Consider the following 44,074-nt stretch of genomic DNA (forward strand, 5'->3'; position numbering starts at 1 on the left):
GGATCGGACGGTCGCCGGCGGCGTCGAAGCTGATGCCGGCGCCGGTGAGCGTGACGTTGCCCCCCTCGCCGGTGACGAGCGTGGCGACGCGGAACTGCTCGGTCTGCAGCGCCAGGCCGTGGGTGTCGTGGTGCTGCTGCAGCGCGTCGAGCAGGCCCGCGGGGCCGCAGGCGTACGTCGTGCGCTCGGCCAGGTCGGGCACGAGCGTGGTCAGGTCGGCCACGTCGAGCACGCCGTGCTCGTCGTCGTAGCGCGCGACCAGGCGGATGGCGCCGGCGTCGTGCAGCGCCTCGAGGTTGCGCAGGAAGATGGAGTGCGGGCGGCTGGGAGCGACGTGCACGACGGTGATGTCGTAGGCGTCGCTGCGCTCCGGCAGCACCGGGCCGCTCTCGGCCACCGGGTAGAGGTTGCGGAGCATCCCGATGACCGGGGTGATGCCCGAGCCCGCGGTCACGAAGAGCACCTTGGTGGGCTCGGCGGGCGCCTCCTCGTCCGCGGGCACCGGCAGCACGAACTCGCCGGCCGCCTGCTCCAGGTGCACCAGCACGCCGGGGGTGAGGTCGTGCACGACGTGGTTGCTGACCAGGCCGTCGGGCACCGCCTTGACGGTGATGGAGATCAGGCCGTCACGGCGCGGGCCGTGGGTCAGCGAGTAGGCGCGCCACTGGCGGACGCCGTCGACGTCGATCCCGATGCGGACGTACTGGCCGGGCACGTGGCCGGCCCAGTCCTTGCCCGGGAGGATCTCCAGGGTGGCGGCGTCGCGCGTCTCGGGGGTCACCGAGACCACGCGGCCGCGCAGGTCGGCGCCCTTGCGCAGCGGGTCGAAGACGTCGAGGTAGTCCGCGGGCACCAGCGGCGTCGCCAGGTGCTCGGCGACCTTGCGGGCCCCGTCGCGCAGGCGCGCACGCCAGCGGGGGGCCGTGGAGTCGGAGAGAAGAGCGGGCATGACTCCATGATGTGCTGCCCAGGCGCTAAAGTCATGGCCTGCGCGCGTGAACTCGGCCGTCATACTTGTTCGCGACGAACAATTTCGAGGAGTCACATGTCCGAGCCACCAGGATCGCCGGGGTCCGTGGGGTCCGCGGGGTCGACGGGACCGATGGGGTACGACGTCGAGATCAGCGCGGCGGCGACGCTCGCCATGCGCGAGATCCTGCCGGGCATGGCCGAGCGCACGGTCGAGGGCATCATCGAGGCGGTGCCGTCGTACTCCGACGCGCTGTCGGGCCCGATGGGCGAGACCATCCGCGCCGCCGTGGAGACGGCCCTGGGCGGCTTCGTGCACCTGGCCTCCCAGGGCGGCGACCGCGCCCAGGCGCCGCCCTCGGCCGCGATCGACGGCGCCTACCAGCTCGGCCGCGGCGAGGCCCGCAGCGGCCGCACGGTCGACGCGCTGCTCTCGGCGTACCGGATCGGGGCGCGGGTCTCCTGGAGCGAGATGGCCGACGCGGCGGTGCGGGCGGGGGTCGACGCCGGCACCCTGGGGCAGTTCGCCGGCCTGGTCTTCGCCTACATCGAGCAGCTCTCCACCGCCAGCCTCGCGGGCCACACCGACGAGCTGGAGAACACCGGGCGGGTGCGGCAGCGGCTGCTGGAGCGGCTCGCCACGGCCCTCATCGACGGCTCGTCGCCCGACGTCGTCGAGGCGGCCGCCGAGGCGGCGCAGTGGGGGCGACCGGAGACGCTGACGGCGGTCCTCACCCCCGAGTCGCAGCTGCGCTCGGTGCTCGCCCAGCTGCCCGGCGAGACCCTGGAGTGCCCGGCCGACGACGACGGCGAGGTGCTGCTGCTCGTCCCCGACGCCCACGGCCGGCGCCGGCAGGACCTGCTGCGCGCCCTGGCCGACCGCAAGGCCGTCGCCGGGCCGGTGCGGCCCTGGCCGCGGGTGCGCGAGTCGGTCGACCGGGCGCGGCGCGTGCGCGCCCTCGGCGGCGGCCCCGACTCCGAGGAGCACCTGGTCGCGCTGGTGCTCGGTGCCGACCCGAGCGCGCTCGCCGACCTGCGCGCCCGGGCGCTCGCACCGCTGGCCGAGGAGCGCGACTCCAGCGCGGAGAAGCTCACCGAGACGCTGCGCGCGTGGGTGCGCCACCAGGGCCGCCGCGAGGCGATCGCCGACGAGCTCTTCGTGCACCCGCAGACCGTGCGCTACCGCCTGGGCCGGCTGCGCGAGCTCTACGGCGAGGCGCTCGAGGACCCCGACACCCTGCTCGAGCTCACCATCGCCCTCAGCGCACCGGCCCCCGACGCCTGAGTCACAGCGTGTCGTGCACCAGCTCGCCGTCGACCCAGGTGGCGGCGACGGTGAGGTCGCGCAGGGCGGCGGACTGGTCGGCGCTGGAGCCGGTGACCAGCGGGTCCTGGTCGAGCAGGGCGAGGTCGGCGAGGTGGCCGGGGGCCACGGTGCCGGCGCCGTCGGTGCTCGCGGCGAGCGCCTCGCGCACGGTGAGGGCCTGCTCGGGGTGCCAGGGCTCGCGCTCGTCGGCGCTGCGGTGCACGGCGGCCGCGGCGGCGAGCCACGGGTCGAGCGTCGCGACGGGGGCGTCGGAGCCCATGGCCAGCTCGACCCCCGCGTCGAGCAGCCACCGCAGCGCGAAGCAGCGCTCGGTCCGGTCGGGCCAGAGCTTGGCCGTGAGGTCGCGGTCGTCCCACAGGTGGGCGGGCTGCACGCTGGCGCGGACGCCGAGCGCCGCCATCCGCGCGGCGTCCTCGCGCAGGATCAGCTGGGCGTGCTCGATGGACCCGCGGGCGCCCGTCGCCTCGTAGGCGTCGAGGGCCTGGGAGGCGGCGGCGTCGCCGATGGCGTGGATCGCCACCTCGAGCCCGTGCCGGTTGGCGGCCTCCATCACCCAGCGCAGCCCCTGCGCGGAGATGTTGGGCGCGCCGGTGCTGCCGTCGGCGTACGGCGAGCAGCACCAGGCCGTGCAGGTGTTGAGCGAGCCGTCGGAGATCACCTTCAGCGGCCCCATCGTGATGCGGGGTCCGCAGCCGGGCAGCCGCTGACCCGTGCGCAGGCCGGCGTCGATGAACTCGTCGAGGGTGTCGACGTAGGCGCCCACGCGCACCCGGAGCAGCTCGGCGCCCATGCTGCTGCGCTCGGGCCAGGCGGAGACGGACTGGTCGAACTCCAGGTCGACGACGCCGACCACGCCGCGGGCGGCTGCCTGCTGCTGCACCGCGAGGTAGGCGTCGGGGGAGCTGCCGTCGCTGCCGACGAGCTGTGCGAGGCGCGGGTAGACCGCGAACCACTCGGCCTCGCTCACCATGCCCTCCCGCTCGGGCAGGCCGAGGCCGCGCATCGCCACGGAGTTGAGCCAGGCGTGGTGCCCGTCGCCGCTGATCAGCACCACCGGGCGCATGCCGGCGAGGTCGTCGAGCGCGGCGACGGTGGGTCGCTCGTCCCAGGACGCGGGGCGGTGGCCCCAGCCCACCACCGGCACGTCGGGCCACGCGTGGAGCCGCTCGGCGACGAGGGCGAGCGCGGCCCCCAGCGAGCGGGCGCCGGTGAGGTCGAGGCGGTGGGAGGCGAGCACCCACTGGCCCAGGTGCACGTGCTGGTCCCACAGGCCCGGCAGCAGCCAGCGACCGCCCGCGTGGTGCACCGGGAGCGCGTCGGGCCGGGGCAGGTCGCGCCCCACCCGGGTGACGACCCCGTCACGCACCAGGACGTCGACCGGCTCGCCCGGCGCGACGCCCTCCTCGAGGGGCACCAGCCGGGCCTCGCGGATCAGGAAGCCGGTCACGCGGCTGAGGCTACGAGCCACCCCGCGGCCGCCGCACACAGGCACCCGGCGATCGTGACCACGACGTACGCCGCCCCCCGGCGCGGTCCCTGCTCGACGGACTGCACGGCGAAGGCGGAGTAGGTGGTGAGCCCGCCGCACAGCCCCACCCCCAGCACCGCGACGAGGGTCGGGGAGGCGGCTGCGGAGAGCCCGCCGAGGAGTGCCGAGCCGACGAGGTTCACCAGCAGCGTGCCGACGTGCCACCCCCGGTCGAGCGCTCGGCCCGCGGCGTAGCGCAGCGCGGAGCCCGCACCACCGGCCAGCGTCAGCAGGAGCAGCGTCGTCGTGCTCACAGGTCGCCGCCCTCGTCCGCCACCCGGCGCTGCCGGCGGCCGGCGAGCCGCAGCAGCAGCCACACGCCGAGCAGCGCGCCGGCGAGCGTGCCCCCGGCGTACGCCGCCCCGGCGAGCAGCCGGCCGTCGTGCAGCAGCCGCACCGTGTCGACCGACGCGGTCGACATCGTGGTGAAGCCGCCGCACACCCCGGTGCCCAGGAAGACCGCGAGCCACGGACGGGCGCGGGCGGCGGCGAGCAGCGCCAGCGAGGCCAGCAGCACCGATCCCGTGACGTTGACGACGAGCACGGTCCAGGGGAAGCCGCCGGTCGCGGACGGGGGGAGCGCCTCGGCGAGGGCGCCGCGCGCCAGCGTGCCCAGGGCACCGCCCGCGGCGGCGGCGAGCAGCCCCCACCGGAGCGGGAGCGCGCTCACACCTCCGACAGCGAGGTGGGCCCCGCCCAGGGCTGGGGTGGCTCCCCACGCCCCTGGCGCTCGAACTCGGTGAGGTACCAGTCCTGCAGCAGCACCAGCTGGTCGGGAGGCCGCACGGCCAGCAGGTGCTCCTCGGAGAAGGCCTCGAAGACCTCCGAAAGCAGGGAGCGCACCCGCGCCATCGTGGCGGGTGCCGTGAGCGGCACCTCGTAGCGCAGGTCGATCACCTGCACGCCCTCGCGGATCGCACGGTCGAGGTCGCCGATGCCGGTGGCGGCACGCCGCTCCGCGTCGGCCTGCTCGAGCACCGAGGTGATCTCGAGGGCGAGCGGGTAGTCCTCCGGAGCGCTGATGGAGAGCAGGCGCAGCTCGCGGCGCAGCTCGAAGAAGTAGCGGCGCCAGGCGCCGAAGAGCTGGGCGGGCAGGCCGTGCAGCTCGACCGTCACGCGCTCGGTGTCGTCGTGCACCGAGGGCTCCAGGTCGGGGTCGAAGTCGAAGATGTCGCCGCTGGTGGGATGGCCGGCCTCGCTGGTGCGTCCCGGCTCGAACCACACCGACTTGCTGCGCCCGTCGAGGCCGAGGTCGGAGCCCCAGCGGTTGGCCGACATCGCCACCAGGGCGAGGCCGCGACCGAAGGTGGTGATGTTGAGGTCGTCGACCTCGTCGAACTCCTCGGCCAGCGGGCTGCGCTGCGGCGGGACGGGGGAGGAGTCGACGACCTCGATGCGGGGGTGGTCGACGGTGCCGCGCACGCGCACCGAGAGCGGCGGCCGGGAGTGGATCAGGGCGTTGGTGACGAGCTCGGTGACACCGAGCTGGGCGGAGTCGACGAGGTCCTCACGACCGATCTCCGAGAGCACCCGGGAGACCCACGAGCGCGCGAGCTTCACCGAGGGTGGGCTCGCGGGCAGCACGAGCGAGCGTCGGGTGAGCGGCACCGTGCCTCCTCCTTGGCGCAGCCGGGACGCGCGACCGTGCGGCCTCTCCTGGTCGCGTCCGCGACACACAGTATGGGAAGTGCACCGCAGGTGTCGCTTGTTTCACTCCTGCAACTTCAGCAGCGCGTTCTCGACCACCTCGGCGAGCGACGGGTGCGGCCAGTACTGCCCGCGTGCCAGGTCGTGCGGCGAGAGCCCCGAGACCATGCCTTGCACCAGGGGCTGCAGCAGCAGGCTCGCCTGCGGGCCGATGAGGTGGGCGCCCAGCAGCCGGCCGCCGTCGGGGGTGGCGACCAGCTTGACCAGGTGGCGGCCGCGAGGCTCGTCCATCGCCCAGCCGTAGGCCACGTCGGCGTAGTCCTGCGTGACGCAGCGGTGCTGGACGCCGGCGTCGACGGCCTGCTGCTCGGTGAGCCCGACCGAGGCCACCTGGGGGGAGGAGAAGACCACGCTGGGCACCAGCTCGTGGGTGGTCGACCACAGGTCGTCGGGGTGCAGCAGGTTGTGCTGCACCGTGCGCGCCTCGGCGTTGGCGACGTGCTTGAGCTCGAGGTGGTTGGCGACGTCGCCCAGCGCCCAGACGCCGGGCACGCTGGTGCGCTGGTGGGCGTCGACGCGCACGATCGGGCCGGTGGCGCCCTCCTCGGTGGCGATGTCGGTGTGCTCGAGGCCGAGCCGGTCGGCGTTGGGCACCCTCCCGGTGGCGACCAGGAGCAGGTCCCCGCGCACCTGGGAGCCGTCGTCGAGGTCGACCGCCACCCCCTCGCCGTGGGGCCGCACGTGCGCCGCCGTGACGCCCAGCCGCACGTCCCACTGCTCGGTCGCGGCCCGGGTGAAGACCTCGGAGACGTCCTCGTCGTGGGACATCAGCAGCCGCGGCCCGCGCTGCACCTGCACCACGTCGACGCCCAGCGAGGAGAAGACGTGCGCCAGCTCGGCGGCGACGTAGCCGCCGCCGATCACGACCATGCGGCCGGGCAGCTCCGGCAGCCGCATCACGGTGTCGCTGGTGTGGAAGGGCACCTCGTCGAGCCCGGGGATCTCCGGCACCAGCACCCGGCTGCCCGCCGCGATCACGATCTGGTCGGCGGTGATCCGCTGGCCCGTGCCGGTGTCGAGGGTGTGGTCGTCGAGGAAGGTCGCGTGGGCCTCGTAGACGTCGACGTCCTCGAGCTGCTTGCGGTAGTCGCGACCGCCCTGCTCGATGGCGTCGATGCGGTCGAAGACGCGGTCGCGCAGCGCCGGCCAGTCGACGCCGTCGTACGACGTGCGCAGGCCGAGGTGGGCCGAGCGGCGGGCCTGGCGGGCCACGTCGGCGGGGTAGACGAGCATCTTGGTGGGGATGCAGCCGACGTTGAGGCAGGTGCCGCCGAAGCGGTTGTCCTCGCAGATCGCGACCTTCCAGCCCGCGAAGGACTCGTCGACGATGGAGTTGCCCGAGCCCGTCCCGATGACGGCGAGGTCGTAGTGGGTCACGCGTGCATCGTGCCCAACGACACGCGGGTGTGACCGAAGAGACCTGCGAAAACCCGTCACCGGGTGGCACGAGGGGATGCCTGGCGGGAACATGGTGGTTATGGCTGTCGTGACGAACAAGCACCGCGTGGTGGTGATCGGGTCGGGCTTCGGCGGGCTCTTCAGCGCGAAGGCGCTCAAGGGCGCCGACGTCGAGGTGACCCTGATCGCCAAGACCACGCACCACCTGTTCCAGCCGCTGCTCTACCAGGTGGCCACCGGCATCCTCTCCGAGGGCGAGATCGCGCCGGCCACGCGTGAGGTGCTCTCCAAGCAGGCCAACGTGGCCGTGCACCTCGGTGAGGTCACCGACATCGACCTCGAGGCCCGCACGGTCACCCACCACGTGCTGAGCCGCGAGACGGTCACGCCGTACGACTCGCTGATCGTCGCCGCGGGCGCGGGCCAGTCGTACTTCGGCAACGACCACTTCGCCCTGCACGCCCCCGGCATGAAGAGCATCGACGACGCGCTCGAGCTGCGCGGCCGGATCTTCGGTGCCTTCGAGCTGGCCGAGAACCTCGCGGCCCAGGGCCGTGACGTCGACCACCTGCTCACCTTCGTGGTGGTCGGGGCCGGCCCCACCGGCGTCGAGATGGCCGGTCAGATCGCCGAGCTCTCCCGCCGCACCCTCAAGCGCGACTTCCGCGCCATCGAGAGCCGCCAGGCCCGCGTGATCCTGGTCGACGCCGCCGGCCAGGTGCTGCCGCCCTTCGGCCAGCGGCTCGGCCAGAAGAGCCAGGAGGCGCTGGAGGACCTCGGGGTCGAGGTGCAGCTGGGCGCCATGGTCACCGACGTCGACGAGCGCGGCCTGACCGTGAAGTACAAGGACGGGCGCGAGGAGACGATCGCCTCGGTCACCAAGATCTGGGCCGCCGGCGTGCAGGCCAGCCCGCTGGGCAAGGTGCTGGCCGACCAGTCCGGCGCCGAGCTCGACCGCGCCGGCCGGATCCGCGTGACCTCCGAGCTGACGCTGCCGGGCTACCCCGAGGTCTTCGTGGTCGGCGACATGATCGCGCTCGACAACCTCCCCGGCGTGGCCCAGGTCGCGATCCAGGGGGCGAAGTACTCCGCCAAGACCATCCGGCGGCGGATCGAGGACAAGCCGCCGCTGCCGCCCTTCAAGTACTTCGACAAGGGCAGCATGGCGACCATCTCGCGCTTCGACGCGGTCGCGATGATCGGCAAGGTGCGGCTGAGCGGCTTCATCGCCTGGCTGATGTGGCTGGCCGTGCACCTGGTCTACCTGACCGGCTTCAAGAACCAGTTCACCGCGCTCATCCACTGGGCCGTGACGTTCCTGTCCAACGACCGCTCCCAGCGGGTCTCGACCGAGCAGCAGATCTTCGCCCGCTCGGCGCTGCAGCGGTTGCCACGCGGCACCAGCGAGCTGGTCAGCGAGCCCGACTTCGAGCGCGCCCGCGCCATCCTGGAGGAGGCCGCGCTGGAGCAGGCGCGGCTCACCGACGAGGGCGAGCGCGGCCGGGTCCCGGTCTAGGTCCCGGTGTCGGTCTCGGTCTCGGTCTCGGTCTCGGTCTGGGCGAAGGTCACCACCGCGCGGCTGCCGCTGCCGCCGGCCACCGCCGACCAGGCCTCGGCGGCGCGCTCCAGGGGGTAGGTCTCGTGGGCCACGCGCACCCTGCCGGCGGCGGCGTGGGCGAGCACCGCGGTGAGCGCCTCGGCACGCTGCTGCGGCGTGAGCGCGTTGTTGGTGTAGCCGAGCACGTCGATCGAGCGTGAGCGCAGCGACGCCGACGACATCGGCAGGCTGTCGCCCGCGGAGCCGCCGAGGTTGACCAGCCGCCCACCTGGCGAGAGCACCGCGAGAGCGGCCGCCGCCGGGGCGCCGAAGACGGGGTCGACCACCAGGTCCGCGCGTCCGTCGCAGGCCTCGCGGAGCCGGTCGGTCAGGTCTCCGGGCCCATCGGTCGTGACGACGACCTGCGCGCCGGCCGCCCAGGCCCGGTCCTGGCTCGCCGCTCGGCAGACGGCCACCACGCGGCCCGCGCCGAGGGCGTGCGCCGCACCGATGGCCGCCTGCCCCACGGCGCCGCCGGCGCCCAGCACGACGACGTGCTCACCCGGCGCCAGGCGTCCGCGCCAGGTCAGGCACTGCCACGCGGCCACGGCGGAGAGCCCCAGCGCCGCCACGACGGCGTCGTCGTCGGGTGCCTCGGTGATCGGCACGACGTCGGCGTCGGGCACGGCGCAGAGCTCGGCGAGCCCGCCGTCGGCGGCCGCCATGCCGGCGGCGGTGGCCAGGAAGACGCGGGTGCCCCGGGGCAGGGTGTCGGACGCCTCCACCCGTCCGACGCCCTGCACGCCCGGCACGTACGGCGTCGCGGGGGCGCCGAAGTACGACGTGCCCGAGGCGCAGAGCAGGTCGAGCGGCACGACGGGGGCGGCGCCGACCCGCACCAATGTGCGCCCCGGGCCGGCCGTGGCGTCGGGGTGCTCGCGGACGACCGGCGCGGAGCCGGCCTGCTCGACGACGAGGGCGCGCACGGGCTAGGTCGAGATGTCGGGGTAGGGGTGCGAGAAGCCGGCGAGCGCCGCGCCGTACGCCTTCTGGTACTCCAGCGGGCCGTGGTCGCGCTCGAACATCGCGATGAAGAGGGTGAGCGTGAGGAAGGGGTGCGCGCCCATCGAGAAGAGCGTGACGTGGTCGTGCTCGACCAGCGCCCGGCGCTCCTCCTCGGTGAAGGCCAGCCAGGTCGAGCGCTCCTCGGCGAGGACGTTGAGGATCTTGTTGGCCATCTCGGCCTCCCACCAGGCGACCAGCCCCTCGGGGTCCTCGCGGTAGCGCTCCACCAGCTCGGGGTCGCGGTCGACGGTGTAGAGGAACTTGTCGAGCAGGTACTTGCTCATCGGGGTCCCCTCATCGGTGTGAGCGAAGCGAGCAGCGGTGTGGGGTGGTTCATCGCGGGTCGCCTCCCGGGTACCAGGTGAAGTAGGCCTCCATCGTGTGGAAGAGGTCGAGGGAGTCGACGTGGTCGGCCTTCACGCCGTCGCCCGCGACGCCCATCATCAGCATGAAGTCCATGAAGCCGTGCGTGGCGTTGCCCGGCAGGTGGAGGCTGTCGAGGGTGACCTCGCCGAGGCAGCCGGTGAGGTCACCGTTGGCGATCCAGTCGACGGCCTTGCGGTCGAACTCCGGGTCGGGTCCCTGCGGCCCGAACTGGCGGGGTCCGCCCAGCTCCAGCGAGAGGTGACCGGTGCCGATGATCGCGACCCGCTGGTCGGAGGGCCACGACTCGACCATCGCTCGGATCTCGCGGCCGAGCTGGACGAAGCGCTTCGGCTGCGGCAGCGGCGGCGCGAAGATGTTGGTGTAGATCGGCACGATCGGCAGGTCGGCCTCGGGGCGCAGCGTGATGATCGGGCAGGTGATGCTGTGGTCGATGCGCAGCTCGTTGCTGAAGGCGAGGTCGAAGCCGGCGTCGAGTCCCTGCCGGAGGATGTGCTCGGAGAGCTGCTCCTCGCCGGCGAGGTGGAAGCGGGGGAGCCCGAACTCGCGCTCCTCGTTGTACCAGTTGGCGTCGTACGCCGGGGCCTTGCCGACGAGGAACTGCGGCATGTTGTCGAGCCACAGCTGGTGGAAGTGGTCGCTGCCCACCATGACGAGCACGTCGGGGCGGGCCGCGGTGAGCGTCTCGCGGAAGCGCTCGATCTTCTCCACCCACGCGTCGGCGAAGGGCGGGCGGTCGTCGCCCACCGCGGTGCTCGCGCGGTAGTAGAAGGGGTGGTGCGTCGAGGCGATGACGGCGCAGACCTCGGCCATCAGGCGTCTCCTCCCTGGGTGTCGTCGGTGGGGTCGACGTAGACCGCGTTGCGGTCGACGGCGAAGTAGGCGTCCATGCCGATCGGCCGGCGCCGCTCCTCGGCGAGCTGCCCGAGCAGGCCCGCGGTGCGGGCCAGCAGCGCGAAGCCGCGCAGCAGGTCGACGGGGAGGCCGAGGTCGGCGAGCGCGGCGCCGCAGACGCCCGCGCCGTTGAGCGGCAGCCGGCGACCGAGCACCTCCTCGTGGGTGCGACCGATGGCCTCGAAGAGCCGCAGGTGGGGGCCGCGCAGGCCCTCCTCCTCGGCGATCGCGACGAGCACGTCGGTGCGCGGGTCCCGCTCCTTGTGCACGGGGTGGCCGAGCCCGGGCACGAAGCGCCGCTCCGCCCTGGTGCGTCGCACCGCCTCGAGCGCGAGGGCGTCCCACCCGGCGTCGTCGGTGGGCAGCTCGTCGCCGGCGTCGTCGAGCACGGCGTGGAGGTACTGCCCGCAGTCCTCGGTGACACCGAGGAAGCGGGAGCCGCCGCCGAGCAGGCCGGCGGCGAGCGCGCCCTGCAGCGAGTCGGGGGCCGAGAGGTAGGTCAGGCGGGCCGCGATCGCCGTCGGCGTGAAGCCGTGGTCGGCCAGCGCGACCAGCACCGACTCGAAGACGCGCACCTCGCCTGCCGTCGGACGCCGCAGCGTGACCAGCCACATGGCGAGCTCGCCGAAGCCGACCTTGCCCATCAGGTCGTCGCTCAGCGACTGACCCAGCAGGTGGATCTCCTCGGCGGTCGAGGTGCCGAGGGAGGTGGGGAACTGGAGGTCGGACATCAGGGCTCCTCGGTCTCGACAGGCGGGGTGGGCTGCGCGAGCCAGGCGCGGATCTCGGCGCCGTGCTCGTCGAGGCGCGGCGGGGGCAGCACGTAGTCGGGCGGGGTCTCGGAGAGCCGGATCGGGTGCCGCACCGAGGGCACCATGGCGGCGCCCTCGCCCACCTCGACCACCGGCTCGAGCCCGACGGACTCCGCGAAGGCGACTCCGCCCTCGATGGTGTTGATCGGTCCGCAGGGCACGCCGGCGGCGATGATCTCGCGGAACCACTCGTCCTTGGGGCGGGTGGCCAGCCGCTCCACGAGCAGCGGGCGGAGCTCGGCCCGGTTGGCCGTGCGGTCCTCGTTGCGTCGGAAGCGGGGGTCGTCGGCGAGCTCGGGCACCCCGAGCACGCCGACCAGCTTGCGGAACTGTCCGTCGTTGCCGGCGGTCACGATGAGGTCGCCGTCGGAGCAGGGGAGCGGCTCGTAGGGGAAGAGGCTGGGGTGGCTGTTGCCCATCCGCATCGGCACGGTGCCGGAGGCGACGTACGCGCTCGACTGGTTGACCAGGCCCGAGAGCGCCGAGCTCATCAGGTTGACCTCCACGTGCTGCCCGCGACCGGTCTCGTGCCGCTTGTTGAGCGCGGCCAGCGTCCCGATGGTGGCGTGCATGCCGGCCATCACGTCGAAGACCGAGATGCCGGCGCGGTAGGGCTCGCCGTCGGGGGAGCCGGTGAGGCTCATCAGCCCCGAGATGGCCTGCACGATCAGGTCGTAGCCCGGCAGCTTGGCGCCCTCGGGGCCGCTGCCGAAGCCGCTGATCGAGGCGTAGACGACGCCGGGGTTGGTCGCGCTGACGGTCTCGTAGTCGAGGCCGAACCGGGCCAGGCCGCCGGGACGGAAGTTCTCCAGCATGACGTCGGCGCGCTGGGCGAGCTCTTGTGCCAGGGCGAGGTCGTCGGCGTCCTTGAGGTCGAGCGCCACCGAGCGCTTGTTGCGGTTGATGCCGAGGTAGTAGGTCGACACCGTGCCGTCGTCGGTCTCCCGGACCGGCGGCATCCACGAGCGGGTGTCGTCACCGCCGGGTGACTCGACCTTGACGACCTCGGCGCCGAGGTCGGCCAGCAGCATCGAGGCGTAGGGGCCGGCCAGGATCCGCGAGAAGTCGGCGACCAGCAGGCCGGCGAGGGGTCCGCTGCGCGTGCTGGCCCGGTCGGGGGTGGTCCGTTCCGGGGTGGTCCCGTCGGTGGTCATCCGAGAGGTGGTCCTTCCAGGTCGACGCGATGCGGACATGCGTACGCACCGGTGTGGTGGGCAGTCTCGGGAACCCCGCAGGTGGTGTCAACCCCTGAGCGTGGTCGCCCTTGACAGGCCCGGGTGACGCGGACCACAGTAGCGCCACGCGACTGACCGGCATCCGGATAGTCGTCCGCTAAGAGCGCGGAGCACCGCAGCGACCACGAGAGCGAGGGCCACGATGACCAACCCCGATGCCGAGACCGCGACCGCGGGGCGGCCGATCGTCTTCCGCGGCGGCACCGTGGTGACCATGGACGCCGCCCACAGCGTGCTCCCGGGTGCCGACGTGCTGGTGGTCGGCGACTCCGTCGCCGAGGTCGGGCACGGTCTCTCGGCCCCCGAGGGCGCGGTCGAGGTCGACGCCTCCGGCGGCATCGTGATGCCCGGCATGATCGACACCCACCGGCACATGTGGCAGACCGCGATGCGGGGCTACGGCGCCGACTGGACCCTGACGCAGTACTTCGTCTGGTACTACCTCGAGCACGGCCGCGCCTTCCGGCCCGAGGACGTCCGCGCGGGCAACCTCGTCTCGGCGTGGGACGCGCTCGAGGCCGGCGTGACCACCACGGTCGACTGGTCGCACGGCCTGCAGTCGGTGGCGCACGCCGAGGCGGCGGTCGACGCGCTCCGCGCGGTGCCGGGACGCTTCGTGCTGGCCTACGGCAACATCCAGCAGGCGCCGTGGGAGTGGACGGCCGACCCCGCCGTGCAGTCCTTCCTGCGGGGGCTCCGCGACGAGGGCTCGATCGGCGTGCAGCTGGCCTTCGACGTCACCGGCGACCCGGCCTTCCCCGAGCGGGCGGCCTTCGAGGTGGCCCGCGAGCTGGGCGTCCCGGTGACGACCCACGCCGGCGTGTGGGGCGCGACCAACGACGACGGCATCCGGCTGATGCACGAGCACGGCTTCGCCGGTCCCGACACCGTCTACGTGCACGCGGCCACGCTCGGCGCCGACTCCTACCACCGCATCGCGGCCACGGGCGGCTCCATCTCGGTCTCCACCGAGTCCGAGCAGAGCGCCGGGCAGGGCTACCCGCCCACCTGGCAGGTGCGCCGCCACGGCATCCCGGTCTCGCTCTCCCACGACACCAGCGTGTGGTGGAGCAGCGACCTCTTCAGCGCGATGCGCACCACCCTCGGGGCCGACCGCGCCCGGGAGCACCTCGAGGCCCACGCCGCGGGCGAGACGGTGACGCAGCTGCACCTGCGGGCCGAGCAGGTCGTCGAGTGGGCGACCGTCGGCGGCGCGCGCGCCCTGGGTCGCGACGACCTCGGCAGCCTCGAGCCGGGCAAGAAGGCCGACGTGGTGCTGCTCAAGAACGACCACTCGGCCTTCTCGTTCCCGCTGGTCAACCCCTACGGCCACATCGCCTTCCAGGCCCAGCGCGGCGACGTGCACACCGTCGTGGTCGACGGCCGTGTGGTCAAGAGCGAGGGACGGCTGGTCGGCGCCGACCTCGGGGCCGTGCGGCGCGAGGTGGAGGCCACGGTGGAGCACCTGCGCGGCGAGCTCGGGCCCGACGCCTGGGAGGCGGGGATGAACCCCGACCTGCCGGCGGGCGAGGGCGTCCTCGACAACCCGTACCAGTACACCGACTACAAGTCCGACGCCACGCACGGGGCTCGCGGCAGCGTCTTCGGCGAGCCCGGCTCGGGCTCGTAGGCTCGGCGTCGTGGCCGGACGCGGACAGGGACCCGACTTCGTCGAGTCGCTCGCACGAGGACTCGACGTGCTGGCGTGCTTCGCGCCGGCCGCCGGGTCCACCGGGCGTCCGATGACGCTCAGCGAGGTGGCGACGGCGGCCGGGCTGGCCCGGCCGACCGCGAGACGGCTGCTGCTGACCCTCGAGGAGCTCGGCTACGTGCGGGTCTCCGACGGGGCCTTCACCCTGACCCCCCGCGTGCTCGGGCTCGGCACGGCGTACGTCGCGGCCCTGGGGCTGTGGGACATCGCCCGGCCGCACCTGGAGGCGCTGGTCGGGCGCACCGGCGAGTCGTCGTCGATGGCGCAGCTCGACGGCAGCGACATCGTCTACGTCGCGCGGGTCTCGGTGCCCAAGATCATCGCCCTGCGGGTCGAGATCGGCACCCGCTTCCCGGCCCCGCAGACCTCCCAGGGCAAGGTGCTGCTCGCCGCGCTCGCCCCGGAGCAGCTCGCCCAGGTGCTCGCGGTGCCGAGCCGCGCCGGGCTGCCGCCCTACATCGGCGCCACGCACGAGCAGCTGCAGCAGGAGCTGGTCGAGGTGCGCGCCCGGGGCTGGGCCCTCGCCGACGAGGAGCTCGCGCCCGGCGTCCGCTCGGTCGCCGTGCCGGTCCGCGACGCGACCGGCACCGTGCGTGCGGCCATGAACGTCACGGTCAACGCGGCCGAGACCTCCACCGACCGCCTGCTCGGCCACCACCTCCCGCTGCTGCTGCGCACGGCCGGCGACGTGAGCGCGGAGTGGGCGCTGTGGCAGTCGCGACCGCACGTCGAGGTGGCGCGGCGGCAGCGCGCCGAGGGCACCGAGGGGTAGCCCGCCCCCACCCGTCCGGCATGCTGAGGCCCGTGCGCGAGGACCTGTGGCTCCGGTTCCTGTCCGGCCCCGACGTCGACGCCCTGGGCGTGACGCCGTCCGAGGTGGTCTCGGCCGTGGAGGGGGTGGTCGCCGCCCACGGCCGGGGCGAGACCGTCTTCGAGCCGCGCACGCACCTGGTGCCCGACAACGACGGCCGCGGCCACTTCAACGTGCTGCGCGGCCACGTCTCGTCGCTCGGCGACCACGGCGTGAGCGGTGTCAAGGTCGTCGGCGACTTCGTGCCCAACTACACCCTCGGGCTGCCGAGCGAGCTGGCGCTGCTGACGCTCTACGACCCGCACACCGGCGTGCCCCGCTGCATCATGGACGCCACCTTCGTCACCGAGGCGCGCACCGGTGCGATGACCGCGGTCGGGGCCAAGCACCTCGCCCGGGCCGGCAGCAAGGTCCTCGGCCACGCCGGGGCCCGCGGCACGGCGTACAGCAACGTGGTGATGCTCGACGCGCTGCTCGACCTCGACGAGGTGCGGGTGACGAGCCGGCGACCGGAGTCGCGCGAGGCCTTCGCCGCTCAGCTGCGCGAGGTGCTGCGGGCCGAGGTCGTGGTCACCGACTCGATCGGCGAGGCCTTCGATGGCGCCGACGTCTGCGTCGAGGCGACGCGGCTGACCGAGCCGGCGCCGCTCGTGCGTCGGGAGCACCTCGCGGCCGGCTCGCTGCTGGTGCCCTACGGCACGGTCAGCGCGCTCGAGGCCGACCTGCTCGAGGGCATCGACAAGGTGGTCGTCGACGACTGGCGCGAGGCCCAGTCGGGACGCTTCGGCGCGCTGCGCGCCCAGGTCGACAGCGGCGCGCTGTCGCCCGAGACGCTGCACGCCGAGCTCGGCGACGTGGTGACCGGGAGGCGCCCGGGCCGGGAGTCCGACGAGGAGCGCGTGCTCTTCTGGCACCGCGGCCTCTCCATCCTCGACGTCGCCCTCGGCCAGCTGCTGCTCGACCGGGCCGAGACCGCCGACGTGGGCACGATGGTGCGCTACCGGTGATCGTCGCCTCGCCGCACGACCTCGACGCCGCGGCGGTGCGGCGCATCGCCGACGGTGCCGCCGTCGAGCTGGCCGACGACCTGCTCGCCGCGCTCGCCGAGCGGCGTACGGCGATGCTGGGGGTGCTCGCCGCGGGCGCCCGGGTCTACGGCGTGACCACCGGCGCGGGCGCCCAGAGCGTGGTCGACCTCGATCCCGACGCCCAGGCCCGGCAGTCCACGGCGCTGCTGCTGGCGCGCGCGGTCGGCGGGGCGCCGTACCTGGCGGAGCGGGAGGTGCGCGCGCTGCTCGCCTGCCGGCTGCGCACCCTGCTCGGTCCCGACAGCGGCGTCGGCCCCGACCTGGCGCAGTGGGTCGCGACGCTGCTTCGCGAGCGCGTCGTGCCGGCCGTGCCGCGGGCCGGCTCGGGCTCGGCGGGCGACATCGTGCCGCTCGCCCACGCCTTCGGCCACCTCGGTGCCGCCGGCGAGGTGCTCGACGGCGGCCACGCCGTCCCGTCGGCCGCCGTCCTCGAGGCACGTGGGCTGGTGCCTCCGGCCCTGGGCGCCAAGGAGGGCATCGCGCTGCTCGGCGGGGTGCCCGTGGCCACCGCCCTGGTGACCCTCGCGGGCGAGCGCGCGCGGCGGATCGCGCGCCAGGAGCTGCTCGTCGCCGCGGGGCAGGTGCTCGTCGCCGGCGTCTCGCGCGACCCGTACGCCGCCCTGGTCGCCCGCGCCGACCCCGAGCTCGCCGAGGTGCTGGCCGGGCTGCGGGCCCTGGTGGGTCCCGAGCCGGCGCCCCGCTCGCTGCAGGCCCCTGTCTCCTTCCGGGTGGTCGGGCCCGTGCTGGCCCACGTGCGTCGCAGTCTCGACGGCCTCGACGCCGCGGTCGACCGCGCGCTCGACGGCGTCACCGACTCCCCGGCGTACGACGAGGAGCACGGCGTGCTGCTCGGCACCCCCGGCTTCCACGGCCTCGACCTCGCCGCGGCGGCCGACGGCGTGCGCGCGGCGGCGGTGCACGCGGCCTCTGTCGCCACCGCGCGGCTCCACCGCCTCCTCGACCCGAGGACCACCGGGCTGCCCGCCCAGCTGGCGCTCGACCCCGGGCCGCACGCGGGCCTGGTCGCGGTGCACAAGCGCGCGGTGGGGGCGGTGCACACCTGCCTGCCCGTCGCCGCCACCTCGGTGGCGACCGTGGAGACCTCGGGTGGCCAAGAGGACGTGCAGAGCTTCGCCACCGAGGCCGCCGAGTCGCTCCGGCGTGCGCTCGACGCCTGGGAGGAGGTGGTCGCGTGCGGCCTCCTCGCCGTGCTCCAGGCCGCCGCGCTCGACCCGGCGCGGGTGCAGGCGGCGTCCGATCCGTTACGGGTCGCGCTGAGTGGGGCACGGGAGGTCGTGCCTGCGAGCGCGGCCGACCGCCCCTGGGGTCCCGACGTCGAGCGGCTGCGTCAGCTGCTGGACGCCGGGTGGGGCAACGACACCGAGGCAATAGCCTCGTAGATCGATCGATCAACTACTAGGTTGACGACAGGGCCGGGGAGCGGAGAGATCCAGTGATCGAGTTCACGCAGGTGGTCAAGGCCTTCCCCGACGGCACCGTCGCGGTCGACCACCTCGACCTGACCCTCGACAACGGCCGGATCACCGTCATGGTCGGGCCGTCCGGCTGCGGCAAGACCACCTCGCTGCGCATGATCAACCGGATGATCGACCCCACCTCGGGCACGATCGCCATCGACGGCCGCGACGTCACCGCGACCGACCCGGCCGAGCTGCGCCGCTCCATCGGCTACGTGATCCAGCACGCCGGCCTCTTCCCGCACCGGACCATCGAGGACAACATCGCCACGGTGCCGGTGCTCACCGGGGTGAGCCGTCGCGCCGCGCGCACCCGGGCCGTGGAGCTGATGGAGCTCGTCGGCCTGCCGGCGTCGTACGCCAAGCGCTACCCGGTGCAGCTCTCCGGCGGCCAGCAGCAGCGCGTGGGCGTCGCCCGGGCGCTCGCCGCCGACCCGCCGGTGATGCTGATGGACGAGCCCTTCAGCGCGGTCGACCCCGTCGTGCGCACCCAGCTGCAGGACGAGTTCCTCCGGCTGCAGTCGGAGCTGGGCAAGACCATCGCCTTCGTGACCCACGACATCGACGAGGCGATCCGGATCGGCGACCGCGTCGCCGTCTTCGCCGAGGGCGGCCGGCTCGCCCAGGTCGCGCCGCCGGCGGAGATCCTCGCCCACCCGGCCGACGACTTCGTGGCCGACTTCGTGGGTCGTGACCGCGGCTTCCGCGGGCTCACCTTCAGCGACGCCCAGGAGCTGCCCCTGGAGCCGCTCGAGACCCCCGTGGCCGGTGCCACGCTGCTGCTCGAGGACGGCCGCCCCGTGGGCTGGTCGCGCGACGGCCGGACCCTCGACCTCGGCGGCAGCTTCGGACCCGGCGACTCCTTCCGGGCCGCGCTCGACAACGCGATCCGCTCGCCCGTCGGTGCCGCCGTGCGGGTCGACGGCGACGGCCGCGCCGAGGGCATCTGCCGCCACGAGACCATCGCCGAGCAGCTGCGCGCGAGGGGCTCGGCCTGATGGGCGGCTACCTGGGCGACGTCCGGGACTACCTCGACGTCAACGGCGACCTGGTCCTCGACCTGCTCGCCCAGCACCTGGTGCTGGCACTGGTGCCGGTGCTGATCGCGCTGCTGGTCTCGATCCCGCTGGGATACCTCGCGGTGCGCTACGAGTGGCTCTACCACCCGCTGCTCAACCTCTCCTCGCTGCTCTACGCCATCCCGTCGCTGGCGCTCTTCGTGCTGCTGCCGGGCATCATCGGCACCCGCATCCTGGACGAGATCAACATCGTCATCGCGCTGTCGATCTACTCGGTCGCGCTGCTTGTGCGCACCGTCGCCGACGGGCTGCGCTCCGTGGACGCCGCGGTGACCCAGGCCGCCACGGCGATGGGCTACCGACGCGTCCGCCGGCTCCTCACCGTCGAGCTCCCGATCGCGACGCCGGTGATCTTCGCCGGCTTGCGCGTCGCGACGGTCTCCAACATCAGCCTGGTCAGCGTGGGCGCCCTGATCGGCATCGGTGGCCTCGGGCAGCTCTTCACCCGCGGCTTCCAGCTCTTCTACTCGGTGCCCATCGTGATCGGCCTGGTCCTCTCCATCACCCTCGCGCTCCTGGCCGACCTGCTCCTCGTCCTCACCCAGCGCGGCCTGACGCCGTGGACCCGGGCGGGGGCGACACGGTGAACGACGGCCTGCTCTCCGTCCTCCTCGACGGCGCCCTGTGGGCCCCCGGGGCCGACGGCGGCTTCCTGCAGCGCATCGTCGAGCACCTCGGCTACACCGGCCTGGCGCTGGTCATCGCGTTCCTGATCGCCTTCCCGGTGGGGCTGCTGATCGGCCACACCGACCGCTTCGCCTTCCTCGCCATCAACTCCGGCAACGCCGGGCGCTCGCTGCCCACCCTCGGACTGATCGCGATCATCGTGGTCATCTTCGGGATCGGGCTGCTGCCGATCACGGTCGCGCTGGTGGTGCTCGCCATCCCACCGATCCTCACCAACACCTACGCGGCCATCCGTGCCGTCGACCCCCACACCGTCGACGCCTCGCGCGGCATGGGGATGACCGAGCCCTCGATCCTGCTCCGCGTCGAGCTGCCCAACGGCCTGCCGCTCATCTTCGGCGGCCTGCGCAACGCCACGCTGCAGGTGGTCTCGACGGCCACCGTGGCGGCGTACGTCGGCTCGGGCGGGCTCGGCCGCTACCTGATCGACGGCATCGCCGTACGCGACTACAGCGAGGTCTTCGCCGGCGCCGTGCTGGTCGGCGTCCTCGCCGTCGTCCTCGACACGCTGCTCGCCGGGGTGCAGCGCCTCGTCGTCTCCCCCGGGGTCAGTGGTCGGGCCGCCACCAGGCGCTCCGGCCCCGTGCCCGCTCCTTCCCAACCCACCGAAAGGTAAGACCATGACCCGACGACCCCTGATGACGATCGGAGCCGCCGTCGCCTCCCTGGCGTTGCTGGCCGGCTGCGGCGGCGGAGGCGGCGAGGACGCCTTCTCGGAGGAGGAGAGCGACGCCGGCACCATCGTGATCGGCTCGGCCAACTTCCCCGAGAACGTGCTGCTGATGAACATGTACGCCGCCGCTCTCGAGGACGCCGGCGTGACGGTCGAGACCAAGCCCGAGATCGGCGCTCGCGAGGTCTACATGCAGGCCCTCGAGGACGGCTCCATCGACCTGCTGCCCGAGTACAACGGGGCGCTGCTGGCCTTTCTCGCGGCGGGCCAGGACCAGGAGGTGCCGCGCGACGTCACCTCGCCCGAGGACGTCTACGACGCCCTGCAGGACGTGCTGCCCGAGGGCACCGAGACGCTCCCGCAGTCCGAGGCCGAGGACAAGGACACCCTCACGGTCACGCAGGAGACGGCCGAGGAGTACGACCTCACCTCGATCGCCGACCTCGAGCCCGTCGCCGGTGACCTCGTCGTCGGTGCCGGCCCCGAGTTCCGCGACCGCTTCCAGGGCCTGGTCGGACTGGAGGAGGTCTACGGTCTGACCTTCAAGGAGTTCAAGCCCCTCGACGTGGGTGGCCCGCTGACGGTCAACAGCCTCAAGGACGGCTCGATCGACGTCGGCAACATCTTCTCCACCGACTCCTCGATCGAGACCGAGGGCTTCGTGGTGCTCGAGGACCCGGAGAACCTCTACACCTCGCAGAACATCACCCCGCTGATCAGGTCCGACAAGCTGACCCCGGAGGCCGAGGAGGCGCTCAACGCCGTCTCGGAGGCCCTCACCACCGAGAACCTCACCGAGGCGCTCGCCCGGGTCCAGGTCGACAAGGACGACCCGAGCGTCGTCGCCCAGGAGTTCCTGGAGCAGGAGGGCGTCATCGGCGGCTGACCCCGCCACCACCCCGGTCGGGTGGGCCCGCCGTCACCGACGTGACGGCGAGCCCACCCGATCGGCGTTCGTGGGCCCCCAGGGGATCGAACCCTGAACCCGCGGATTAAAAGTCCGCTGCTCTGCCGATTGAGCTAGAGGCCCTCACGCGAGCGGTCATCCTCGCAGACCTCGGCGCCCGACCGGCGTCAGCGGCGGATCGTCACCCGGGCGCCGACGAGCGGGTGGTCGGAGACGCGACGCACCTGACGGTCGTTGATGGTGCTGGCGCGGGAGAGCCGCACCTTGCTGCTGCCCAGCACCCAGTCGACGCCGTTCCAGCGCGGCTTGCGGGTGACGCACCTGCCGTCGCGGACGCCGCCTCCGACGAAGGAGCGCATCCCGGTCGAGCGGTGGAGCTTGCACACGAAGCTCCAGCTCTCGTTGAAGTCGCCGGCGAAGATCACCGGCACGCCGGTCCGCCCGAGCCGCTTGGCCAGCTTGACCTGCCGCTTGGCGGCCTCGTTGCGGAAGCGCTGCGCCGGCCCACGGGCGTCGGCGGGGTTGTGGAAGGAGGCCACCCAGAAGCGCTGCCCGGTGGAGCGCTGCTGCAGCAGCACGTAGGGCAGCCGCTTCTTCTCCCCGTGGAAGTAGGGCAGCGTGATCTGCCGGGCGGCGACGAGGCGGAACTTCGAGGTGCGCCAGGCGACGACGGTGTTGATGCCGGCCGTGTGCAGCGCCCAGCGCTTCCCGACGTGCTTGCGGAAGGCCACGCGCTGCGGGCGCTCCATCTCCTGGAAGCCGACGACGTCGTACCTCTCGCGCCCGATGCGGTCGGCCGCCCACCGGATCCGCTTGGTCCCGGCCGCCCAGCCCTTCTTGTACTTCCGGCCGCCGGGCGCGGTGTGGTCGTGGCCCAGCACGTTCCAGCTCGCGACGCGGATGCCGCCGCCGAAGCCGGGGTTCCTGCGGTCGCTCCTGGCGGTGCTGACCGGCGCGGTCGCGGCGGGGGCGACGGCCTGGGGGGTGGTCTGGGTGCCGGGGGCGGCCTCGGCCGAGGCGCCCATCGGTCCGGTGATCGTCACGGCGGCCAGGGCCACGCACACGAGCGTCTTCTTCATCGGGTCCTCCGGGGGTCGGGGATGGGGTCCGCACCTGTGCGGGCCAGCGGGACCGGCCGGCGCTGCGGGCGCCCGCGGTCAGGCTGGAGCGCGGAGGTGAGCCAGCCGTGAGCCACCGGTGAGAGGGCTCTCATCCGGGGCGAAGCGGGCCGCAGTGGGACATCTCCCGGGGCTCGACCCTCGCGCGCCGTTCACCCTCGCACACCCTCGGGCGGCCGCGCGGCGCCGGGGCGGGGGCCGGCGCCCACCGGCCCCTTGTGCGACACTCGGCATCAATGCAAGAATCGTTGAGGCAATGATTTTTAAGTGAATGTGAGCGACGATGGCCGAGCCAAGGTCGGATCTGGAGCGCCGCGCCCGGTCGTACGCCGCCCTGGGCGACCCCGGTCGGCTGAGCGTCGTCGACGCCCTGGCGCTGGGTGACCTCTCGCCGAGCGACCTGGCGCGACGGCTCGGCATCGCGTCCAACCTGCTCGCGCACCACCTGCGCGTGCTCGAGGACGCCGGCCTCGTGTCGCGGGCGAAGAGCGAGGGGGACCGCCGGCGCAGCTACGTCCGCCTGCACGCCGAGCACCCGGCCCTCGCGACGCTCGCGCCCGCCCTCGACGACGACCTGCGTGGTCGCCGGCGCGTCGTCTTCGTCTGCACGCAGAACTCCGCGCGCTCCCAGCTCGCGGCCTCCGCGTGGCGTCACGTCAGCCCGGTGCCGGCCACCTCGGCGGGCACCCGTCCGGCCGCGCGGGTGCATCCCGGAGCGCTGGGCGCGGCGGAGCGGCACGGGCTCGACCTGGCCGACGCGGAGACGCGGCACGTCGACGACGTGCTCGAGCGGCACGACCTGGTGGTCGCCGTGTGCGACCAGGTGCACGAGGCGCTGGGGCCGGGGGCGCGACTGCACTGGTCGGTGCCCGACCCGGTGCGCTCGGGCACGCCCGGCGACTTCGAGGCGGCCTACGACGACCTCACCCACCGCGTCGGCCGCCTCGCGGCCGGTCTGCGGCCCGAGCCCGTGTGACCGAGAGGACCCAGCCATGAGCACGCCCACCGCGCTCCCCGAGCACCAGCCCGACCTGCACAACGCGACCGCGAGGCTGGCCGAGGAGTTCCGCGGCCGCTACGGGTCCGAGACCATCGCGCGCCTGCTGCGCTCGTCGTACGACGAGCTGCTCGCGACCGCGAGCATCGTCACCTACGTGCCGCTGCTGGCCGAGCGCTTCACCCGGGAGCGGCTGCAGGCGCTGGCCAGGGTCGACGGCCTGGACCGGGACCACCGACCCACGGTGCTCTTCCTCTGCGTGCACAACGCCGGCCGGTCGCAGATGGCGCTCGGCTTCCTGCGCCACCTCGCCGGCGACGGCGCCGTGGGCTGGTCGGGAGGCTCCGAGCCCGGAGCCAGGATCGACCCGCTCGTCGTGGAGGCGATGGGTGAGCGCGGCGTCGACCTCGCCGAGGAGTTCCCCAAGCCGTGGACCGACGAGACGGTGCGCGCCGCCGACGTCGTCACCACCATGGGGTGCGGCGACGCGTGCCCCGTCCTGCCGGGCAAGCGCTACGAGGAGTGGGAGCTCGACGACCCGGCTGGCCTGGACCTCGACTCGGTGCGCGTGGTCCGCGACCAGCTCGAGCAGCGCGTGCGCCGCCTGCTCGTCGACCTCGGCGTCGAGGTCAGCGCCCCAGCCGCTCGATGATCTCGGCCGCCGTGTCGCGGGCCGAGCGGCCCACGCCCAGCAGGGTCGCCGAGGCGGCGCCCGTCCAGTCGCCGTACCCCACCAGGTGCAGGCGCGGCTCGGCCGTGACGCGGGTGCCCTCGAGGGCCACGTGGCCGCGCCGGTCGTGCAGCCCGAGCGTGCGCAGGTGCCGCAGCGCGGGGCGGAAGCCGGTGCACCAGACGATGGCGTCGGCCTCCACCTGGCTGCCGTCGGGCCACGCCACCCCGGTCGCGGTCAGGCGGGCGAAGATCGGCCGCGCCCGCAGGTGACCACGATCCCGGGCCCGGCGTACGCCGTCGACCACGACGATGTCGCCCAGGCCACCGACCCCGCGGTGCTCGCGACCCTCGCGGAGCGCCGCGACGCGCGCGGTGGCCGCGGCGAAGAGCGCACGGCCGTCGACGTCGTCGGGGAGGAAGCGGGGCGGCCTGCTGGTCACCCACGTGGTGTCGGCCACCTCGGCGAGCTCCGCCAGCACCTGCGCGCCCGAGTTGCCACCGCCGACCACCACGACCCGCTGGCCGGCCAGGTCCTCGGGGCGGCGGTACTGCGAGGCGTGCAGCTGACGCCCGCGGAAGTCACGCGCGCCCGGGTAGGTCGGCCAGAAGGGCTGCGACCACGTGCCCGTGGTCGAGACGACGTGCCGGGCGTCGAGCTCCAGGCGCCCCGCGCGCACGCGCAGCCGGTCGCCGTCGCCGTCCCGGGTGACGGCGCTGACGCGGTGCGAGCGGCGTACGTCGAGTGCGTAGCGCTCCTCGTACCGGGTCAGGTAGTCGACGACGTGGTCACGGGTCGGCAGGCCTCCGGCCTCGTCGTCCCAGCGGGGCATCATCCAGCCCGGCAGCGAGGAGTAGCCCGACGGCGAGAAGAGTCGCAGCCCCTCCCACATGTGCTGCCAGGCCCCGCCCGGCCGGGTCTCGGCGTCGAGCACGACGACCTCGCGGCCAGGGACCAGGCCGGCGCGCCGCAGGTGGTAGGCCGTGGCCAGCCCGGCCTGGCCACCGCCCACGACGGCCACGTCGACGTGCTCGGCCACGCTCGCCCCCTCGGTACGACGACCATCGTCGCGCAGGTCGCCTCCCGCCCCGCTCGCGGTCACCGTATTGATGGATGTCAACATAGACGCATGTCGAAACAGTCGCTCGCCCTGCGTGGGCTGCCGCGTGCGGACGACCCCATGGCGTCCTGCGTCCCGCTGGCGCGCGAGCCGCTGGGGGCCGAGCGTGCCGCAGCGGTCGTGCCGATGCTCAAGGCCGTCGCCGACCCGGTGCGCCTGCGCCTGCTGTCGCTGGTGCTCTCGCACGAGGGGGAGGAGGCCTGCGTGTGCGACCTGACGCCGGCCTTCGACCTCTCCCAGCCGACCATCAGCCACCACCTCAAGGTGCTGCACGACAGCGGCCTGCTGGCCCGGGAGCGGCGCGGCACCTGGGTCTTCTACCGCGCCCGACCCGAGGCGATGGCCGCGCTGCGCAGCCTCTTCACCACGACGACCACGGCCACGACCACCAGCGAGGACCCCGCATGAGCGACACCGTCCACGAGCCCCGGACCGACGACGACCCGGTGCTGCGACGGCTCTCGACCCTCGACCGCTTCCTGCCCGTGTGGATCGGTGCGGCCATGGTGGCCGGGCTGCTCCTCGGCCGGCTGGTCACCGGCCTCGACGACGTGCTGGCCGCCGTGGAGGTCGGCTCGGTCTCGCTGCCGATCGCCCTCGGGCTGCTGGTGATGATGTACCCGGTGCTCGCCAAGGTGCACTACGACGAGCTGGGGCGGGTCACCGGCGACCGCCGCCTGCTCGCCACGTCGGTCCTGCTCAACTGGGTGCTCGGGCCGGCGCTGATGTTCGCCCTGGCCTGGCTGATGCTGCCCGACCTGCCGGAGTACCGCACCGGGCTGATCATCGTGGGCCTGGCCCGCTGCATCGCCATGGTGCTGATCTGGAACGACCTCGCCTGCGGCGACGGTGAGGCCGCCGCGATCCTGGTCGCGCTCAACTCGCTCTTCCAGATCGTCGCCTTCGCCGTGCTGGGCTGGTTCTACCTGCAGGTGCTGCCCGGGTGGCTCGGCCTCGAGCAGGCGGCCCTGGACGTCTCGGTGTGGGACATCGCCGTCTCGGTGCTGGTCTTCCTCGGCATCCCGCTCCTGGCGGGCTACCTCACCCGCACGCTCGGCGAGCGGGCGCGCGGCCGGGAGTGGTACGAGACCGCCTTCCTGCCCCGCATCGGGCCGGCCGCGCTCTACGGCCTGCTCTTCACCATCGTGCTGCTCTTCGCGCTCCAGGGCGACACCATCACTAGCCAGCCGCTCGACGTCGCCCGGATCGCGCTGCCGCTGCTGGTCTACTTCGTGCTGATGTGGGGTGGCTCGATGCTGCTGAGCCGCGCCCTCGGCTTCGACTACCGCCGCGCCACCGCGGTGTCCTTCACCGCGGCGGGCAACAACTTCGAGCTCGCCATCGCCGTCGCGATCGGCGTCTTCGGGGTGGCCTCCGGCCAGGCCCTGGCGGGCGTGGTGGGCCCGCTGATCGAGGTTCCCGTCCTCGTGGGCCTGGTCTACGTGAGCCTGTGGGCGCGACGCTTCTTCACCGACGACCAGCAACCACGACGCGAGGAGAGGGTGGTGCCGTGATGGCTGCCACGAGCCAGAGCAACGACGACGCGGCCGCGGTGCCCCAGGTGGTCTTCGCCTGCGTGCGCAACGGCGGACGCTCCGTCATCGGTCGCGTCCTCACCGAGCACTACGCCGGAGGACGCGTCCGCGCCGAGTCGGCCGGCACGCAGCCCGGCGAGCACATCCACGCCGAGGTGGCCGAGGCCCTGCAGTCCCTGGGCCTGGACACCTCGCAGGAGCGGCCGAAGGTCCTGACCCGCGAGACCGTCGCCGCGAGCGACCTGGCCATCACGCTCGGGTGCGGCGAGGAGTGTCCCTACGTCCCGGGCGTGAGGTACGTCGACTGGCCGGTCGCCGACCCCGGCGGGCAGGACGCCGAGACGGTGCGCGCGATCATCGCGGACCTCGACGGCCGGGTGCGCACCATGCTCGGCGAGCTGGTGCCTGACCTGGAGCTGCCGCCGTCAGTGCTGGGGGAGCGCGCCTGACGGTGTGCGCCTCCCCGGCTCGCCGAGCGTCGCCCCGGCGGCGAGCGCGGCGCCCAGGGCCGCGACCCCGGCCAGCGCCAGGAAGCCGGCGGCGTACCCCCCGAGGAGGTGGGCGAGGACGGCGCCGACGAAGGGGGCCGCCGCGGAGGCGACCAGGGCGGGCGCCCCGAGCACGCCGTTCAGGGCGCCGTAGCTGGTCGGTCCCCAGCGGTCGGTGACCGCGGTGGCTTGGACGAGCGTGTAGACGCCCCGGGCGAGTCCGAGCACCATGCCGAGGACGACGAAGACGACGCCCCCGGTGGGCGCCACCGCCAGGGCCGCGGTGGCGACCGCGACCGCCGCCATCACCCCGACCGTGCGGCCCCGGACGGTCGTGACGGCGGCGAGGCGGGCGTACCCCAGCCGGCCGAGCGCCTGTCCGACCCCGCCGAGCCCCAGCGCCACGGCGGCGAGGCCGGGTGCCATGCCTCGCTCGACCATCATCGGGACGAGGTTGACCAGCACCGCGAAGGCGCTGAGCGTGGTGAGGGCGTTGGCCGCGGCGAGCAGCACGAAGGGTCGGCTCCGCGTGACCGACCGGGTCGTGCGCGCCGCTGTCGTCCGACTCGCGTCTCCCTCGGCCGTCGCCGGACGCCACGCGTGGCGCAGCCCCCACCAGTGCAGCGGCGCCGTGACCACCACCAGGGCGAGCAGGAGCACCAGGTAAGCACCTCGCCACCCCAGCACCGTCTCCAGCGCCGACGCCGTGGGTGCGAAGACGGTGCTCGCCAGCCCACCGACGAGGGTCAGCGTGGTGAGCGCGCGGACCCGGTGGCGGCCGCCCCAGCGGGTCAGCGCGGCGAAGGCCGGCGGGTAGAGCGTGGCGGACATGGCGAGGCCGACCAGCACCCAGCCGGCGTAGAAGACCACGAGGTCCGGGGCGGTGGCGACGGCCAGGAGCCCCGGCACGGCCACGAGGGAGCCGACCGTCATCACGACGCGCGGGCCGCGCGCGTCGATGCGGCGTCCGACCCACACGCCCGCTGCCCCCGAGACGAGCAGGGCGAGGGAGAAGGCCCCGGTGACGGCGACGGCGGACCAGCCGGTGTCGGCCGAGATCGAGGCCTGGAGCGCGGCGAAGGCGTAGTAGAGCACGCCCCACGAGGTGATCTGGACCGTGCTCAGCGCGACGACGGCGGCGCGCAGCCCGGCGCGGTCGAGGGCGCCGGGCTCGGTGCTGGTCGGGCGCCGCGTCACGGGGTCATCGTGTCGCGAGGGCCTCCGGCGTCCCGCAGCACCCGCCGGTCGCCGCCAGCGCGTCGGGCTCGTCGAAGGCGGCCGCGCCGTCGCACACGCCCGTCGCCGGCAGCACCAGCTCCACCTGCGACGCCGCGTCGAGGTCGCCCGCCAGCGCCGCGACGACCGAGCGGACCTGCTCGAAGCCCGTCATGGCCAGGAACGAGGGGGCGCGGCCGTAGGACTTCATGCCCACGAGGTAGAGACCCGGCTCGGGCTGGGCCAGCTCGCGGAAGCCGTGGGGGCTGACGTCGCCGCAGCTGTGGTGGTCGGGGTGCACCTGCTCCGCCAGGGCGCGGACGCACCCCAGGGCGGGGTCGAGGTCGAGGCGGACCTCGGAGAGGAAGGTGTGGTCGGGTCGGAAGCCGGTGGCGACGACCACCTCGTCGACGTCGTCGAGCTGCTGGCCGTCGACCGACACGATCCGCAGCCGCCCGTCGGGCTGGGCGGTGACGGACTCGGTCCGGAAGCGGGGGAGGTGGGTGACGACACGGCTGGCGGCGGCCGCCGCGGCGTCCAGGCCGAGCCGTCCGCGCTGCTCGAGCTGGTCGTTGTCGCCCCCGCCGAAGGCGTCGCCGAGCCGCGGTCGGCGCAGCAGCCAGGAGACCCGGGTGGTGGGCGCCTGCCGGGCGAGCCGGGCCAGTGCGACCAGGACGCCCTGGGCGGAGGCGCCCTTGCCGGCGACGGCCACGTGCTTGCCGGCGTACCGCGCGGCGACCTCGGGGTCGTCGAGGTCGGGGATGCCGTGGTGGAGGCGGTCGGCGTGGTCGGGCTCGCCCACGGCGGGGTAGCCGTCGGCGCCGAGGGGGTTCGGGTGGCCCCAGGTGCCCGAGGCGTCGACGACGGCGCTCGCCATCAGACGCTCGGGCCCGGTCGGGGTCGCTACGTGCAGGACGAAGGGGTCGGTCTCGCGCCCGGAGTCGACCAGCAGGTCACGACCCGCGCGGCCCACGCCCGTCACCCGGGAGCCGTAGCGGACCTCGACGCCGTCCGTCGCCGCGAGCAGCCGGGCCAGGGGCCGCAGGTAAGCGTCGCGCCACTCGCGGCCCGTCGGGTAGGCGTCGTCGTCCGGCGCGCTCCAGCTGCCGGAGGCCTTCAGCAGCCGTCGCGCGGCCGGGTCGACCAGCTCGCGCCACGCCGAGAAGAGGCGCACGTGGCCCCACTCGCCCACCGCGGCTCCGGCGTCCGGGCCGGCCTCGAGGACGACGACCTCGAGGCCGCGCTCGACGGCGTGGGCCGCGGCCGCCAGCCCGACCGGGCCGGCGCCGATGACAGCGAGGGGACGGGACATGGTGCTCCTTCGATCGATGGTGCTCGATGAAGGCCAATGTATCGACCGACGTCGATGGACGCAAGGTAGGCTGGTCCCGTGACCACCGACGCCCCGCTCGCCGCCACGCTCAGCAGGAGCGACGCCGAGGAGTACGCCGAGTGGTTCGCCGTGCTGGCCGACCCCACCCGGGTGCGGCTGCTCCACGCGCTCTCCACCTCCGCGTCGGGCGCGATGCGCATCGGTGACCTCGCCACCGCGGTCGGCATCAGCCAGTCGACCTGCTCCCACCACGTCGAGTCGCTCAAGCGCGTCGGCTTCGTGGTGGTCGACAAGGTGGGCACCTCCAGCCTGGTCTCGGTCAACGCCGCCTGCTGCAGCGGCCTCCCCCACGCGGCGGACGTCGTGATGGGCACGCTGTCCTCCCCGCCCTGCTGCCCCGACGACCTCCCGGGCGAGGTGACCACGCGGCCGGTGCGCGACGACGACATGCCGGCGGTGCTGCGCGTGTACGCCGAGGGGCTGGCCACGCGCAACGCCACCTTCGAGACGGCGGTGCCGTCGGCCGAGCAGATGCGGGCGCGGTGGCTCCCCGGCCTGGCGTGGGTGGCCGAGCTCGGGGGCGAGGTGGTCGGCTGGACGGCGGTGGCGCCGGTCTCGACCCGCGCGTGCTACTCCGGCGTGGGCGAGACCTCGGTCTACGTGGCCGAGGCCGCACGCGGCCGGGGCGTGGGCAGGTCGTTGCTCCGCGCCCAGGTGGTCGGCGCCGACGACGCGGGCATGTGGACGCTGCAGACCTCGGTCTTCCCCGAGAACCGCGCCAGCCTCGCGCTGCACCGCTCCGCGGGCTACCGCACCCTCGCCGTGCGGAGCCGGATCGCGCAGCTGGACGGGGTGTGGCGCGACACCGTCCTGCTCGAGCGTCGCAGCGAGCTCACCCGCGGTCCCTCGGCGCCTGACGCGGCTGGGGGGCGTGCAGGTTGAAGCGGATGCCCGCCAGCCGCAGCGCGAAGCACGTGCCCGCCGCGACGAGCGCCGCCGTGAGGCCGTAGACGCCCAGGGCGCTCGCGGCGACCACGAGGACAGCCGCGCTCAGCGCGGGGATGGCGTAGAGCTCGCTGGTCAGCACCACCGGGACCCGGCCGACCGTGACGTCGCGCAGGGTGCCGCCGCCCACGGCGCTGATCGCCCCCAGGATCACCGCCTGTCCCGCGCCCAGCCCGAAGTCGAGGGCGACGGCCGTGCCGGTAGCGGCGAAGAGGCTGAGGCCGGCCGCGTCGAGCACGTCGATCGTGGTGCCGAAGCGGCCCAGGGCACGGGCGAAGGCGAAGGCGACCAGGCTGCCGAGGGCCGCGACCACCAGGTAGCGGTAGTCGCTGAAGGTCGTGGGCGGCAGCGACCCCATCAGCACGTCGCGCAGGATGCCCCCGCCCATGGCGGTGAGCATGCCCAGCGTCACCGTGCCGACGATGTCGACCCGCACGATCCGGATCGCGGTCAGCGCGCCGTTGAGCGCGAAGGCGAAGGTGCCGGCCAGGTCGAGGACGAGGAGGACCGAGAGGTCGGAGCTCACCTGCGGGACACCTCCGTGCGGCGCTCGGGTGGGCGGGGGACGGCGCTGCTGTCGCGGGCGGGTGCGGACGCGCGCGGCGTACCGTCACCACGGTAGGCGCAGCCAGAAGTCACCACGGTAGGCGCAGCGAGGGGGTCGGAGCGCATGGAGACACCGGGAGCGACGATCCGCTCGGCGACGGGCCGCTGGGTCCTGCTGGTCACCGTGCTGGGCGCGGCCCTCACCTTCGTCGACGCGACCGTGGTGGCGATCGCGCTGCCGCGCGTCGTCGACGAGCTCGGCGCCGGTGTCGACGGGGCGGTCTGGGTGGTGACGGCCTACAACCTCACGCTCGCCTCGCTGGTGCTGACCGCGGGGGTGCTGGGCGACCGCTTCGGGCTGCGGAGGTCCTACCTGGTCGGGGTGGGTGGCTTCACGGCCGCCAGCGTCGTGTGCGGCGCGGCGCCGACCATCGAGGTGCTCGTGGGCGCCCGGGTGGCGCAGGGCGTCTTCGCCGCGCTGCTGACCCCCGCGAGCCTGGCCTTGATCCACCGGTCCTTCCGGGCCGAGGAGCGCTCGCGCGCCGTGGGGGTCTGGTCGGGGCTGACCGGCGTCGCCGGGGCGGTCGGGCCGCTGCTCGGCGGCGTCCTGGTCGAGCACGCCGACTGGCGCTGGGCCTTCCTCGTCAACCTGCCCGCCGGGCTCCTGGTGCTGTGGGCCACGAGCCGGCACATCGCTCCGGACGGTGGCCGCGAGGAGCAGCGGGTCACGAGCCTCGACTGGCGCGGGGCCGTGCTGCTGAGCGCCCTGCTCGCGTCGGTGACCGCCGCGCTGATGGGCGTCGGTGGCACGGCGGTGGTCGTGGCGCTGGGGGTGGTGGCGGTGCTGACGGCGATCCTGCTCGGCCTCCACCTCTCCAGGACGCCCGCACCGCTCGTCCCGCCCGCCTTCTGGCACGACCGGACGCTGCGCGGCGTGACCGTGGCGACCTTCCTCTTCTACGGCGCGCTGGGGGTGGCCTTCTTCATGCTGCCCCTGCTGCTGCAGGTGGGGTCCGGCCTCTCCCCGGTGCAGGCCGGGTCGGCGCAGCTGCCGGTCACGCTGCTGATGCTGCTCTTCTCCGGGAGGGTGGGGTCGCTGATGGAGCGCACGGGCGCCACGGTGCTGATGGTGCTCGGCGCGCTGCTCGCGGCCTGCGCGATGGGCTGGTTCAGCAGCCTGGGCACCTCTGCCGAGCTCGTCGCCGACGTCCTGCTCCCGGCCTCGGTCCTCGGGGTGGGGCTGACGCTCTTCGTCACGCCCCTCACCGCGACCGCCCTGGCGGCGGCCCCGGCGCACCTGGTGGGCCTGGCCAGCGGCGTCAACAACGCCGTGGCCCGCACCGGCGGCCTGGTCGCGGTCGCGCTGGTGCCCCTCGTGGGAGGTCTGAGCGGCGCCGCGCTGACGGATCCGGCTGGCGTCGCCGACGCCTCGCGCGCGGTCTTCCTCGGCGCCGCGACGCTGATGGTGCTGACCGCGGTCGTGGTGGCGCTCGGCGTCCCGTGGCGACGGCCGCAGCCGGAGGCCCCCGAGCCGGCCACGCCGGACGCCGTCCCGAGGATGCACTGCTCCCCGTCGTCGCCGCCGATGGTGCGCTCCCGGGACTGGGGGTCGCCGGGCAGACTGGGTCGGTGACCTCCGCCAGCACCGAGCGCCGCCGGTTCTGGTGGCTGCGGAGGGTGCCCGCCTTCATGACGGTGGGCATGACCTGCACGGCGGCGTACTTCGGGCTGTACCTGCTGCTGCGCGAGCCGCTGGGAGCGCAGTGGGCCAACCTGGTCTCGCTCGTCCTCTCCACCATCGCGGTGACGTCGGGCAACCGGCGCTTCACCTTCGGCGTCAGCAGCCGCCGGACCGTGGTGCCGCACCAGGTGCTCGGCCTGGCGGTGCTCGCGCTCAACACGGTGCTGACGGCCTCGTCGCTGTGGCTGCTCCACCAGGCCTCCCCGGACGCGACCCGGCTCGCCGAGGTCGCCGTGCTGGCGGTGGCCAACGGCATCGGTGGGTGCGTGCGCTTCGCGGCCTACGCGTGGGCCATGCGCGAGGACGGGTAGCGCAGCTCCAGGGGTGACCTCGGCGGCCGCCAGGGAGGGGCGCCAGGTGGCCGCGGCGCCGCGGAGTGATAGCTGTGCCCCGTCGAGGTGATGACCACGACGTCGGCGCCCGCGTCGGTGAGGTCGCGGAAGCGAGCCGACTCCTTGGCGTAGTTGCAGGCCGCACAGAGTCCCTGTCCGTTGTCGCCGGTGGTCGCGCCGCCCTCGGCGCGCGGACGTCGGTGGTCGCCGTGCCTGATCGGGGCGTCGCACCACGGGGTGCGGCAGACCTGGTCCCGATAGACCAGGAAGCGCCGCAGTCCACCGCGGAAGTGGGTCCGTCGCGAGTCCATCGCGACCAGGTCGCCGCTGTCGGGATCCGTGAACAGGCGACGCACCCAGGCCCGGTCGGCCTCGCGGACGAGACCGCGCGCGACGTCGGCGGGGATGGGACCGACGTGCTCGTCGTCCGCGAACATCACGGCGGGCTCGTGCGTCGCGGCGCTGTCGGCGGTGGTGTCGTCGGCGAGCAGCGCGCTGTCGGACATGACCAGCGCGATCTCGACGTCGCCGACCTGGCCGGCGGTGTGCCCGGTCAGGCGGTCGACGAGGTGGTCGGCCATGACCTGGTCGCGCGATCGACCCGCGGCCTCGCCGGCGCGGACGGCGTCGTCGGCCGCACGGCGGAGCGCGGCAAAGGCACGCACGCCCGGCACGAGCGGCAGCTGGGCGGAGAGCCGGCAGGTCCCGTCGACGTCTGGCCGGAGCGTGACCCGCCGGCGGGAGGCGTTGCGGGAGCGACGGCGTACGCCACCCGCCGGGTCGATCCGGTCAGCGAGTCCGCGGGCCGCGGCCTCCATCGTCCGGTCGCCGAGCGCGCCCACCCTCCGGCTCGCTCGGCCAGGCCGGCATCGACCGCACGGCGGTCGTCTCGGGACAGGTGAGCCGTCTCCTTCACCGCGAGCTCGGCGCGGTGCGTGCTGGTCTCGCCGGCCGTGAGCGCGGCCGCCACCCGCGGCATCTCGTCGAGGGCGAGGGCGACGCCGAGGAAGCGACGCCCTCGGCTGGGGGAGACCCGCATCGCCAGGCTCAGCTCGTGTCCGACGGCTCGGCCGTGCTCGGCCGCCTCGCGACCGGGGTGGCGCTCGCGCTGCGCTGCGTCGTACGCCGCGGCCGCCCGCGCCTGGCACGCCGCGGTCGCGCCCTTCAGCCGCTCGAGCGCAGTGACGAGGTCGACCAGGTGGGCGGACGACATCGCGGCAGGATCGACGTACCCAGCCAGCGGAGCACGCTGCCGAGGAAGTCGACGTCGGCGTGTCTCTCGCTCATGCGTTCGATTGTAGGTGAGTAGCACCAGCCCGGCAACGCCCCGATCAGCTCGTGGACACACGTCGCGCGAGGTGTCGCCGCCTCGCTGAGGCCGGTGGTGGCGCCGTCGATCCGCGGGTGCAGCCGGGCGACTAGCGTCGAGCGCATGGTGCTGCGCTCGATCCTGCTCTTCGCCCTCGCTGCGCTCCTGGAGATCGGGGGCGCCTGGCTGGTCTGGCAGGGGGTGCGGGAGCACCGTGGGCTGCTCTGGATCGGCTTCGGGGTGATCGCGCTCGGCCTCTACGGCTTCGTCGCCACGCTGCAGCCCGACGCCGACTTCGGCCGCGTGCTGGCGGCGTACGGCGGGGTCTTCGTCGCCGGCTCGCTGGCCTGGGGCGTGGTGGCCGACGGCTTCCGGCCCGCCGCCACCGACTACCTGGGCGCGGCGATCTGCCTGGTCGGCGTCGCGGTGATCATGTACGCCCCACGAGGGACGTAGTCAGCGCGCCAGGTCGCGCAGCACCTGGTGGCTGGCGAGGCGGCCGGGGGAGCCGATGACGCAGCCGCCGGGGTGGGTGCCGGAGCCGCACTGGTAGTAGCCCCGGAGCGGGGTGCGGTACTGGCTCCAGCCGGGTGCGGGGCGGAAGAAGTACATCTGCGGGGCGAGGAACTCCCCGGCGAAGATGTTGCCCTCCGTCAGCCCGGTGCGCTGCTCGATGTCGAGCGGGGTGACCACCTCGCGCTGCAGGACCAGGTCGCCGAAGCCGGGGAAGTGCGACTCCAGCACCGCCTGGGCCCGGTCACCGAAGGCCTCGCGCTCGGCGTCCCAGGTGCTGCCGCGGAGCTCGTACGGCGCGTACTGCACGAAGCACGACATGACGTGCTTGCCGGGGGGCGCCATGTCGGGGTCGACGACCGACTGCACGGCGGCGTCGATGAAGGGGCGTTCGGAGTACCAGCCGTACTTGGCGGCGTCGAAGGCGCGCTCGACGTACTCGATCGTGGGGCCGATGTTGAGGAAGCCGCCGAAGTGGTCGTCGGTGTCGGGCAGCGCGGGGAAGACGGGCAGCCCGTCGAGGGCGAAGTTGACCTTGGCCGAGACCCCGCGGAAGCGCATCCGCCGCACGCTGTCGACGAGGTCGCCCGGGAGCGTGACGGGGTCGACCAGCTCGGTGAAGGTACGTCGCGGGTCGAGCGCCGAGACCACCACCGGCGCGCGCAGCTCGGTGCCGTCGGCGAGCACGACGCCGGTCGCGGTCTCGCCGTCGACGAGCACGGCGGAGACCTGCGCGCCGAGGCGGATCTCCGCGCCGTACGCCGTCGCGGCGCGCGCGAGGACCTGGGTGAAGCCGCCGTTGCCGCCCTTGTGGAAGGCCCACGAGCCGAGGTGGCGGTCGTGCTCGCCGAGCTTGTGGAAGAGCAGCACCAGCCCGGATCCGGGCGACATCGGCCCGACCTTGGAGCCGATGATCGAGGAGGAGGCGTGGAAGCCGGCGACGGCCTCGTGCTCGAAGTAGTCCTCGAGCCAGTCCGACGCGCTGCCGGTGAGCAGCCGCACGGTGTCGTGCAGCACCCGCCTGTCGACCGACCCGAGGTGCTCGAGCAGCCATGCGACGTCGGCCTGGTCCTCGGGGTCCGTGCCGAAGACGTCGGGCGGGATGTTGTCGAAGAGCGGCTGGACCGCCCGGCAGACCTGGTCGAGGTCGTGGTGGTAGCGGTCGTAGGCGTCGGCGTCGTGGGGGGAGTGGCGCCGGATCTCCTGGACGTTCTGCCCGTGGTCGTCGCCGAGCAGCAGGTAGTCGCCGTCGCCGGTGGGGTGGAAGGACGACGGCATCATCAGCGGGAGGAAGCCGTGGGAGACCAGGTCGAGCTCCTGGATGATCTCCGGGCGCAGCAGCGAGAGCGCGTAGGAGAAGGTCGTGAAGGAGAAGCCCGGCCGCAGCTCCTCGGTGATCGCTGCGCCGCCGACGAGCTCGTTCTTCTCCAGCACCAGGGTGCGCAGGCCGGCCTTGGCGAGGTAGGCCGCGTGGGTGAGGCCGTTGTGGCCGCCTCCGACCACGAGGGCGTCCCAGTCGTGGGTCGGGCCTGTCGAGACGGTCACGACGTCTTCCTCTCCGGGGCGAAGAACGGCAGCCGGGTCGTGGTGACCCGGACGCTGGTGTTGTGGTGCGAGAGCGCCATCTCCTGGCGCAGCGGGGTGCCGGGGGCCGCGAGGTCGGGACGGACGCGGGCGAGGCCGACGTGCTTCTGCAGCACGGGCGACCACACGAAGGACGTGGTGTAGCCGACCTCGTGCTCGCCCTCGGCGTCGTACAGGACCGACTCGTAGGGGTGCGGGTGCTCCACGACCGGCGGCAGCAGGCCCGCGCCGCGGTGGAGCTCGTCCCAGTGCTGCCAGTCGACGACGACGCCGGTGGTGCGCCATCGGGTGGTGCCCTCACGCAGCTCGCGGCGGATCGCCTCCCAGCCGACGAAGGCCCGGTCGGTCTCGTGCACGGCGTCCTTGCCGCCGAGCATCCAGCCCAGGCCGAGCTCGGTCGGCGTGACGCGCTCGGTGTCGGTCTGCGCCAGCCGGCTGTCGGTCCACTCCACGTCGACGAGCACCAGGCCGGCCTCGATGCGCAGCACCGAGAGCGCGTCCTCGCCGAAGGGACGCAGGCCGTGTCCCCGGCCCGCCTCGAGCACGGCGTCGAGCACGTCGAGGGCGTCGTCGGCGGGCACGAGCAGCTCGTAGCCGAGGTCGCCGGTGTAGCCGGTGCGCGAGAGCGTCACCGCGGCTCCGGCCACCGTGACGGGGGCGTGGTCGAAGAAGGCGAGCCCCGTCGTCTCCTGTGCCAGCGACGAGAGCACCGCGCGCGAGCGCGGCCCCTGCACCGCGAGCATCGCCCAGGCGTCGGAGACGTCCTCGACGAGCACCCGCATGCCCTCGCCCACGGCGGCGAACCAGCTCAGGCACGGTCGCGCGGCGGTGAGCAGGAAGTCGTCGGGGGCGTGGCGCAGCACCACGCCGTCCTGCCGCACGAAGCCGCGCTCGTCGCACCAGGCGGTGTACTGCGCCTGCCCCGGCCGGCAGCGGCGTACGTCGCGCACCAGGGCGGTGGCCAGCAGCCGCTCGGCGTCCGGACCCGTGACCCGGTACTTGTAGAGCGGCGAGGTGTCGAAGACGCCGACCGAGTTGCGCACCGCGAAGTACTCGTGCTTCGGCGCGTGGGTGTAGCGCCGCGGCGAGAGGTGCCCCTGCCAGTGGGTGTAGAGCCGCTGGGTGTCGAGCTCGCTGAGCCGCGGGTGGAAGGGCGTCGTGCGGATCACGGGGCCACGCTAGTGGCGCACCGACCGCACGACCGCGGCGAACTCCCGCGGGTCGACGTCGCCGCGCCGCAGCACCTCCCGGGCCCCCGACGGCGAGACCAGCCGGGCACGCCACGACGGCGACCCCGGGGAGCCGACGACGTCGACCTGCACCTCGGGGTCGGCGAGGTCGAAGCTGCGGCTGCCCTCGCCCCGCTCCACGCTGAGCGTGCTCCCGCGCAGGGTGACCACGCTCGGGGTGAGCGCGCTGACCGCCCACAGCGCCGCCCCCGCCAGCAGGGCGAGCCCCAGGGCGGTGACGAGCCGACCGGAGTCGGTCTCGGCGAGGTAGGTCAGCCCGAGCAGCACCGCGCCGATCGCGGACACGACGAAGACCAGCCCGGCGACGTACTGCAGCGCCGGCCGGCCCTCCCAGCGCAGGTACGTCGCGGGCTCCGGCTGCAGTTCGGCGTCCGGCTCGGGCTCCGGCTTCGGTTCGGGCTCCGGCTCTGCCTCGGCCTCTGGCTCGGGCTCCGGCTTCGGTTCGGGCTCCGGCTCCGGCTCCGGCTCCGGCTCTGGCTCGGCCTCGGCCTCTGGCTCGGGCTGGGGTTCGGGCTGGGGTTCGGGCTCGGGTTCCGGGTCCGGCGTCTCCTCGAGCACGGTGCCGTCCTCGGTCACCAGGGTGCCGTCGGCGTAGCGGTAGAGCCAGCCCGACCAGGGGCCGGCGCCGTCGTGGAACTCCCACGAGCCCTCGGGCGATGCGGGCGTGTCCTGGGCCTGCTGCGCCACGGAAGGGACCTCCTCGTCGGCCACGTCTCGTGGCGCTGTGCCGACACCAACGCGGGGTGCGCTGCCCTTCGGCTTGGGGGATTGCTACTGTCGTGCACACAGGGTGCGAGTTCCAGCGGTTACAACAACGCCTGTTGGAGTTTGTGATCCAACGGCGTTCTTCTCTTGGCTTTCCAGGCTTGCGAGGCGGGACGGCGTATCACCGCAGCCTGTGCGGGTGTCACCGAGGTGGTGCACCCAGCCTGAGAAAACCACGCAAGGAGAACAATCAGCATGGCCAACGGAACCGTCAAGTGGTTCAACGCCGAAAAGGGTTTCGGCTTCATCGCGCAGGAGAACGGCGGCGACGACGTCTTCGTCCACTACTCCGCGATCCAGTCGCAGGGCTACAAGTCCCTCGACGAGAACCAGAAGGTCGAGTTCGACGTCACCCAGGGCCCCAAGGGTCCCCAGGCGGAGAACGTCCGCGCGCTCTGACGCACGACGACTTCTAGCAACGGCGAAGGGCCCCGACCGATGGTCGGGGCCCTTCGTCGTCCCCGGAAGATGCCCCGGGTGGGTCATGTTTTGGGGGGTGGTGGTGCGGGTAGCGTGTCCATCGAGCCGCTATCGATCCGGGGAGGGATGGAGTCGTGGACCAGTTCGACGTGCCACTCGAGGACGACGAGCTCATGGACGAGGTCGAGCTGACCGCCAACCTCATCGTCGCGGCCAACCAGAGCCCCGAGCACCTCTCGGCCGGCGAGATCGACCGCATCCTGGGGGTCACCCCCCACCAGCGCACCGCCTGAGCCTCACCCCCGCCAGCGGCGCAGCCGCAGCGAGTTGCCCACCACGCACACGCTGGAGGCGGCCATCGCGCCCCCCGCGAGCATCGGGTCGAGCAGGCCCAGGGCCGCGACCGGGATGCCGACGGTGTTGTAGGCGAAGGCCCAGAAGAGGTTCTGCCGGATCGTCGTCAGGGTGCGTCGCGAGAGCCGCAGCGCCGTGGCCACGAGCCGGGGGTCGCCGCTGACGAGGGTCAGGTCGCCGGCCTCGATCGCGGCATCGGTGCCGGTGCCCATGGCGATGCCGAGGTCGGCCTGCACCAGGGCCGCGGCGTCGTTGACGCCGTCGCCCACCATCGCGACGCGCTCGCCGGCCTGCTGCAGCGCGCGCACGTGGGCCAGCTTGTCCTCGGGGCGGACGCCGGCGACGACCTCGTCGATGCCGAGCCGGTCGGCGACGTGGTGGGCGGCGGTCTCGTGGTCCCCGGTGAGCAGCACCACCCGCAGGCCGAGGTCGTGCAGCGCCCGCACGGCGGCTGGGCTCTCCTCCCGGAGCGTGTCGCCCACGGCGACCACCGCCCGGGGCTCGCCGGCCACGGTCACCAGCACGGTGGTGCGTCCGGCCTCGCGCCCCGCGCGCACGGCGTCGCCCAGGTGAGCCGGGAGCGACGCGGGGTCGGGGGCGCGACCGACCTCGACGGCCCGGCCGTCGACCGTCCCGCTCACACCGAGCCCCGGCCGGCTGACGAAGTCGTCGACGACCGCGCCCGGCACGGCGTACGCCGCGACGGCGCGGGCCACGGGGTGCTCGCTGGCGGTCTCCAGGGCCGCGCCCAGGCGCAGCGCCTCGTCGTCACCGGCCGTGGCGTGCACCTGCATCCGGCCGGTCGTGAGCGTGCCGGTCTTGTCGAGCACCACGGTGGTGACCTGGCGCGAGGACTCGAGCACCTCGGCGCTGCGGATCACGATGCCCAGCTGCGCCGCCCTCCCGGTGCCGACCATCATGGCGGTCGGCGTGGCGAGGCCCAGCGCACAGGGGCACGCGATCACGAGCACGGTGACCGAGGCGGTCAGGGCGGCGTCGGCGTCACCGGTGAGCAGCAGCCAGGCCAGTGCCGTGACCACCGCGACCACGAGGACGACCGGCACGAAGACGCCCGAGACGCGGTCGGCGAGGCGCTGGATGGGGGCCTTGCCGTGCTGGGCCTCGAGGACCGAGCGACGGATGCGGGCGAGCAGGGTGTCGCGACCGATGCGGGTCACCTCGACGACCAGCCGGCCCTCGGTGCTGAGGGTGCCGCCCACGACCTCGTCGCCGGGCTGCTTCTCCACCGGCAGGCTCTCGCCGGAGACCATCGACTCGTCGACCGCGCTGCTGCCACGCACCACGCGGCCGTCGGTCGGGACCTGGGTGCCGGGTCGGACCACGACGAGCATGCCGGGCCGCAGCTCGTCGACCGCGACCTCGCGCTCCTCCTCGCCCTCGAGCAGCACCGCCCGGCTCGCGCCCAGCTCGAGCAGCGCGTGCAGCGCCGAGCCGGCCCGGGCCTTGGCCCGGGCCTCCGACCACCGGCCCAGCAGCAGGAAGGTCGTCACGACCGCCGCGACCTCGAAGTAGGGGTGCGTGTGGGCGGCGCCGTGGCGCACCAGCTCGTAGACCGACCAGGCCATCGCCGCCGTGGTGCCGATCGAGACGAGGGTGTCCATGGTCGAGGCGAGGTGGCGGGCGTTGACCAGCGTCGCCCGGTGGAAGGGCCAGCCGGCCCAGGCCCACACGGGCAGCGTGAGCGCGAGCTGCAGCCAGGGCAGCCGCGGGACGCCCGGGGCCATCGCCAGGACCACCACGGCCACGGTGAGCGGCACCGCGACCAGCAGCCGGCGGCGCAGCAGGTCGGCCGGGAGGTCGTGGTCGTGCTCGCCGCCCTCGCCCTCGACGGGGAGCGTCGCGGTGTAGCCGGTGCGCTCGACCGTCGCGACGAGGGTCGCCTCGTCGCACCGCGCGGCGTCGTACTCCACGTGCGCCGAGGCGGTCGCGAGGTTGACGCTGGCGGTGACGCCGTCGAGCCGGTTGAGCTTCTTCTCGACCCGGCCGACGCAGGAGGCGCACGTCATCCCGCCGACGAGCAGGTCGACCGTAGCGCGCTCGGGTGCGCCCTCGGCGGCGCTCTCGGGGGAGGGGGCGGAGACGGGCTGGGTCACCCAGACGTCACCTCGTAGCCCGCCTCGTCGACCGCCTCGGCGACCTGGGCGTCGGTGAAGCCCTCGCCCTCGACGGTCACGGTGCCCTGCTCCACGTCGACCTCGACGCCGGTCACCCCCGCGAGTGCGCTGACCTCGGTGGTGACCGCCTGGGCGCAGTGGCCGCAGGTCATGCCGGTGACGTCGTAGGTGGTGCTCATGGGTCCTCCTGGGTGGTGGGTGGGATCAGCTCTTCAGCAGCCGGGTGATGGCGGCGCTGGCCTCGGCGACCTTCTCGCGGGCGTGCGCACGGCCGGCCTCGCCGTCCTCGGCGACGCTCGTGACGGCGTCCTGCACGCAGTGGCCGAGGTGGTCCTCCACGAGACCGACCGACACGCTCTGCAGCGCGCTCTTGACCGCCGAGACCTGGGTCAGCACGTCGATGCAGTAGGTGTCGGACTCGACCATCCGCTGCAGGCCGCGCACCTGGCCCTCGATGCGACGCAGGCGCGTGAGGTACTCCGCCTTGCGGTCGTGGTAGCCGGGACTCTCGGGCGCGCTCATGAGGCCACCATATACCCCAGGGGGGTAATGGACGACGGCCCGGACGACCTCAGGTCTCGGGAGGCCCTAGCATGTCTCCGGATCTTGACCCTCTGGTGCGGAGTGAACAGTGGCCTTTTTCAAGCCCGTGGACAACGCGTTCTACGAGCTCTTCCAGACCTCGGCCTCCCATCTGGTGGAGGGAGCCGGGATCCTCGCCGAGATCCTCGACGTCGACGCCGACCGGGAGGACGTCGCGCGGCGCATGCGCGACGCCGAGCACCGCTGCGACGAGACGACGCACGAGATCGCCAAGCGGGTGAACAACACCTTCGTCACGCCCTTCGACCGCGAGGACATCTACTCCCTCGCCTCCGGCCTCGACGACGTCATGGACCACATGGAGGAGGCGGTCGACCTGACCAACCTCTACGAGGTCCGGGCGCTGCCCGTCGAGGTCGCCGAGCAGGTCGAGGTGCTGCAGCGCTGCGCCGAGATCACCGCCGAGGCGATGCCGCGGCTGCGGTCGATGAAGGACCTCTCGGAGTTCTGGATCGAGATCAACCGGCTCGAGAACGCCGGTGACAAGAGCTTCCGCAACATCCTGGCGCTGCTCTTCAGCGGCAAGTACGACGCCCTCGAGGTGCTCAAGATCAAGGACGTCGTGGAGTCGCTGGAGAGCGCCGTCGACGCCTTCGAGCGCGTCGCCAACATCATCGAGCAGATCCACGCCAAGGAGTCCTGACCCGCGATGGAGCTCGCGATCATCATCGCGGTCGTCGTCGTGGCCCTGGTCTTCGACTACACCAACGGTTTCCACGACGCGGCCAACGCGATCGCCACCTCGGTCTCCACGCGCGCGCTGACGCCGCGCGCCGCGCTGGCGATGGCGGCGGTGATGAACTTCGTGGGCGCCTTCCTCGGGCAGAAGGTCGCCCAGACCGTGGGGGAGACGATCGACCCCGGGTCGGGGGCCCACGGCCTGGTCATCGTGATGGGCGGCCTGGTCGGCGCTATCGCGTGGAACCTGATCACCTGGTACTTCGGGCTGCCCTCGTCGTCCTCCCACGCCCTGATCGGCGGTCTCGTCGGCTCGGCGCTCGCGGCCGGCGCCTTCGTCAACTGGGCGACGGTCATCGAGAAAGTCGTCATCCCGATGGTGCTCTCGCCGCTGGTCGCCTTCGGTCTCGGCTTCCTGGTGATGGTCGGCATCATGTGGGGCTTCCGCAACGCCGCCCCCGGCAAGGTCGGCTCGGGCTTCCGGCTGGCGCAGACCGTCTCGGCCGCCGCGATGGCGCTGGGCCACGGCCTGCAGGACGCGCAGAAGACGATGGGCGTGATCTTCCTGGCGCTGCTGGCGGGCGGCTACGTCGCCGCCGGCGACCCGCTGCCCTTCTGGGTGATCTTCGCGGCCGCCGCCGCGATCTCGCTGGGCACCTACTCCGGTGGGTGGCGGATCATGCGCACGCTCGGCCGCCGGATCATCGACCTCGACCCGCCGCGGGGCTTCGCCGCCGAGTCGGTCGCGGCCAGCGTGCTCTACAGCACCGCCTACGTCTTCGAGGCGCCGATCAGCACCACCCACACCATCACCAGCGCGATCATGGGCGTGGGCGCGACCAAGCGGGTCTCGGCGGTGCGGTGGGGCGTGGCCCGCTCCATCGTCACGGCCTGGGTGCTGACCTTCCCGATGGCGGGCGCCATGGCGGCCGGCACCTACCTGCTGCTGCGCTACGTGCTGCAGCTGCCCTAGCTGTGATGCCCAGGCACGTTGGTCGAGTTCGTGTGACGTGACGATCTGAGGGCTGTAGACGGGTGAAGACCTCCCGATGTGAAGTGGAGCTGTTGAGAAA

47 protein-coding genes and 1 tRNA gene (1 of these 48 cut by a window edge) are annotated in these 44,074 nt (G+C 73.6%); 23 read left to right on the top strand and 25 right to left on the bottom strand.

Features of this window, described 5'->3' with window-relative positions; genetic code table 11:
• Positions 1 to 949: the 5' portion of a ferredoxin reductase gene (locus IG63_RS0108610; RefSeq protein ID WP_030483963.1), read on the bottom strand. It extends 200 nt beyond the left edge of the window; 949 of the gene's 1,149 nt are visible here — the first part of the coding sequence; it begins with the start codon at positions 947 to 949; its stop codon lies off the left edge, out of view.
• Positions 950 to 1,045: 96 nt separating this feature from the next.
• On the opposite strand from IG63_RS0108610, the gene IG63_RS0108615 reads away from it, so the two are divergent.
• The gene (locus tag IG63_RS0108615) at positions 1,046 to 2,254 is read left to right on the top strand and encodes a PucR family transcriptional regulator (protein WP_245604365.1); all 1,209 of its coding nucleotides are present in this window, start codon (positions 1,046 to 1,048) and stop codon (positions 2,252 to 2,254) included.
• Position 2,255: 1 nt separating this feature from the next.
• Here the strand turns inward: IG63_RS0108615 and IG63_RS0108620 are convergent, their stop codons facing one another.
• From IG63_RS0108620 to IG63_RS0108640, 5 genes are all read right to left on the bottom strand, one after another.
• Entirely contained in the window at positions 2,256 to 3,743 is a 1,488-nt protein-coding gene (locus tag IG63_RS0108620) for an amidohydrolase (protein WP_030483965.1), read from the bottom strand.
• Entirely contained in the window at positions 3,740 to 4,078 is a 339-nt protein-coding gene (locus tag IG63_RS0108625) for a fluoride efflux transporter FluC (protein ID WP_030483966.1), read from the bottom strand. Before IG63_RS0108625 ends, IG63_RS0108620 begins: the two co-directional genes overlap by 4 nt.
• Positions 4,075 to 4,494, bottom strand: coding sequence for a fluoride efflux transporter FluC (locus tag IG63_RS0108630; protein WP_084596846.1), 420 nt, complete (start codon positions 4,492 to 4,494; stop codon positions 4,075 to 4,077). The genes IG63_RS0108625 and IG63_RS0108630 overlap by 4 nt, the downstream gene beginning before the upstream one ends.
• The gene (locus IG63_RS0108635) at positions 4,491 to 5,432 is read right to left on the bottom strand and encodes an ATP-binding protein (protein WP_030483968.1); all 942 of its coding nucleotides are present in this window, start codon (positions 5,430 to 5,432) and stop codon (positions 4,491 to 4,493) included. Before IG63_RS0108635 ends, IG63_RS0108630 begins: the two co-directional genes overlap by 4 nt.
• A 102-nt stretch (positions 5,433 to 5,534) precedes the next feature.
• Positions 5,535 to 6,908 (bottom strand): mycothione reductase, encoded by a 1,374-nt coding sequence (locus IG63_RS0108640; RefSeq protein WP_030483969.1) that lies wholly within the window; start codon positions 6,906 to 6,908, stop codon positions 5,535 to 5,537.
• Positions 6,909 to 7,008: 100 nt separating this feature from the next.
• On the opposite strand from IG63_RS0108640, the gene IG63_RS0108645 reads away from it, so the two are divergent.
• Positions 7,009 to 8,445, top strand: a complete 1,437-nt coding sequence (locus IG63_RS0108645) for an NAD(P)/FAD-dependent oxidoreductase (RefSeq protein ID WP_036194744.1) — start codon at positions 7,009 to 7,011, stop codon at positions 8,443 to 8,445.
• Here IG63_RS0108645 and IG63_RS0108650 read toward each other — a convergent pair.
• From IG63_RS0108650 to IG63_RS0108670, 5 genes are read right to left on the bottom strand one after another with little or no spacing between them, the layout of a single operon-like run.
• Complete coding sequence (locus tag IG63_RS0108650) at positions 8,442 to 9,452, bottom strand: quinone oxidoreductase family protein (RefSeq protein WP_051706409.1); 1,011 nt, start codon at positions 9,450 to 9,452, stop codon at positions 8,442 to 8,444. The genes IG63_RS0108645 and IG63_RS0108650 overlap by 4 nt on opposite strands.
• Positions 9,453 to 9,455: 3 nt before the next feature.
• Complete coding sequence (locus tag IG63_RS0108655) at positions 9,456 to 9,815, bottom strand: hypothetical protein (protein WP_030483972.1); 360 nt, start codon at positions 9,813 to 9,815, stop codon at positions 9,456 to 9,458.
• 49 nt (positions 9,816 to 9,864) lie between these two features.
• Positions 9,865 to 10,728, bottom strand: coding sequence for a DODA-type extradiol aromatic ring-opening family dioxygenase (locus IG63_RS0108660; protein WP_030483973.1), 864 nt, complete (start codon positions 10,726 to 10,728; stop codon positions 9,865 to 9,867).
• Positions 10,728 to 11,540 (bottom strand): citryl-CoA lyase, encoded by an 813-nt coding sequence (locus IG63_RS0108665; RefSeq protein WP_030483974.1) that lies wholly within the window; start codon positions 11,538 to 11,540, stop codon positions 10,728 to 10,730. Before IG63_RS0108665 ends, IG63_RS0108660 begins: the two co-directional genes overlap by 1 nt.
• Positions 11,540 to 12,775, bottom strand: a complete 1,236-nt coding sequence (locus tag IG63_RS0108670; RefSeq protein WP_051706410.1) for a CaiB/BaiF CoA transferase family protein — start codon at positions 12,773 to 12,775, stop codon at positions 11,540 to 11,542. The genes IG63_RS0108665 and IG63_RS0108670 overlap by 1 nt, the downstream gene beginning before the upstream one ends.
• A 223-nt stretch (positions 12,776 to 12,998) precedes the next feature.
• On the opposite strand from IG63_RS0108670, the gene IG63_RS0108675 reads away from it, so the two are divergent.
• From IG63_RS0108675 to IG63_RS0108710, 8 genes are read left to right on the top strand one after another with little or no spacing between them, the layout of a single operon-like run.
• Positions 12,999 to 14,486 carry an amidohydrolase family protein gene (locus IG63_RS0108675; RefSeq protein WP_051706411.1) on the top strand — a complete coding sequence of 496 codons (1,488 nt, stop codon included), beginning with the start codon at positions 12,999 to 13,001 and terminating at the stop codon, positions 14,484 to 14,486.
• 10 nt (positions 14,487 to 14,496) lie between these two features.
• Positions 14,497 to 15,339, top strand: a complete 843-nt coding sequence (locus tag IG63_RS0108680; protein WP_030483977.1) for an IclR family transcriptional regulator domain-containing protein — start codon at positions 14,497 to 14,499, stop codon at positions 15,337 to 15,339.
• 32 nt (positions 15,340 to 15,371) lie between these two features.
• Positions 15,372 to 16,385 (top strand): ornithine cyclodeaminase family protein, encoded by a 1,014-nt coding sequence (locus tag IG63_RS0108685; protein ID WP_211249253.1) that lies wholly within the window; start codon positions 15,372 to 15,374, stop codon positions 16,383 to 16,385.
• Positions 16,382 to 17,866 (top strand): aromatic amino acid lyase, encoded by a 1,485-nt coding sequence (locus IG63_RS0108690; RefSeq protein ID WP_030483979.1) that lies wholly within the window; start codon positions 16,382 to 16,384, stop codon positions 17,864 to 17,866. Before IG63_RS0108685 ends, IG63_RS0108690 begins: the two co-directional genes overlap by 4 nt.
• A gap of 53 nt (positions 17,867 to 17,919) precedes the next feature.
• The gene (locus IG63_RS0108695) at positions 17,920 to 18,942 is read left to right on the top strand and encodes an ABC transporter ATP-binding protein (protein WP_030483980.1); all 1,023 of its coding nucleotides are present in this window, start codon (positions 17,920 to 17,922) and stop codon (positions 18,940 to 18,942) included.
• Positions 18,942 to 19,610, top strand: coding sequence for an ABC transporter permease (locus tag IG63_RS0108700; RefSeq protein ID WP_051706413.1), 669 nt, complete (start codon positions 18,942 to 18,944; stop codon positions 19,608 to 19,610). Before IG63_RS0108695 ends, IG63_RS0108700 begins: the two co-directional genes overlap by 1 nt.
• On the top strand, positions 19,583 to 20,326 hold the full coding sequence (locus IG63_RS0108705; protein ID WP_084596848.1) for an ABC transporter permease: 744 nt from the start codon (positions 19,583 to 19,585) through the stop codon (positions 20,324 to 20,326). Before IG63_RS0108700 ends, IG63_RS0108705 begins: the two co-directional genes overlap by 28 nt.
• A gap of 4 nt (positions 20,327 to 20,330) precedes the next feature.
• Positions 20,331 to 21,269, top strand: a complete 939-nt coding sequence (locus IG63_RS0108710; protein WP_030483983.1) for an ABC transporter substrate-binding protein — start codon at positions 20,331 to 20,333, stop codon at positions 21,267 to 21,269.
• A gap of 71 nt (positions 21,270 to 21,340) precedes the next feature.
• On the opposite strand, the gene IG63_RS0108715 is transcribed toward IG63_RS0108710, so the two are convergent.
• Both IG63_RS0108715 and IG63_RS0108720 read right to left on the bottom strand, forming a co-directional pair.
• Positions 21,341 to 21,413 (bottom strand) — tRNA-Lys (locus IG63_RS0108715).
• A gap of 44 nt (positions 21,414 to 21,457) precedes the next feature.
• Positions 21,458 to 22,369, bottom strand: coding sequence for an endonuclease/exonuclease/phosphatase family protein (locus tag IG63_RS0108720; RefSeq protein ID WP_030483984.1), 912 nt, complete (start codon positions 22,367 to 22,369; stop codon positions 21,458 to 21,460).
• A 322-nt stretch (positions 22,370 to 22,691) separates the two neighbouring features.
• Here IG63_RS0108720 and IG63_RS0108725 point away from each other — a divergent pair, with 322 nt between their 5' ends.
• Both IG63_RS0108725 and IG63_RS0108730 read left to right on the top strand, forming a co-directional pair.
• Positions 22,692 to 23,384 carry an arsenate reductase/protein-tyrosine-phosphatase family protein gene (locus IG63_RS0108725; protein WP_030483985.1) on the top strand — a complete coding sequence of 231 codons (693 nt, stop codon included), beginning with the start codon at positions 22,692 to 22,694 and terminating at the stop codon, positions 23,382 to 23,384.
• A 16-nt stretch (positions 23,385 to 23,400) separates the two neighbouring features.
• Positions 23,401 to 24,057, top strand: coding sequence for an arsenate reductase ArsC (locus IG63_RS0108730; protein WP_030483986.1), 657 nt, complete (start codon positions 23,401 to 23,403; stop codon positions 24,055 to 24,057).
• Here the strand turns inward: IG63_RS0108730 and IG63_RS0108735 are convergent.
• Positions 24,035 to 25,114, bottom strand: a complete 1,080-nt coding sequence (locus tag IG63_RS0108735) for an ArsO family NAD(P)H-dependent flavin-containing monooxygenase (RefSeq protein WP_030483987.1) — start codon at positions 25,112 to 25,114, stop codon at positions 24,035 to 24,037. The two genes, IG63_RS0108730 and IG63_RS0108735, sit on opposite strands and share 23 nt — an antisense overlap.
• 90 nt (positions 25,115 to 25,204) lie before the next feature.
• Between IG63_RS0108735 and IG63_RS0108740 the strand changes: the two genes are divergently transcribed.
• The 3 genes from IG63_RS0108740 to IG63_RS0108750 are packed head-to-tail and all read left to right on the top strand — an operon-like array spanning position 25,205 to position 27,179.
• Positions 25,205 to 25,603, top strand: coding sequence for an ArsR/SmtB family transcription factor (locus IG63_RS0108740; protein WP_030483988.1), 399 nt, complete (start codon positions 25,205 to 25,207; stop codon positions 25,601 to 25,603).
• On the top strand, positions 25,600 to 26,709 hold the full coding sequence (gene arsB, locus IG63_RS0108745; RefSeq protein WP_030483989.1) for an ACR3 family arsenite efflux transporter: 1,110 nt from the start codon (positions 25,600 to 25,602) through the stop codon (positions 26,707 to 26,709). Before IG63_RS0108740 ends, arsB begins: the two co-directional genes overlap by 4 nt.
• Positions 26,709 to 27,179: an arsenate-mycothiol transferase ArsC gene (locus IG63_RS0108750; protein WP_030483990.1), complete on the top strand. Its 471-nt coding sequence runs from the start codon at positions 26,709 to 26,711 to the stop codon at positions 27,177 to 27,179. The genes arsB and IG63_RS0108750 overlap by 1 nt, the downstream gene beginning before the upstream one ends.
• Here IG63_RS0108750 and IG63_RS0108755 read toward each other — a convergent pair.
• Both IG63_RS0108755 and IG63_RS0108760 read right to left on the bottom strand, forming a co-directional pair.
• Positions 27,156 to 28,415, bottom strand: a complete 1,260-nt coding sequence (locus tag IG63_RS0108755) for an MFS transporter (RefSeq protein ID WP_051706414.1) — start codon at positions 28,413 to 28,415, stop codon at positions 27,156 to 27,158. The two genes, IG63_RS0108750 and IG63_RS0108755, sit on opposite strands and share 24 nt — an antisense overlap.
• Positions 28,416 to 28,419: 4 nt before the next feature.
• A complete protein-coding gene (locus IG63_RS0108760) occupies positions 28,420 to 29,745 on the bottom strand; it encodes an FAD-dependent oxidoreductase (RefSeq protein WP_030483992.1) in 1,326 nt (441 codons plus the stop codon).
• Between the two features lie 78 nt (positions 29,746 to 29,823).
• Between IG63_RS0108760 and IG63_RS0108765 the strand changes: the two genes are divergently transcribed.
• Entirely contained in the window at positions 29,824 to 30,708 is an 885-nt protein-coding gene (locus tag IG63_RS0108765) for a metalloregulator ArsR/SmtB family transcription factor (protein ID WP_051706417.1), read from the top strand.
• On the opposite strand, the gene IG63_RS0108770 is transcribed toward IG63_RS0108765, so the two are convergent.
• Complete coding sequence (locus IG63_RS0108770; protein WP_030483994.1) at positions 30,659 to 31,297, bottom strand: trimeric intracellular cation channel family protein; 639 nt, start codon at positions 31,295 to 31,297, stop codon at positions 30,659 to 30,661. The two genes, IG63_RS0108765 and IG63_RS0108770, sit on opposite strands and share 50 nt — an antisense overlap.
• 144 nt (positions 31,298 to 31,441) lie before the next feature.
• On the opposite strand from IG63_RS0108770, the gene IG63_RS0108775 reads away from it, so the two are divergent.
• On the top strand, positions 31,442 to 32,950 hold the full coding sequence (locus tag IG63_RS0108775) for an MFS transporter (protein ID WP_030483995.1): 1,509 nt from the start codon (positions 31,442 to 31,444) through the stop codon (positions 32,948 to 32,950).
• A complete protein-coding gene (locus IG63_RS0108780; protein ID WP_030483996.1) occupies positions 32,947 to 33,369 on the top strand; it encodes a GtrA family protein in 423 nt (140 codons plus the stop codon). Before IG63_RS0108775 ends, IG63_RS0108780 begins: the two co-directional genes overlap by 4 nt.
• Here the strand turns inward: IG63_RS0108780 and IG63_RS20575 are convergent.
• Positions 33,339 to 34,232 carry an HNH endonuclease gene (locus IG63_RS20575; RefSeq protein WP_051706418.1) on the bottom strand — a complete coding sequence of 298 codons (894 nt, stop codon included), beginning with the start codon at positions 34,230 to 34,232 and terminating at the stop codon, positions 33,339 to 33,341. The two genes, IG63_RS0108780 and IG63_RS20575, sit on opposite strands and share 31 nt — an antisense overlap.
• Before the next feature lie 322 nt (positions 34,233 to 34,554).
• Positions 34,555 to 34,677, bottom strand: coding sequence for a hypothetical protein (locus IG63_RS23810; protein ID WP_281174278.1), 123 nt, complete (start codon positions 34,675 to 34,677; stop codon positions 34,555 to 34,557).
• Positions 34,678 to 34,822: 145 nt separating this feature from the next.
• Here IG63_RS23810 and IG63_RS0108790 point away from each other — a divergent pair, with 145 nt between their 5' ends.
• Entirely contained in the window at positions 34,823 to 35,155 is a 333-nt protein-coding gene (locus IG63_RS0108790) for a YnfA family protein (protein WP_030483997.1), read from the top strand.
• Here the strand turns inward: IG63_RS0108790 and IG63_RS0108795 are convergent, their stop codons facing one another.
• Genes IG63_RS0108795 through IG63_RS23275 form a run of 3 tightly spaced genes read right to left on the bottom strand, consistent with a single transcriptional unit; the run spans position 35,156 to position 38,733 of the window.
• Positions 35,156 to 36,757, bottom strand: coding sequence for a phytoene desaturase family protein (locus IG63_RS0108795; protein WP_030483998.1), 1,602 nt, complete (start codon positions 36,755 to 36,757; stop codon positions 35,156 to 35,158).
• Positions 36,754 to 37,965: an aminomethyl transferase family protein gene (locus IG63_RS0108800; protein WP_030483999.1), complete on the bottom strand. Its 1,212-nt coding sequence runs from the start codon at positions 37,963 to 37,965 to the stop codon at positions 36,754 to 36,756. The genes IG63_RS0108795 and IG63_RS0108800 overlap by 4 nt, the downstream gene beginning before the upstream one ends.
• A gap of 9 nt (positions 37,966 to 37,974) precedes the next feature.
• Positions 37,975 to 38,733, bottom strand: coding sequence for a hypothetical protein (locus IG63_RS23275; protein WP_211249254.1), 759 nt, complete (start codon positions 38,731 to 38,733; stop codon positions 37,975 to 37,977).
• A 273-nt stretch (positions 38,734 to 39,006) separates the two neighbouring features.
• Between IG63_RS23275 and cspE the strand changes: the two genes are divergently transcribed.
• Complete coding sequence (gene cspE / locus IG63_RS0108810) at positions 39,007 to 39,210, top strand: transcription antiterminator/RNA stability regulator CspE (protein WP_030484001.1); 204 nt, start codon at positions 39,007 to 39,009, stop codon at positions 39,208 to 39,210.
• A gap of 155 nt (positions 39,211 to 39,365) precedes the next feature.
• Positions 39,366 to 39,524 (top strand): hypothetical protein, encoded by a 159-nt coding sequence (locus IG63_RS22615; RefSeq protein ID WP_157210082.1) that lies wholly within the window; start codon positions 39,366 to 39,368, stop codon positions 39,522 to 39,524.
• 3 nt (positions 39,525 to 39,527) lie between these two features.
• Here IG63_RS22615 and IG63_RS0108820 read toward each other — a convergent pair whose 3' ends face one another.
• Genes IG63_RS0108820 through IG63_RS0108830 form a run of 3 tightly spaced genes read right to left on the bottom strand, consistent with a single transcriptional unit; the run spans position 39,528 to position 42,242 of the window.
• Entirely contained in the window at positions 39,528 to 41,699 is a 2,172-nt protein-coding gene (locus IG63_RS0108820; protein WP_030484003.1) for a heavy metal translocating P-type ATPase, read from the bottom strand.
• Entirely contained in the window at positions 41,696 to 41,899 is a 204-nt protein-coding gene (locus IG63_RS0108825; protein WP_030484004.1) for a heavy-metal-associated domain-containing protein, read from the bottom strand. The genes IG63_RS0108820 and IG63_RS0108825 overlap by 4 nt, the downstream gene beginning before the upstream one ends.
• A 25-nt stretch (positions 41,900 to 41,924) precedes the next feature.
• Positions 41,925 to 42,242 (bottom strand): metal-sensitive transcriptional regulator, encoded by a 318-nt coding sequence (locus IG63_RS0108830; RefSeq protein ID WP_030484005.1) that lies wholly within the window; start codon positions 42,240 to 42,242, stop codon positions 41,925 to 41,927.
• A 127-nt stretch (positions 42,243 to 42,369) separates the two neighbouring features.
• Between IG63_RS0108830 and IG63_RS0108835 the strand changes: the two genes are divergently transcribed.
• Both IG63_RS0108835 and IG63_RS0108840 read left to right on the top strand, forming a co-directional pair.
• On the top strand, positions 42,370 to 42,966 hold the full coding sequence (locus tag IG63_RS0108835; protein WP_245604366.1) for a DUF47 domain-containing protein: 597 nt from the start codon (positions 42,370 to 42,372) through the stop codon (positions 42,964 to 42,966).
• Positions 42,967 to 42,972: 6 nt separating this feature from the next.
• Entirely contained in the window at positions 42,973 to 43,974 is a 1,002-nt protein-coding gene (locus IG63_RS0108840) for an inorganic phosphate transporter (RefSeq protein WP_030484007.1), read from the top strand.
• Positions 43,975 to 44,074 lie beyond the last annotated feature (100 nt).

The organism is Nocardioides aequoreus (assembly GCF_000720335.1).
Taxonomy (GTDB): domain Bacteria; phylum Actinomycetota; class Actinomycetes; order Propionibacteriales; family Nocardioidaceae; genus Marmoricola; species Marmoricola aequoreus.

Excerpts from the sequence above, each read along its gene's own strand:
- IG63_RS0108615 (WP_245604365.1), top strand. The coding sequence starts at position 1,046 with ATGTCCGAGCCACCAGGATCGCCGGGGTCCGTGGGGTCCGCGGGGTCG.
- IG63_RS0108645 (WP_036194744.1), top strand. The coding sequence starts at position 7,009 with ATGGCTGTCGTGACGAACAAGCACCGCGTGGTGGTGATCGGGTCGGGC.
- IG63_RS0108655 (WP_030483972.1), bottom strand. The coding sequence starts at position 9,815 with ATGAGCAAGTACCTGCTCGACAAGTTCCTCTACACCGTCGACCGCGAC.
- IG63_RS0108660 (WP_030483973.1), bottom strand. The coding sequence starts at position 10,728 with ATGGCCGAGGTCTGCGCCGTCATCGCCTCGACGCACCACCCCTTCTAC.
- IG63_RS0108665 (WP_030483974.1), bottom strand. The coding sequence starts at position 11,540 with ATGTCCGACCTCCAGTTCCCCACCTCCCTCGGCACCTCGACCGCCGAG.
- IG63_RS0108670 (WP_051706410.1), bottom strand. The coding sequence starts at position 12,775 with ATGACCACCGACGGGACCACCCCGGAACGGACCACCCCCGACCGGGCC.
- IG63_RS0108675 (WP_051706411.1), top strand. The coding sequence starts at position 12,999 with ATGACCAACCCCGATGCCGAGACCGCGACCGCGGGGCGGCCGATCGTC.
- IG63_RS0108700 (WP_051706413.1), top strand. The coding sequence starts at position 18,942 with ATGGGCGGCTACCTGGGCGACGTCCGGGACTACCTCGACGTCAACGGC.
- IG63_RS0108710 (WP_030483983.1), top strand. The coding sequence starts at position 20,331 with ATGACCCGACGACCCCTGATGACGATCGGAGCCGCCGTCGCCTCCCTG.
- IG63_RS0108720 (WP_030483984.1), bottom strand. The coding sequence starts at position 22,369 with ATGAAGAAGACGCTCGTGTGCGTGGCCCTGGCCGCCGTGACGATCACC.
- IG63_RS0108725 (WP_030483985.1), top strand. The coding sequence starts at position 22,692 with ATGGCCGAGCCAAGGTCGGATCTGGAGCGCCGCGCCCGGTCGTACGCC.
- IG63_RS0108730 (WP_030483986.1), top strand. The coding sequence starts at position 23,401 with ATGAGCACGCCCACCGCGCTCCCCGAGCACCAGCCCGACCTGCACAAC.
- IG63_RS0108740 (WP_030483988.1), top strand. The coding sequence starts at position 25,205 with ATGTCGAAACAGTCGCTCGCCCTGCGTGGGCTGCCGCGTGCGGACGAC.
- arsB (WP_030483989.1), top strand. The coding sequence starts at position 25,600 with ATGAGCGACACCGTCCACGAGCCCCGGACCGACGACGACCCGGTGCTG.
- IG63_RS0108750 (WP_030483990.1), top strand. The coding sequence starts at position 26,709 with ATGGCTGCCACGAGCCAGAGCAACGACGACGCGGCCGCGGTGCCCCAG.
- IG63_RS0108760 (WP_030483992.1), bottom strand. The coding sequence starts at position 29,745 with ATGTCCCGTCCCCTCGCTGTCATCGGCGCCGGCCCGGTCGGGCTGGCG.
- IG63_RS0108775 (WP_030483995.1), top strand. The coding sequence starts at position 31,442 with ATGGAGACACCGGGAGCGACGATCCGCTCGGCGACGGGCCGCTGGGTC.
- IG63_RS23810 (WP_281174278.1), bottom strand. The coding sequence starts at position 34,677 with ATGAGCGAGAGACACGCCGACGTCGACTTCCTCGGCAGCGTGCTCCGC.
- IG63_RS0108790 (WP_030483997.1), top strand. The coding sequence starts at position 34,823 with ATGGTGCTGCGCTCGATCCTGCTCTTCGCCCTCGCTGCGCTCCTGGAG.
- cspE (WP_030484001.1), top strand. The coding sequence starts at position 39,007 with ATGGCCAACGGAACCGTCAAGTGGTTCAACGCCGAAAAGGGTTTCGGC.
- IG63_RS0108825 (WP_030484004.1), bottom strand. The coding sequence starts at position 41,899 with ATGAGCACCACCTACGACGTCACCGGCATGACCTGCGGCCACTGCGCC.
- IG63_RS0108830 (WP_030484005.1), bottom strand. The coding sequence starts at position 42,242 with ATGAGCGCGCCCGAGAGTCCCGGCTACCACGACCGCAAGGCGGAGTAC.
- IG63_RS0108840 (WP_030484007.1), top strand. The coding sequence starts at position 42,973 with ATGGAGCTCGCGATCATCATCGCGGTCGTCGTCGTGGCCCTGGTCTTC.